The 56,043-nt window shown below is 63.7% G+C and carries 51 protein-coding genes and 3 pseudogenes (1 of these 54 only partly in view); 29 read left to right on the top strand and 25 right to left on the bottom strand.

Annotated features, from left to right (window positions below):
* Positions 1-61: 61 nt before the first annotated feature.
* Entirely contained in the window at positions 62-874 is an 813-nt protein-coding gene (gene xthA / locus DQ397_RS11025; protein ID WP_043215524.1) for an exodeoxyribonuclease III, read from the bottom strand.
* A 162-nt stretch (positions 875-1,036) separates the two neighbouring features.
* Here xthA and DQ397_RS11030 point away from each other — a divergent pair, with 162 nt between their 5' ends.
* The 3 genes from DQ397_RS11030 to DQ397_RS11040 are packed head-to-tail and all read left to right on the top strand — an operon-like array spanning position 1,037 to position 7,153.
* Positions 1,037-1,687: an N-acetyltransferase gene (locus tag DQ397_RS11030; RefSeq protein WP_043215523.1), complete on the top strand. Its 651-nt coding sequence runs from the start codon at positions 1,037-1,039 to the stop codon at positions 1,685-1,687.
* Positions 1,688-1,739: 52 nt separating this feature from the next.
* Entirely contained in the window at positions 1,740-3,482 is a 1,743-nt protein-coding gene (locus tag DQ397_RS11035; protein WP_043215521.1) for an autotransporter assembly complex family protein, read from the top strand.
* The gene (locus tag DQ397_RS11040; RefSeq protein ID WP_043215519.1) at positions 3,479-7,153 is read left to right on the top strand and encodes a translocation/assembly module TamB domain-containing protein; all 3,675 of its coding nucleotides are present in this window, start codon (positions 3,479-3,481) and stop codon (positions 7,151-7,153) included. Before DQ397_RS11035 ends, DQ397_RS11040 begins: the two co-directional genes overlap by 4 nt.
* 123 nt (positions 7,154-7,276) lie before the next feature.
* On the opposite strand, the gene DQ397_RS11045 is transcribed toward DQ397_RS11040, so the two are convergent.
* Positions 7,277-7,657 (bottom strand): Mor transcription activator family protein, encoded by a 381-nt coding sequence (locus tag DQ397_RS11045; RefSeq protein WP_043215517.1) that lies wholly within the window; start codon positions 7,655-7,657, stop codon positions 7,277-7,279.
* A 409-nt stretch (positions 7,658-8,066) separates the two neighbouring features.
* On the opposite strand from DQ397_RS11045, the gene DQ397_RS11050 reads away from it, so the two are divergent.
* Entirely contained in the window at positions 8,067-8,261 is a 195-nt protein-coding gene (locus DQ397_RS11050) for a hypothetical protein (protein ID WP_043215515.1), read from the top strand.
* A 36-nt stretch (positions 8,262-8,297) separates the two neighbouring features.
* On the opposite strand, the gene DQ397_RS11055 is transcribed toward DQ397_RS11050, so the two are convergent.
* Positions 8,298-8,666 (bottom strand): fe2+ zn2+ uptake regulation protein, encoded by a 369-nt coding sequence (locus tag DQ397_RS11055; RefSeq protein ID WP_043215512.1) that lies wholly within the window; start codon positions 8,664-8,666, stop codon positions 8,298-8,300.
* Between the two features lie 198 nt (positions 8,667-8,864).
* On the opposite strand from DQ397_RS11055, the gene DQ397_RS11060 reads away from it, so the two are divergent.
* On the top strand, positions 8,865-11,180 hold the full coding sequence (locus DQ397_RS11060; RefSeq protein WP_238556647.1) for an acylase: 2,316 nt from the start codon (positions 8,865-8,867) through the stop codon (positions 11,178-11,180).
* Between the two features lie 42 nt (positions 11,181-11,222).
* Here DQ397_RS11060 and DQ397_RS11065 read toward each other — a convergent pair whose 3' ends face one another.
* Both DQ397_RS11065 and DQ397_RS11070 read right to left on the bottom strand, forming a co-directional pair.
* Positions 11,223-11,945 carry a UDP-2,3-diacylglucosamine diphosphatase gene (locus DQ397_RS11065; RefSeq protein WP_043215510.1) on the bottom strand — a complete coding sequence of 241 codons (723 nt, stop codon included), beginning with the start codon at positions 11,943-11,945 and terminating at the stop codon, positions 11,223-11,225.
* Positions 11,942-12,442, bottom strand: a complete 501-nt coding sequence (locus tag DQ397_RS11070) for a peptidylprolyl isomerase (protein ID WP_043215507.1) — start codon at positions 12,440-12,442, stop codon at positions 11,942-11,944. The genes DQ397_RS11065 and DQ397_RS11070 overlap by 4 nt, the downstream gene beginning before the upstream one ends.
* 236 nt (positions 12,443-12,678) lie before the next feature.
* Here DQ397_RS11070 and DQ397_RS11075 point away from each other — a divergent pair, with 236 nt between their 5' ends.
* Complete coding sequence (locus tag DQ397_RS11075) at positions 12,679-14,382, top strand: glutamine--tRNA ligase/YqeY domain fusion protein (protein ID WP_070574585.1); 1,704 nt, start codon at positions 12,679-12,681, stop codon at positions 14,380-14,382.
* Positions 14,383-14,391: 9 nt separating this feature from the next.
* A complete protein-coding gene (gene cysS, locus DQ397_RS11080) occupies positions 14,392-15,774 on the top strand; it encodes a cysteine--tRNA ligase (protein ID WP_043211339.1) in 1,383 nt (460 codons plus the stop codon).
* 77 nt (positions 15,775-15,851) lie between these two features.
* Here cysS and DQ397_RS11085 read toward each other — a convergent pair whose 3' ends face one another.
* From DQ397_RS11085 to DQ397_RS11095, 3 genes are all read right to left on the bottom strand, one after another.
* Positions 15,852-17,243 carry a HAMP domain-containing sensor histidine kinase gene (locus tag DQ397_RS11085; RefSeq protein WP_043211337.1) on the bottom strand — a complete coding sequence of 464 codons (1,392 nt, stop codon included), beginning with the start codon at positions 17,241-17,243 and terminating at the stop codon, positions 15,852-15,854.
* Positions 17,221-17,901 carry a response regulator transcription factor gene (locus tag DQ397_RS11090; protein WP_043211335.1) on the bottom strand — a complete coding sequence of 227 codons (681 nt, stop codon included), beginning with the start codon at positions 17,899-17,901 and terminating at the stop codon, positions 17,221-17,223. Before DQ397_RS11090 ends, DQ397_RS11085 begins: the two co-directional genes overlap by 23 nt.
* A 227-nt stretch (positions 17,902-18,128) precedes the next feature.
* Positions 18,129-19,148, bottom strand: coding sequence for a branched-chain amino acid aminotransferase (locus DQ397_RS11095; RefSeq protein WP_043211333.1), 1,020 nt, complete (start codon positions 19,146-19,148; stop codon positions 18,129-18,131).
* A 310-nt stretch (positions 19,149-19,458) separates the two neighbouring features.
* Between DQ397_RS11095 and DQ397_RS11100 the strand changes: the two genes are divergently transcribed.
* The 9 genes from DQ397_RS11100 (at position 19,459) to DQ397_RS11140 (ending at position 25,527) form a co-directional block, all read left to right on the top strand.
* A complete protein-coding gene (locus DQ397_RS11100) occupies positions 19,459-20,292 on the top strand; it encodes an urease accessory protein UreD (protein WP_043211332.1) in 834 nt (277 codons plus the stop codon).
* Positions 20,293-20,302: 10 nt separating this feature from the next.
* Positions 20,303-20,605: an urease subunit gamma gene (locus tag DQ397_RS11105; protein WP_043211330.1), complete on the top strand. Its 303-nt coding sequence runs from the start codon at positions 20,303-20,305 to the stop codon at positions 20,603-20,605.
* A gap of 10 nt (positions 20,606-20,615) precedes the next feature.
* Positions 20,616-20,933 carry an urease subunit beta gene (locus DQ397_RS11110; protein WP_043211329.1) on the top strand — a complete coding sequence of 106 codons (318 nt, stop codon included), beginning with the start codon at positions 20,616-20,618 and terminating at the stop codon, positions 20,931-20,933.
* Positions 20,930-22,633 (top strand): urease subunit alpha, encoded by a 1,704-nt coding sequence (gene ureC / locus DQ397_RS11115; protein WP_043211328.1) that lies wholly within the window; start codon positions 20,930-20,932, stop codon positions 22,631-22,633. The genes DQ397_RS11110 and ureC overlap by 4 nt, the downstream gene beginning before the upstream one ends.
* Positions 22,634-22,642: 9 nt before the next feature.
* Positions 22,643-23,122: an urease accessory protein UreE gene (gene ureE / locus DQ397_RS11120; RefSeq protein ID WP_043211326.1), complete on the top strand. Its 480-nt coding sequence runs from the start codon at positions 22,643-22,645 to the stop codon at positions 23,120-23,122.
* A gap of 19 nt (positions 23,123-23,141) precedes the next feature.
* The gene (locus DQ397_RS11125) at positions 23,142-23,687 is read left to right on the top strand and encodes a HupE/UreJ family protein (RefSeq protein WP_043211325.1); all 546 of its coding nucleotides are present in this window, start codon (positions 23,142-23,144) and stop codon (positions 23,685-23,687) included.
* Positions 23,687-24,361 (top strand): urease accessory protein UreF, encoded by a 675-nt coding sequence (locus DQ397_RS11130; protein ID WP_043211324.1) that lies wholly within the window; start codon positions 23,687-23,689, stop codon positions 24,359-24,361. The genes DQ397_RS11125 and DQ397_RS11130 overlap by 1 nt, the downstream gene beginning before the upstream one ends.
* An 11-nt stretch (positions 24,362-24,372) precedes the next feature.
* Positions 24,373-24,999, top strand: a complete 627-nt coding sequence (gene ureG / locus DQ397_RS11135; protein WP_043211322.1) for an urease accessory protein UreG — start codon at positions 24,373-24,375, stop codon at positions 24,997-24,999.
* A 303-nt stretch (positions 25,000-25,302) separates the two neighbouring features.
* Complete coding sequence (locus DQ397_RS11140; protein WP_043211321.1) at positions 25,303-25,527, top strand: hypothetical protein; 225 nt, start codon at positions 25,303-25,305, stop codon at positions 25,525-25,527.
* 67 nt (positions 25,528-25,594) lie between these two features.
* Here DQ397_RS11140 and DQ397_RS11145 read toward each other — a convergent pair.
* A pseudogene (locus DQ397_RS11145) lies at positions 25,595-25,858 on the bottom strand (short chain dehydrogenase); the annotation flags it as partial.
* Positions 25,859-26,040: 182 nt separating this feature from the next.
* On the opposite strand from DQ397_RS11145, the gene sodC reads away from it, so the two are divergent.
* Complete coding sequence (sodC, locus tag DQ397_RS11150) at positions 26,041-26,556, top strand: superoxide dismutase family protein (RefSeq protein ID WP_043211320.1); 516 nt, start codon at positions 26,041-26,043, stop codon at positions 26,554-26,556.
* Between the two features lie 242 nt (positions 26,557-26,798).
* Positions 26,799-27,704, top strand: coding sequence for a LysR family transcriptional regulator (locus tag DQ397_RS11155; RefSeq protein WP_043211318.1), 906 nt, complete (start codon positions 26,799-26,801; stop codon positions 27,702-27,704).
* Positions 27,705-27,813: 109 nt separating this feature from the next.
* Here DQ397_RS11155 and DQ397_RS11160 read toward each other — a convergent pair whose 3' ends face one another.
* Together DQ397_RS11160 and DQ397_RS11165 are read right to left on the bottom strand one after the other, a co-directional pair.
* Positions 27,814-28,230 (bottom strand): RidA family protein, encoded by a 417-nt coding sequence (locus DQ397_RS11160; protein ID WP_043211317.1) that lies wholly within the window; start codon positions 28,228-28,230, stop codon positions 27,814-27,816.
* Positions 28,230-29,586: pseudogene (locus DQ397_RS11165) on the bottom strand (flavin-containing monooxygenase). Before DQ397_RS11165 ends, DQ397_RS11160 begins: the two are co-directional and overlap by 1 nt.
* A gap of 300 nt (positions 29,587-29,886) precedes the next feature.
* Between DQ397_RS11165 and DQ397_RS11170 the strand changes: the two are divergent.
* Positions 29,887-30,561, top strand: a complete 675-nt coding sequence (locus DQ397_RS11170) for a DUF1028 domain-containing protein (protein ID WP_043211313.1) — start codon at positions 29,887-29,889, stop codon at positions 30,559-30,561.
* On the top strand, positions 30,554-31,717 hold the full coding sequence (gene argE / locus DQ397_RS11175; protein WP_043211312.1) for an acetylornithine deacetylase: 1,164 nt from the start codon (positions 30,554-30,556) through the stop codon (positions 31,715-31,717). Before DQ397_RS11170 ends, argE begins: the two co-directional genes overlap by 8 nt.
* A gap of 48 nt (positions 31,718-31,765) precedes the next feature.
* Here the strand turns inward: argE and DQ397_RS11180 are convergent, their stop codons facing one another.
* The 3 genes from DQ397_RS11180 to DQ397_RS11190 all read right to left on the bottom strand — a co-directional run bounded on the left by DQ397_RS11180 (position 31,766) and on the right by DQ397_RS11190 (position 36,383).
* Complete coding sequence (locus DQ397_RS11180) at positions 31,766-33,034, bottom strand: carbohydrate porin (RefSeq protein ID WP_043211311.1); 1,269 nt, start codon at positions 33,032-33,034, stop codon at positions 31,766-31,768.
* Positions 33,035-33,169: 135 nt separating this feature from the next.
* Positions 33,170-35,587 (bottom strand): glucose/quinate/shikimate family membrane-bound PQQ-dependent dehydrogenase, encoded by a 2,418-nt coding sequence (locus DQ397_RS11185; protein WP_043211310.1) that lies wholly within the window; start codon positions 35,585-35,587, stop codon positions 33,170-33,172.
* 181 nt (positions 35,588-35,768) lie between these two features.
* Entirely contained in the window at positions 35,769-36,383 is a 615-nt protein-coding gene (locus DQ397_RS11190; protein WP_043211308.1) for a TetR/AcrR family transcriptional regulator, read from the bottom strand.
* Positions 36,384-36,486: 103 nt separating this feature from the next.
* On the opposite strand from DQ397_RS11190, the gene DQ397_RS11195 reads away from it, so the two are divergent.
* Entirely contained in the window at positions 36,487-37,857 is a 1,371-nt protein-coding gene (locus DQ397_RS11195; RefSeq protein ID WP_052352462.1) for an MATE family efflux transporter, read from the top strand.
* Here the strand turns inward: DQ397_RS11195 and DQ397_RS11200 are convergent.
* Positions 37,845-38,174, bottom strand: a complete 330-nt coding sequence (locus DQ397_RS11200; RefSeq protein ID WP_043211307.1) for a cupin — start codon at positions 38,172-38,174, stop codon at positions 37,845-37,847. The genes DQ397_RS11195 and DQ397_RS11200 overlap by 13 nt on opposite strands.
* 47 nt (positions 38,175-38,221) lie before the next feature.
* A complete protein-coding gene (locus tag DQ397_RS11205; RefSeq protein WP_043211305.1) occupies positions 38,222-38,833 on the bottom strand; it encodes a LysE family translocator in 612 nt (203 codons plus the stop codon).
* Positions 38,834-38,934: 101 nt separating this feature from the next.
* Here DQ397_RS11205 and DQ397_RS11210 point away from each other — a divergent pair, with 101 nt between their 5' ends.
* A complete protein-coding gene (locus tag DQ397_RS11210) occupies positions 38,935-39,912 on the top strand; it encodes a GlxA family transcriptional regulator (protein ID WP_043211303.1) in 978 nt (325 codons plus the stop codon).
* 34 nt (positions 39,913-39,946) lie between these two features.
* On the opposite strand, the gene DQ397_RS11215 is transcribed toward DQ397_RS11210, so the two are convergent.
* Positions 39,947-40,807: a CAP domain-containing protein gene (locus tag DQ397_RS11215; RefSeq protein ID WP_043211300.1), complete on the bottom strand. Its 861-nt coding sequence runs from the start codon at positions 40,805-40,807 to the stop codon at positions 39,947-39,949.
* Positions 40,808-41,025: 218 nt separating this feature from the next.
* On the opposite strand from DQ397_RS11215, the gene DQ397_RS11220 reads away from it, so the two are divergent.
* The gene (locus DQ397_RS11220) at positions 41,026-41,430 is read left to right on the top strand and encodes a hypothetical protein (protein ID WP_043211298.1); all 405 of its coding nucleotides are present in this window, start codon (positions 41,026-41,028) and stop codon (positions 41,428-41,430) included.
* A gap of 3 nt (positions 41,431-41,433) precedes the next feature.
* Here the strand turns inward: DQ397_RS11220 and DQ397_RS11225 are convergent, their stop codons facing one another.
* Positions 41,434-42,051 carry a LysE family transporter gene (locus tag DQ397_RS11225; RefSeq protein WP_043211296.1) on the bottom strand — a complete coding sequence of 206 codons (618 nt, stop codon included), beginning with the start codon at positions 42,049-42,051 and terminating at the stop codon, positions 41,434-41,436.
* A gap of 167 nt (positions 42,052-42,218) precedes the next feature.
* Between DQ397_RS11225 and DQ397_RS11230 the strand changes: the two genes are divergently transcribed.
* From DQ397_RS11230 to DQ397_RS11245, 4 genes are all read left to right on the top strand, one after another.
* Complete coding sequence (locus DQ397_RS11230) at positions 42,219-42,440, top strand: MbtH family protein (RefSeq protein ID WP_043211294.1); 222 nt, start codon at positions 42,219-42,221, stop codon at positions 42,438-42,440.
* A 10-nt stretch (positions 42,441-42,450) separates the two neighbouring features.
* Complete coding sequence (locus DQ397_RS11235; protein WP_043211292.1) at positions 42,451-43,170, top strand: thioesterase II family protein; 720 nt, start codon at positions 42,451-42,453, stop codon at positions 43,168-43,170.
* 83 nt (positions 43,171-43,253) lie between these two features.
* Complete coding sequence (locus tag DQ397_RS11240) at positions 43,254-43,805, top strand: hydrolase (RefSeq protein ID WP_043211289.1); 552 nt, start codon at positions 43,254-43,256, stop codon at positions 43,803-43,805.
* Entirely contained in the window at positions 43,802-44,893 is a 1,092-nt protein-coding gene (locus DQ397_RS11245) for a DUF1615 domain-containing protein (RefSeq protein ID WP_372240757.1), read from the top strand. The genes DQ397_RS11240 and DQ397_RS11245 overlap by 4 nt, the downstream gene beginning before the upstream one ends.
* 36 nt (positions 44,894-44,929) lie before the next feature.
* On the opposite strand, the gene DQ397_RS11250 is transcribed toward DQ397_RS11245, so the two are convergent.
* The 4 genes and pseudogenes from DQ397_RS11250 to DQ397_RS25010 all read right to left on the bottom strand — a co-directional run.
* Complete coding sequence (locus tag DQ397_RS11250; RefSeq protein ID WP_043211287.1) at positions 44,930-45,778, bottom strand: proline/glycine betaine ABC transporter permease; 849 nt, start codon at positions 45,776-45,778, stop codon at positions 44,930-44,932.
* Positions 45,775-46,788 carry an ABC transporter substrate-binding protein gene (locus DQ397_RS11255; protein WP_043211284.1) on the bottom strand — a complete coding sequence of 338 codons (1,014 nt, stop codon included), beginning with the start codon at positions 46,786-46,788 and terminating at the stop codon, positions 45,775-45,777. The genes DQ397_RS11250 and DQ397_RS11255 overlap by 4 nt, the downstream gene beginning before the upstream one ends.
* Before the next feature lie 90 nt (positions 46,789-46,878).
* Complete coding sequence (locus DQ397_RS25005; protein WP_371906685.1) at positions 46,879-47,634, bottom strand: methyl-accepting chemotaxis protein; 756 nt, start codon at positions 47,632-47,634, stop codon at positions 46,879-46,881.
* A gap of 102 nt (positions 47,635-47,736) precedes the next feature.
* Positions 47,737-49,023, bottom strand: a pseudogene (locus tag DQ397_RS25010) (HAMP domain-containing protein); the annotation flags it as partial.
* A 265-nt stretch (positions 49,024-49,288) separates the two neighbouring features.
* Between DQ397_RS25010 and DQ397_RS11265 the strand changes: the two are divergent.
* Positions 49,289-50,608: a Na+/H+ antiporter family protein gene (locus tag DQ397_RS11265; RefSeq protein WP_043211279.1), complete on the top strand. Its 1,320-nt coding sequence runs from the start codon at positions 49,289-49,291 to the stop codon at positions 50,606-50,608.
* 73 nt (positions 50,609-50,681) lie between these two features.
* Here the strand turns inward: DQ397_RS11265 and DQ397_RS11270 are convergent, their stop codons facing one another.
* The 3 genes from DQ397_RS11270 to DQ397_RS11280 all read right to left on the bottom strand — a co-directional run bounded on the left by DQ397_RS11270 (position 50,682) and on the right by DQ397_RS11280 (position 55,246).
* Entirely contained in the window at positions 50,682-51,683 is a 1,002-nt protein-coding gene (locus DQ397_RS11270; RefSeq protein ID WP_043211277.1) for a FecR family protein, read from the bottom strand.
* A 150-nt stretch (positions 51,684-51,833) separates the two neighbouring features.
* Positions 51,834-53,603, bottom strand: coding sequence for an acyl-CoA dehydrogenase C-terminal domain-containing protein (locus DQ397_RS11275; RefSeq protein WP_043211275.1), 1,770 nt, complete (start codon positions 53,601-53,603; stop codon positions 51,834-51,836).
* 20 nt (positions 53,604-53,623) lie between these two features.
* Positions 53,624-55,246 carry an acyl-CoA synthetase gene (locus tag DQ397_RS11280; RefSeq protein WP_043211273.1) on the bottom strand — a complete coding sequence of 541 codons (1,623 nt, stop codon included), beginning with the start codon at positions 55,244-55,246 and terminating at the stop codon, positions 53,624-53,626.
* Positions 55,247-55,436: 190 nt separating this feature from the next.
* Here DQ397_RS11280 and DQ397_RS11285 point away from each other — a divergent pair, with 190 nt between their 5' ends.
* On the top strand, positions 55,437-56,043 hold the 5' portion of the coding sequence (locus DQ397_RS11285) for a sensor histidine kinase (protein WP_043211271.1). The gene runs 791 nt beyond the window's last position; only the first 607 of its 1,398 coding nucleotides appear in the window; the start codon lies at positions 55,437-55,439; its stop codon lies off the right edge, out of view.

Genomic DNA, 56,043 nt, shown 5'->3' on the forward strand with positions numbered 1-56,043 from the left:
AAGCCCAAGCCCAAGCCCAAGCCCAAGCCCAAGCCCAAGCCCAAGCCCAAGCCCAAGCCCCTCACCCCAACTCCAACCAAATAGGCGCATGATCCGAAGGCTTCTCCATCCCCCGCAACTCATAATCGACCCCAGCCGCCTTGAGCCGCGACACCAACCCCTGCGACGCCATGATCAAGTCGATGCGCAGCCCCCGCTTGGGCTCATCCTCGAACCCCCGGCTGCGATAGTCGAACCAACTGAACCGGTCATCCACCTCAGGATGCAAATGCCTGAAGCTGTCGACCAATCCCCAGCCCTTGAGCCGCTCCATCCATTCACGCTCCTCAGGCAGGAAACTGCATTTGCCCGTGCGCAGCCAGCGCTTGGCGTTGTCAGGCCCGATACCGATATCGCAGTCTTGGGGCGAAATGTTCATGTCGCCCATCACCAACAAGGGTTGCTCGCTGCTGAACTGGCTTTCGAGCAATGCCTGCAAGTCACCATAGAACCGTTGCTTGGCCGGAAACTTGGTGGGGTGATCTCGGCTTTCTCCCTGCGGGAAATAACCGTTCATGACAGTGATGGGGGTGCCCTGTGCATCGGCAAAGGTGCCCCAGATGAAACGCCGTTGCGCATCCTCTTCGTCGCTGGCAAAGCCTTTGAACAACGACAGAGGCTCCCGACGCGAGAGCAGGGCGACGCCGTAGTGGCCTTTCTGGCCGTGATAGTGCACGTGATAGCCCAGGGCCTGTACCTCGGCCAACGGGAACTGATCGTCGCTGACTTTGGTTTCCTGCAGGCCGATTACATCCGGCTGGTGCTTGTCGATCAGCGCCGCCAGTTGATGGGGGCGCGCGCGTAAACCATTGATGTTGAACGAGACGATCTTCATTGAAAGATAATCCTGATAAAAGCAGGGATGCTAGCTGACATCGGCGACCACCACCAGCATGGCACCCTATGGCCCTGGCTGCTAACGTGCCAAGGCAGCTGAAACGATACACTCAAGGCGTTTACCGGCCCGTCCAAGTCCGTTCCAGGAGGATCACCTGCAATGCCCGACGTCACTGCTGCCTCGGCCCGTGTCTGTCTGCTCGATGATGGATACCACCGCGAGGTGCGCTCGCTCCTTTATCACGCTTATCGTCACGATCCCACGCTCGCCTATGTCTTCGAGGCCCAGCGCCCAGGGTATGAGCGGCGTCTTCGAATGATGCTGCGTGAATGGGTGCGACAGCACTTCTACCTTCAACTGCCAGCCATCGGCTTGCTGGTGGACGATCGTTTGGTCGGTCTGGCGCTGATTGCACCTTCGCTGCGGCGCCTGGGGGTGATCGACAGTTGGGCCTGGCGTCTGCGCATGATCCTCGGCACAGGCATACGCTGCACCCGGCGCTACCTGGATTACCAAGCGGCGCTGTCCAGTGCCTTGCCGCCGGGCAGGGTGCATGTGCTGTCGCTGGTGGGCGTGCATCCTCGGTACCAGAGGCAACGTTATGGTGAACAATTGTTACAAGCTGTTCATGACTGGTGCAGCGAAGACCCGCAGAGCCAAGGCGTGGTGCTCAATACTGGAAATGCTCATTTTCTGGCGTTCTACCAGCGTGTGGGCTATCAGGAGGTGGGTGAAATCGCGGTAGGGCCGATCCGTGAGCGCGTTTTCATGCGTCCCAACCCGATGTCCGTGGAGACTGCGATTGGGTAAGACGTTCGACAAGCGGCACCCTGAACGGGTCGCCTCTGGTAGCATTCGCCCCATGACGTATTCAGGAAGACTAACCTGGGGCCTGATTTTTTGGGCCGCCAGTACCGCAGCATGGGCCCAGAGCGAATTGAAGGTGCAGGTAAAACCGGCCAACAAAGCGCTCAAGAGCAATATCGAAAACTACATTGGCAGCCTCGGCAACCGTGACGAAGAAGCCTTGCTACGCTTCAGTCGTGGTGCTCAGGAGCAGGCGCGCAAGGCCGCCCAGGCCCTGGGCTACTACCAGGCGCAGATCGACACCGAGGTCAAGCCACCGAGCGACAAGGACCATCCCCCGCAACTGATCATCAGCATCGAGCCCGGCGAGCCTGTGCACTTGCGCAACGTCACCGTGCGTATCGAAGGCCCGGCCAGCGAGCTCAGGGCATTTCGCATTCCCGACAGCAAGGCGTTGCGCCCAGGCGAGCCACTCAATCACGGGGTCTACGAAGACGCCAAGCGTCTGATCCAGAACCAGGCATCGCGTTATGGTTTCTTCAGCGGCCGCTTCACCCGCCAGCGCCTGTCGGTCGACCCCCAGGCGGGCGTGGCCGATATCGAACTCATCTACCAAAGTGGTCCCCGCTACCGCATGGGGGCTGTCACGTTCGGCGGCGATACGCCCTTGGACAACGACCTGCTGCAGCGCATGGTCTCCTTCAAACCCGGCACACCCTATGATTCCGAGCTGATCGCCGAGCTCAACAACGACCTCCAATCGAGTGGCTATTTCGAAGGCGTACGCGTCGACGCGGCGCCGACCGCGGCGGTCAATGAGGAAATCCCGGTGGACGTTCACCTGCAAACCCGTAAGCCTCGTACCATGGGGCTGGGCCTGGGGTTCTCGACCGACGTCGGGCCACGCGGCAAGGCCAACTGGACCCGTCATTGGGTCAATGCTCAAGGGCACAGCTATGGCTGGGAAACCGAGCTGTCCGCGCCGCGGCAAAACGTCGGTCTGTGGTACGACGTGCCTCTGGACCCACCGCTGACCGACAAGCTGCGCTTTGCCGGCGGTTACCAAAACGAGGAGATCGCCGGAACCGACACCCTGAGTAAACTGCTGACCGTGGGCCCAGAGTGGCACAGCAAGCTGCCCAGCGGTTGGCAGCGGGTCGTCTCGCTCAAGTACCAGCGCGAAGAGTACCGCTTGGGTGATGATTCGGGGTTGAGCAACCTGTTGATGCCCGGGGTCAGTTTCTCCTACCTGCGTAGCGACAACCGCATCGATCCGCACAACGGCTACCGGCTGCAGTTCGACCTGCAAGGGGCAAAAGAAGGGCTGGTGTCCGACACCAACCTGCTGCACGGGAACGTGCTGCTCAAGGGCCTGACCACCCTCGGCCAGCGCCACCGCCTGCTTGGCCGTGTGCAATTCGGCGGTAGCGCTACCAATGGCTACAAACAGAACATCCCGCCTTCGTTGCGCTTTTTCGCAGGTGGCGACCAGAGCGTGCGCGGCTACGACTACCAGAGCTTGTCTCCGAAAAACAGCGACGGCGACCGAATCGGCGGCCGCTACTTGGTGGCAGGCAGCGCCGAGTACCAGTACTCAGTCGCCGAAAAGTGGCGTGTGGCGACGTTCATCGACCAAGGCAATTCATTCAATACGCTGGAACTGCCCAGCCTCAAGACAGGCGTCGGCATCGGCGTACGCTGGGTTTCGCCGGTCGGGCCGTTGCGCCTGGACCTGGCCCGAGCGCTGGATGAGGACGGTGGTTTCCGCTTGCATTTCTCCATGGGGCCTGAGCTGTGACTCGTGTGTTCAAACCCATCCTTCTGACATTGCTGGCGTTGCTGCTGCTCATTGCCTTGGCCCTAGGCCTGCTGTTGGGCTCGGAGATGGGCAGCCGCTGGGCACTGGGGCGTGTGCCGGGGCTTGAGGTCAACGATTTCGAGGGACGCCTGGGCAGCAACTGGCAGGCCAGCCGACTGGTCTGGGCCGATGGCGACAACCGGATCGAAGTGCAGGCGCCACGGTTGACGTGGTCGCCAGCCTGCCTGTTGCGCGCCACACTGTGCGTGGACCGCCTGCAGGCCGAGCGTATCGACATGGCCTTTGCGCCCGCAGAGGCAGCGGCAGACAGCGGGCCATTGCAACTGCCCGCCTTGCGTCTGCCGATCGCCATCGAGCTGGGTGAGGTCAAAGTCGGGCAATTGCGCCTGGACGGCAACGACCTGCTGGGTGACCTGCAACTGGCTGCGCACTGGACTGTCGGCGGCCTGCGCATCGACACCTTGCAACTGCAACGGGACGACTTGCACCTGAACCTGCAGGGCGATCTTCAGCCTGAAGGCGATTGGCCGTTGCAAGTGGCCGGCACCTTGCAGTTACCCGCCGTGGACGGTAAGCCCTGGCAGCTGGCGCTGACGGCCAAGGGTGAATTGCAGAAGACCTTGACGCTCGAAGCCATCAGCAGTGGGTACCTCGATGCCCGCCTGAGCGGCGAGTTGCAGGCATTGGCTGAACACCTACCGGCTACCCTGAGCCTTCGCGCCGATGGCTTCAAGCCTTCGGCATCATTGCCTGACACCCTTCAACTAAACCAACTGCGTCTCGACGCCACGGGCGATCTGCTCAAGGGCTATCGCCTGGCAGGTTCCGCCAGCCTGCCTGCCGAACAAGGCCCCATTGGCCTGGTACTGGGCGGGCAGGTGGATGCCAAGGGCGCTCGCCTGGATGCGCTGGACCTCAACGCCAGCGAGACCCAACGGGTCAAGCTGCAGGCCAGCGCCGACTGGCAAAAAGGGCTTGAGGCCGACGCCCGCATCGACTGGCAGGATTTTCCTTGGTTGCGCCTCTATCCCTTGGAGGAGCCACCTCAGGTTACCCTCAAACGCTTCAATGCTCAGGTGCAATACCGAGACGGCAATTACAAAGGTGACTTCAAGGGTGACCTCGACGGCCCCGCCGGAGCGTTCAACGTGGCCAGCCCCTTCGAGGGCGACCTGAGCCAGGTGCGCTTGCCGCAGTTTGCCTTGACGGCCGGGCAGGGCAAGGCTGCCGGTAGTGTTGCCGTTCGATTCGCCGACACACTGGCCTGGGATGTGGATGTGCAACTGTCAGCGCTGGACCCTGCGTTCTGGCTGGCGGAGATGCCAGGCTCCCTGGGCGGGCCCCTGCGCAGCAAAGGCGAGCTGAAGAACGAGCACCTGCAGGTGCAGGCTCAGCTTGATCTCAAGGGGCGCTTGCGGGGGCAACCCGCCGTGCTCAAGGTGGAGGCCGACGGTGCGGACGAGCGCTGGACACTCGCAACTCTTGCCGTGCAGTTGGGCGATAACCGCATCAATGGCAGTGGCAGCCTGCAACAGCGCTTGGCCGGTCGCATCGATCTCGATCTGCCACGCCTGGGCCAGCTCTGGCCGCACCTTCAAGGGCGGGTGAATGGCCGCCTGGATGTCGCCGGTACATTACAAGCGCCGCAAGGGACCTTGACCCTCCAAGGACAACAACTTGGCCAGGCGCAGAATCGGATCCAACGGCTGGACCTCGACGCCAAGCTAGACAGCGCGCAACGCGCCCTGGTTACCTTGAAAGCTGGCAATATCCGCCTGGACGAAACGGCCTTGGGCAATCTGGACATCAACGGCAAAGGGGATATCCGCCAGCAAGCAGTCACCCTCGCGCTCGACGGGCCGCAGCTCAAGCTGAATCTGGCATTGGACGGTCAACTGGCCAAGGGTGACTGGCGCGGCCGTCTGGCAGACGGGCGTATCCAGGCCGGTGGCCAGGATTGGCGCTTGCAGGCTCCGGCAAAACTGCAGCGCCTGGCCAGCGGTCAGCTTGATCTTGGCACCCATTGCTGGCGCGCCGGGCAGGCGAGCCTGTGTGGCGAGGACCAGCGGTTGATGCCCGAGCCGCGGCTGCGCTATCACCTCAAGCAGTTCCCGCTGGACAGCCTGGCCCAGTGGTTGCCGAAGGATTTCGCCTGGCAGGGCCTGCTCAATGCAGACATCAATCTGGACATTCCAGACGCCGGGCCCAAGGGCAACATCCGCGTCGATGCCAGTGGCGGCACCCTGCGGGTTCGCGACCAGGACCGCTGGATCGACTTCCCGTACCAGGTGCTGCGTCTGGACAGTACCCTTGCTCCCCGTCGGGTCGACACCCGCCTGGATTTTCGCGGCGAGCGCCTGGGTGAGCTGAGCCTGAGCACCCGAATCGACCCGCTGGGCAAGAACAAGCCGCTGTCAGGGGATTTCCGCCTGACGGGCCTGGACTTGTCCGTGGCGCGTCCCTTCGTGCCGATGGTCGAGCGCCTCACCGGTCAGCTCAATGGCAGCGGTCGTTTGTCCGGCACCCTGTTGAGCCCACAGGTCAACGGCAACCTGGCGCTCAGTGGTGGCGAAGTCAGTGGAGCGCAGTTGCCGGTCAGCCTCAAGAACCTTTCGCTGCAGGCGCTGATCGCCGGTGAGCAGGTACAGCTGAACGGCAATTGGCAAAGCGGCGAGGCCGGCCGTGGCCAATTGGAGGGCAACCTGACCTGGGGCCAGGCCCTGGCCATGGATTTGCGTCTGAGGGGCCAGCAATTGCCTGTCAACGTCGAGCCCTATGCGGCTCTTGAAGTTGCGCCAGACCTGACCATCCGGCTGGTCGATGACAAGCTGGCGGTCGCTGGCAAGGTGAAGGTGCCCAAGGGCAAGATCACTGTGCGCGAATTGCCGCCATCGACCGTCAAGGTTTCGGATGACACGGTGATCGTCGGCGATCAGACCGAAGAAGGTGCGCCGCCCATGGCGATCGCCATGGACGTCGATGTGGACGTGGGGCAGGACAAACTGTCGTTCAAAGGCTTTGGTCTGACGGCCAATCTGCTCGGGCATGTGCACATCGGCAACAACATGGATACCCGCGGTGAACTCAGCCTGGCCGACGGTCGCTACCGCAAATATGGCCAGAACTTGATCATCCGTCGGGCACGGCTGTTGTTCGCCGGTCCGATCGACCAGCCGTACCTGGATATCGAAGCGATCCGTCGGGTCGACGATGTCATCGCTGGCATTCGCCTCAGTGGCAATGCCGAGCAGCCGACCACCAAGGTGTTTTCCGAGCCTGCCATGAGCCAGGAACAGGCACTGTCCTACCTGGTACTGGGCCGCCCTCTGACTGCCACGGGCGAAGACAACAACATGCTGGCCCAGGCGGCCCTCGGGCTTGGCCTGCTGGGCGGGGAGGAATTGACAGGTGGCCTGGCCTCGAGTCTTGGCATCGAGGACTTCCAACTAGGCTCCGAAGGCTCGGGCAACAGCACCAGCGTGGTGGCCAGCGGTAACATCACCGAGCGGCTGAGCTTGCGCTACGGCGTCGGAGTGTTCGAGCCGGCCAATACCATCGCGTTGCGCTACAAACTGAGCAGAAGGGTTTTCCTGGAAGCGGCCAGCGGCTTGGCCAGTTCCTTGGATATCTTCTACAAGCGCGATTTTTGAACCCTTCACAGCTTTCAGCAAACGTGTCGAGTGCCTCATCCTTCAAGGGGTGGGGCGCTTTGCTTTTGAGAGGCGCTCAAACAGTTGGGCCTCGTGCTGCTGTGGCACTTAGGCCAGCAGGTCTCAGCTCGCGTGATCTTCCTGTCGGCGGATATTGCCGATCTGGCGCAAGCTCAAGCCGTACTTGTCCGCCAACAGACTGCGCGAAAGACCGTCAGCACTTTCCTGTTTGATTTGCAGGTTGCGCAATTGGCGCATGAAGTGATCCGGCTTCGGAATTTCCAGGGCGACACCGGCAAAACGCTTGATCAGGCTTTGCAAGGCCTCTGGAGGCAATAGATCGGCAAGCTTGGTACGTTCCAGATGCTTGGGGATGTATTTAGGGCGCCCGCCATAAGCGCAAGTCAGTCGGTAGGCGTTTTCTATGCCGATGCATTCGATCAGCGATTGCAGGGAGTGAGGCAGTTGGGAAATGTCGATGCGATTGAGGTCTGGCAGTTCCATTGGTGATTCCTCGGAGAAATAAGCAGGCGCAGGGCATGGTGGTCCATGTCGAAAGGCGGGCGGGCTTTGCCTCAATGGGCGAAGTCGTCGTCGGCCTGAGCTTGATTCTCCGGCAGCCACGAGTGGGGTCGCTAGGCGCCAAGCGGATCGGCGGGTGTAGCCTTCTGGCGTGAGGTTGTGCAGGCAGCGAGGGTCGAATACGTAGGATGTGGCGTCAACAAAGCCCTGAAGGCCTTGATGACTCGTATTTTCAGTTTGCATTGCGCATCGGAGGGTCAGCCTACCTTCACCCCATGATGCAAGTGCCGGGGAAGGGCTAGATGCAAAAGCGCCGCCTATGGGGGGGACGTTGTATCATGGCCTCGGCTCGTCGCGAGCCATATGTCCCTGATGTCGCAAGGAACCTTCGATGACACATGTGCAACGCTTGAAATACTCGATCCTGATCATCCTGGTGGTGCTGGGCATCATGCTGGGCCTGTCCTATCTGCAAAAGCAGGGGACCATTACCGAGCAGACCTTCCAGTACATCGCCATCGCCATCGCCGTAGTCGTGGTGGTGATCAACGCAATCCTGCGTCGCAAGGTCGGGCCCAAGCCTTGAAGCAGGCGGGCCGGCCAAGCGCGGCCGGCCATGGGGTCAACGGGCGGTGGCTTGCTCCAGCACGGCCCGGGCCTCGGGGTTGAGGCTGTAGCACTTGTCGTTGCCCAGGCTGATCACGCCTTCGGCGCACAGCCGCTTGAGCACCTCGCGCACGCTGAGAAACGACAGTGGGATGTCCAGCTGTTCCAACTGCGCATGGACGCCGCGCACCCCGATGCTGCGCCCATCGCGATCGGCGGCGTGCAGGGCATCGATGACTTTGAGGCGGATCAGGCTGGTACGCAGGCCAAAGGTTCGCAGCAATTCGCGGATCTGCTCGTTACCGGCACGCACCTCGGCGCCCGCGACCGCTCTGGTCGTGGCCAGGCGAGGGCCGCTCTGCAACGCAGGTTGTGGGTCGTACATGTGAATGCTCCTTTTCGTGGGCTGTCCCGAAATCATGAGTGCCTCACTTAATAGGACGAATGAGATGGGCAAAACTGCAGCCCTTGGCGAAAAAAATCGCTGCTTTGTGTTGAAGACGTCGCGCTGGGTTGTCTTGCGTAAAATTTTCACCGGGCTGTTCGTCTGATCGGGATGACCCTTCCAATCCCAGGAGTGCCCGTGTCCATACTCCCGCGTCACCCGACCCACCTTGGGCTGGCAGCCGTTCTGCTCAGCTCAGGCCTTGCCGCGCAAGCCCTTGAAGCCACTGGCAAGGCATCGGCGCAGATCCGCCGGACCACTTTTGGCGTCCCGCATATCCTGGCCAAGGACGAACGAAGCCTGGGGTATGGCATCGGTTATGCCTATGCCCAAGACAACCTTTGCCTGCTGGCCAACGAAGTGCTGACCGTCAATGGTGAGCGCGCGCGCTACTTCGGTGCCCGGGGCAAGACGATCGAGCAGCGTGAGAACCTCGACAGCGATACGTTCTTCGCCTGGCTCAATACCGACTCGGTGGTCAATGCCTTCCTCCAGGCCCAGCCAGACCCGGTGCGTCAGCGGCTGGAGGGGTATGCCGCGGGCTACAACCGCGCCCTTGCCGAGCGCAAGGGCCAGGGGCTGCCGGTTGAATGCGGCAGTGGCGACTGGCTGCGGCCGATCACCAGCCTGGACCTGGCCAAGCTCACCCGCCGGTTGTTGGCAGAGGGGGGCATCGGTCAATTCGTCGAGGCGCTGGTGGCGGCCTCACCGCCGCAAGCGGCCGAGCGAGGGGAGGGGCGGGACTTCAGCGCCGCCTTGGCGCGCCAGGCGCAGTTCGCCTCGGCCCGAGGCAGCAATGCGGTAGCGGTCGGCGCCGAGCGTTCGTCCACCGGCGGCGGCCTGTTGCTGGCCAATCCACACTTCCCATGGGAGGGAGGCATGCGTTTTTATCAGATGCAGCTGACCATCCCGGGGCAGTTGGATGTCATGGGCGCCGCGTTGCCGGGATTGCCATTGATCAATATCGGCTTCAACCGCCACCTGGCCTGGACCCATACCGTCGATACGTCCAAGCACTTCACCTTGTACCGCCTGCAACTCGACCCGAAGGACCCCACTCGCTATCTGCTCGATGGCAAGTCCGTGCCACTGACCCGCCAGACCTTGAGCGTGACGGTCAAGGGTGAGGATGGCCAACTGCAGCGAGTCCAGCGACACGTCTATACCTCGAGCTTCGGTCCGGTGGTGCAGTGGCCTGGCCGGCTGGACTGGGACCGGCAACACGCCTATAGCCTGCGCGACGCGAACCTGGAGAACACCCGGGTGTTGCAGCAGTGGGATGCGATCAACCGTGCCGACAGCCTGGACCGCCTCAAACAGGCGGTGGGGCAGATCCAAGGCGTTCCATGGGTCAACACCCTGGCTGTCGATGCCGGGGGGCGTGCTGCGTATCTGAATCAGTCGGTGGTGCCTTATGTGGACCAGGCGTTGCTGGCGCGCTGCGGCGATCCGGCGGCAACCGAGCCACTGGTGGTCCTGGATGGCTCGCGCAGCGTGTGCCAATGGAAGACCGATGTGCAAGCGGCTCAACCCGGCATCTTCCCGGCGCGGCTACTGCCAAGCCTGGAGCGCCGCGACTTCGTGCAGAACTCCAACGACCCGGCCTGGCTTGCCAACCCTGCGCAACCCTTGACTGGTTACTCACCGTTGGTCAGCCGCGAAGGTCAGCCGCTGGGCCTGCGCAGCCGCTTTGCCCTGCAGCGCCTGCAAGGGCCCGGCAAACTCGGGATGGCCGAGCTGCAACGCATGGTGCTGGATGATGAGGTGTATGCCGCTAATCTCGTGCTCCCGGACCTGCTGGCCTGGTGCCAGGCGGCGCCATCCGATGTGCAAGCGGTGTGCGCAAGTCTGGGCGCCTGGAATGGCAAGGCCGACCTGGACAGCGGCGTGGGCCTTCTGCACTTTGCCAACATCGTCGAGGCGATGGCAGAGCATCCTGAAAGCTGGCGTGTAGCCTTCGATCCGGTCGATCCGCAGCATACGCCGCGCGGCTTGGCGGTGGAGCAGGCGTCGGTGAGCAAGCGTGTACATGAAGCAGCGCTGGCTTCGTTGGCACGGTTGGATGAGGCGGGTGTGAGTGTCGATCGCCATTGGGGACAGATTCAGCAGTCCGCCGATGGCACACCTGTGCCGGGTGGGCCTCAGGAGCTTGGGGTGTACAACGCGATGTACAGTGTCCCTGCGGGAGCGGGCAAACAGCAGGTCGTCAGTGGCACCAGCTATCTGCAGCTGGTCAGCTTCACCCGGCAGGGGCCGCAGGCGCTTGGGTTGCTGGCGTTTTCGCAGTCAAGCGAGGCCGCATCGCCCTATGCCAGTGACCAGACCCGTGCGTTCTCTGCCAAGCGCTTGGCACCGATACCGTTCACCGAGGCGCAGATCAAGGCTGATCCGCAGTATCGCCAGTATGTGATCAGCGAGGGGGACCAGGCTGTGGTGGCCGGCGCAGGTCATTGAGTCAAGAAGGGGCGCTTGGCGCCCCATCACGACGGCCCCGAATCAAGGAAAGTCGAACGGGGCCAGCTGGAAGCCCTGGTCATCGACCTGCAAGGCCCAGCCACGGCGGTCCCAGTCACCCAGCACGATGCGTCGAGCCGGCTGCCCTTCGACCACCAGCTTGTGAAGCGCTGGCCGGTGGGTATGGCCATGCACCAGGGTGCGCACGCCATGGGCTGCCATCACCTTGGGAACTTCCTCGGGTGTGACGTCGACGATCTCGGTGGACTTCATGCGTGTCTGCGACCGGCTTTCGCTGCGCAGCTTACGCGCCAGCTTCTGCCGGGTGGACAGCGGCAGGTGACGCAGGATCCACAGGCTCAGCGGGTTGCGCAGGTAGCGACGCAGCTTCATGTAGGCCAGGTCGCGGGTGCACAGGGTGTCGCCATGCATCAACAACACCGGCTCGCCACCGAGTTGCACCACGCTGGGGTCAGCCAGCAGGGTACAGCCTGCCGCTTCGCAGAAGGCTTGGCCGATGAGGAAGTCGCGGTTGCCGTGCATCAGGTAGATCGCCGTGCCGCTGTCGCTTAGCCGACGCAGGGCCTGGCAGATCGACTGCTGGAAAGGCGTCATGGCATCGTCGCCGATCCAGGCTTCGAAGAAGTCGCCGAGGATGTACAGCGCCTTGGCATGCCGGGCACGGCCGTCGAGCAGATCAAGAAACGCCCGGGTTATGTCCGGGCGTTCTTCTTGCAGGTGCAGATCGGAGATCAGCAGAATCACTCAATGATCTCGGCTTTCTCGATGATCACGTCGTCCTTCGGCACGTCCTGATGGCCGGCCTTGGAACCGGTGGCGACGCCTTTGATCGCGTCGACCACGTCACGGCCTTCGATCACTTCGCCGAACACGGCGTAGCCCCAGCCTTGGACGTTCTTGCCGCTGTGGTTGAGGAAATCGTTATCGGCGACGTTGATGAAGAACTGCGCCGAGGCGGAGTGCGGTTCCATGGTGCGGGCCATGGCGATGCTGTACTTGGCGTTCTTCAGACCGTTGTCGGCTTCGTTCTGGATCGGGGAACGGGTTGGCTTTTGCTTCATGCCCGCTTCGAAACCACCACCCTGGATCATGAAGTTGTTGATCACGCGGTGGAACACGGTGCCGTTGTAGTGACCGTCCTTGACGTACTGAACGAAGTTTTCGACGGTTTTCGGTGCCTTTTCGCCGTCCAGTTGCAGGACGATGTCGCCGTGGTTGGTGCTCAGTTTGACTTTGGACATGCTGAATTCGCTCTTTGAAAGGCATTCGGAAAATGGGCTGCGCAGGGCGCGTACTGTCACCTGACGCAGGATCGGGCGACTGCGACACAAGGCGCGCGTCGGCCATTTTGCATGGCTTGCGACAAATCGCGCCAGTTTGTCGGTGCCCGGCTGTCAGCAGCTTGACTGCTTCGGCTATGATAGGCCCTTTGATTCAATCGGCCTACCCAGGCCGGATACCAGCATTCAAGGATCCTATGAGCAAGCCCACTGCCGAAAACGCGCCCAACGCCGCTGCCAAAGGCGCCCCCGCCGTCCCTGCAAACTTCCTGCGGCCGATCGTCCAGGCCGATCTGGACTCGGGCAAGCACAGCAGCATCGTCACCCGTTTCCCGCCGGAGCCCAACGGTTACCTGCACATCGGCCACGCCAAGTCGATTTGCGTGAACTTCGGGCTGGCCCAGGAATTCGGGGGTGTCTGCCACCTGCGTTTCGACGACACCAACCCGGCCAAGGAAGACCAGGAGTACATCGACTCCATCCAGCGTGACGTCAAATGGCTGGGCTTCGAGTGGGCAGGCCCGGTGCGCTACGCTTCGGACTACTTCGATCAATTGCACGACTGGGCCGTGGAGCTGATCAAATCGGGCGATGCCTATGTCTGCGACCTCACCCCTGAGCAGGCCAAGGAATACCGCGGCAGCCTGACCGAGCCAGGCCGCAACAGCCCGTTCCGCGACCGCAGCGTCGAGGAAAACCTCGACCTGTTCGCGCGCATGAAGGCCGGCGAGTTCAAGGATGGCGAGCGTGTGCTGCGCGCCAAGATCGACATGGCGTCGCCTAACATGAACCTGCGCGACCCGATCCTGTACCGCATCCGTCATGCCCACCATCACCAGACCGGCGACAAGTGGTGCATCTACCCCAACTACGACTTCACCCACGGTCAATCGGACGCCATCGAGGGCATCACCCATTCGATCTGCACCCTGGAGTTCGAAAGCCACCGTCCGTTGTACGACTGGTTCCTGGACAAACTGCCGGTGCCGGCGCGCCCGCGCCAGTACGAGTTCAGCCGTCTGAACCTCAACTACACCATCACTTCCAAGCGCAAGCTCAAGCAACTGGTTGACGAAAAGCACGTCGATGCCTGGGACGACCCGCGCATGTCGACCCTGTCGGGCTTCCGCCGCCGCGGCTACACGCCGGCCTCGATCCGCAACTTCTGCGAGATGATCGGCACCAACCGCTCCGACGGCGTGGTCGACATGTCCATGCTCGAGTTCAGCATCCGTGACGACCTCGACCGCACCGCGCCGCGCGCCATGTGCGTGCTGCGTCCGCTGAAGGTGGTGATCACCAATTACCCGGAAGGCAAGGTCGAGCAACTCGAACTGCCGCGCCATCCGAAAGAAGACATGGGCGTGCGCGTGCTGCCGTTCTCCCGTGAGCTGTACATCGACCGTGACGACTTCATGGAAGAGCCGCCCAAAGGCTACAAGCGCCTGGAGCCTGCTGGCGAGGTGCGTCTGCGCGGCAGCTACGTGATCCGTGCCGACGAGGCCATCAAGGATGCCGACGGCAATATCGTCGAACTGCGCTGCTCGTATGATCCGGACACTCTGGGCAAGAACCCCGAGGGCCGCAAGGTCAAGGGCGTGATCCACTGGGTTCCGGCCGAAGGCAGCGTGGAGTGCGAGGTGCGCCTGTACGACCGCCTGTTCCGTTCGCCGAACCCGGAGAAGACCGAGGAGGGCGGCAGCTTCCTGGACAACATCAACCCGGATTCGCTGCAGGTGCTGACCGGCTGCCGCGCCGAGCCGTCGCTGGCCCAGGCCGCGCCTGAGGACCGCTTCCAGTTCGAGCGCGAAGGCTACTTCTGCGCCGACCTCAAGGACAGCCAACCGGGCCGTCCGGTGTTCAACCGCACCGTCACCCTGCGTGACTCCTGGGGCAGCTAAGGAATCGCCGTGCTTACCATCTACAACACCCTGAGCAAGACCAAGGAAGCCTTCAAGCCCCTGGACGGCAACAAGGTGCGCATGTACGTGTGCGGCATGACCGTGTACGACTATTGCCACCTGGGCCACGGCCGCAGCATGGTCGCCTTCGACCTGATCACCCGTTGGCTGCGCAAGAGCGGCTACGAGCTGACCTATGTGCGTAACATCACCGACATCGACGACAAGATCATCAACCGCGCCAATGACAACGGCGAGCGCTTCGATGAGCTGACCGCGCGCATGATCGATGCCATGCACGAAGACGAGCGCCGTCTGAACATTCTGCCGCCGGATCAGGAGCCGCGCGCCACCGACCATATCCCCGGCATGCACGCAATGATCCAGACCCTGATCGACAAGGGTTATGCCTACGCACCGGGCAATGGCGACGTGTACTACCGGGTCGGCAAGTTCGTCGGCTACGGCAAGCTGTCGCGGCGCAAGATCGAAGACTTGCGCATCGGCGCGCGGATCGAAGTGGGCGAAGCCAAGCAGGACCCGCTGGACTTCGTCCTGTGGAAAGCCGCCAAGCCGGGCGAGCCGAGCTGGGAGTCGCCGTGGGGGCCGGGCCGTCCTGGCTGGCACATCGAGTGCTCGGTCATGTCCACCTGCTGCCTGGGCGAGAGCTTCGACATCCACGGCGGCGGCAGCGACCTGGAGTTCCCGCACCACGAGAACGAGATCGCCCAGAGCGAGGCGGCCACCGGCAAGCCTTACGCCAATGCCTGGATGCACTGCGGCATGATCCGTATCAACGGCGAGAAGATGTCCAAGTCGTTGAACAACTTCTTCACCATCCGCGATGTGCTCGACAAGTATCACCCTGAGGTGGTGCGCTACCTGCTGGTGGCCAGCCACTATCGCAGCGCCATCAACTACTCCGAGGACAGCCTGCGTGAGTCCAAGGGTGCCTTGGAGCGCTTCTACCACGCGCTGCGTGGTCTGCCGCGTGTCGAGGCCAAGGGAGGCGAGGAGTTCGTCGAGCGTTTCAGCGTGGCGATGAACGACGATTTCGGTACGCCGGAGGCCTGCGCCGTGCTGTTCGACCTGGTGCGCGAGATCAACCGCCTGCGTGACAGCGATCCTGAGGCCGCTGCCGGTCTTGCGGGTCGTCTGCGTGAGCTGGGAGATGTGCTGGGTGTACTGCAACTGGACGCCGATGACTTCCTGCGCGCCGGGGCTGAGGGCAAGGTCGACGCCGCTGAAGTGGAAGCGCTGATCCAGGCGCGCTTGCAGGCGCGTGCGGACAAGAACTGGGCCGAGTCCGACCGTATCCGTGACCAGCTGACCGCCATGGGCGTGGTCCTGGAAGACGGTAAGGGCGGTACCACCTGGCGCCTGGCTGACTGATCGATGCGTTGATTGGGGCTGCTTTTTGCAGCTTTTCGCGGGTCAACCCGCGAAGGGCCGCAAGGCGGCCCCAGTCGTTACTTGGCTGGCCCCGCCAACGGGCAATGCAGTGTCAGCTTCGCCCCGCCCAGCTCGCTGCTTCCCACCTCCAGCCGGAACCCATGCAGGTCGACGATCGCCGCGACGATCGACAGCCCCAGCCCGAACCCCGGGTGGCGATGGCCTTCCTCACTGCGATAGAAACGCTTCAACACTGCCGCGCGCTCTTGCTCCGGAATCCCCGGTCCACTGTCCTCGATGGCGATATACAGGCCGCTGGCATACTCACGCGCCTGGATCCGTACCTGTCCACCCTCCGGTGTGAACTTGATGCCGTTACCCACCAGATTGGCCAGCGCCTCGAACAGCAGTTCCCGGTCCCCGTGCAGCGCCGGCAACTGCGCGGGCTGCTCCAGGGTCAGGCGGATGCCACCATCTTCGGCCAGCGGCAGGTAGAAGTCGAAGAGCTCCAGCAGCAAGGCGTGGGGATCGAGTTCGACGAACCCGGCGCGGCGCTGACGGTCTTCCAGTTCGCTGATGCGCAACAGTCCGCGAAAGCGCGCCATCAGCGTGTCGGTCTCGGCAATTGCCTGCTCCAAGGCCTGGGCCTCGGGCGCGTTGTCACCGCCTTGCTGGCGGATCCGGTAAAGCTGCGCACGCAGGCGAGTGAGCGGCGTGCGCAGATCATGGGCGATGTTGTCACAAACACCCTTGACCTCGTGCATCAACCGTTCGATGCGGTCGAGCATGGCATTGACGATGGCCGCCAGCATGTCCAGCTCGTCACGCCGCGCCGAAAGCGGTAGGCGATGGGTGAGGTCACCTGCGACGATCAGCTCGGCCTGGGCCTGGATCGCCCTGATACGTTTGAGCGGTCGCCTGCGCAGCAGGTACCAACCGGCGAAACCGGGGATCAAGGTCAGGGAGATGCCCCAGAGCAAGGCATGCAGGATGATCCGTGTAACCACGAACAGCGAGCCGTTGTCGCGGACCAGCACCAACCAGCGTCCATCCTTGATGCGGATCGCCACGGCGTCGCAGCTGTCGCGGGGCAGGTGTGGGTCGTCGGCATCCAGGCATCGCTTGAGTTCGTGGACTTCGCCATCGAGCCCGAGCTCCGGTGGGATGAAGCGCACACGCCCGCCAATGGGGTTGAGCTGGGCGTCGAACAGGCCGTAGGCGTCGAAACCGCGCTCCTCGAACGCCTGGCTTGCGATCAGCGCATCGTCGAGCTGCTTGCCACTCATGTGGGAGAACAGGTGCTGGCGTTGCAGCATGGAGTGGCGGGTGAGCTTGTTCAGGTAGCTTGAGACCTCGAAGTACAGCACCCCCATGAGGATGCTGCTCCAGGCCACGAACAGGAAGCTGTACAGCGCCAGCAGGCGGCTGGTGGAGGAGCTCCAGCCCTTAGACGGGTTCGGCAATGGCATAGCCGGAGCCCCGCACGGTACGGATGAGCGGGTTCTGGCCAGGCGGGTCGATCTTCTTGCGCAGGCGACCGATGTGCACGTCGATCAGGTTGGTGCCAGGGTCGAAGTGGTAGCCCCAGACTTCTTCGAAAATCATCATCCGGGTGATGACCTGGCCGGCATGGCGCATCAGGTATTCCAGCAGCTTGTATTCGGTGGGTAGCAGGTTGAGGGTCTGCTCGCCGCGGCGCGCTTCGTGGCTGATCAGGTCCAACTCGAGGTCGGCGACCTGCAGACGGGTCTGGGTCACCGGCACGCTGTTGCGGCGCAGCAGTACTTCGACCCGTGCGGCCATCTCGTCGGAGGCGAACGGCTTGGTCAGGTAGTCGTCGCCGCCGGCGCGCAAGCCGCGCACGCGCTCGTCGACATCGGAGAGGGCGCTGATCATCAGGATGGGGGTGGCGATCTTGAGGTTGCGCAGGGTGGTGACGATGGTCAACCCATCGACCTCGGGCAACATGCGATCCAAGGTGATCAGGTCGTAGCCTCCACCGATGGCCTTGGACAGGCCTTCACGGCCATTGTCGGCCCAGTCCACTTCCAGGCCATGGCTGGACAGTTCGGCGACGATCTCCTGGGCGGTGACGGCGTCGTCTTCGATGGTCAGTACGCGGGGCATGCTAGTACCTGGGCAGCGATTGGAGGCTTGATTGTGCCAAAGAATAGACATTGCGCGATTTAAGAAAAATTCATTTGCTGCATCAAGACCTGATCGGCCTGAGTCTGCGGGGCCGAGATCCCCCTTTGACCTTGGTGAACGGGCGCACCGCCAAAGGCGGGTATGGAAAATGAAAACGGGGCATGCCATTGCTGGCATGCCCCGTTTTTCAAGGGGAGGACGGAGCCTCAGGCGACCTTGACGATCCAGCCGGCTGGCGCTTCGACGTCGCCGCTCTGGATGCCGGTCAGCTCGTTGTAGAGCTTCTGGGTGACCGGGCCGACTTTTTCCAGGTCGTGGAAGACGTGCAGCTTGCCGTTGTACTCGATCCCGCCGATCGGCGTGATGACTGCGGCGGTACCGCAGGCGCCGGCTTCGACGAAGCGATCGAGGTTGTGGATCTCGACATCGCCTTCGACCACTTTAAGGCCCAGGCGCGAGGCGGCCAGTTCCATCAGCGACAGACGGGTGATGCCCGGCAGGACGGAGGCCGATTTCGGGGTGACGAACTCGTTGTCCTTGGTGATGCCGAAGAAGTTGGCCGAACCGACTTCCTCGATCTTGCTGTGGGTCAGCGGGTCCAGGTAGATGGCATCGGCGAAGTTGTTCTTCTTCGCTTCGGCACCTGGCATCAGGCTGGCCGCATAGTTGCCACCGACCTTGGCGGCGCCGGTACCTTGCGGGGCGGCGCGGTCATAGCTGGAGATGGTGAAGTTGTGCGGTTTCATGCCGCCTTTGAAGTACGAGCCGACCGGGATGGCGAAGATCGAGAAGATGAACTCCGGCGCGGTGCGCACGCCGATGTTGTCGCCGGTGCCGATGACGAACGGACGCAGGTAAAGGGCGCCTTTGCCGTGCGGTGGTACGAAGCGCTCGTTGGCCTTGACCACTTGCTTGCAGGCCTCGATGAACACATCGGTCGGCACTTGCGGCATCAGCAGTCGGGCGCAGCTGCGCTGCATGCGGGCGGCGTTCTGGTCAGGGCGGAACAGATTGATCGAGCCGTCCTTGCAACGATAGGCCTTCAGGCCTTCGAAGCATTGCTGGCCATAGTGCAGGGCGGTGGAGCCTTCACTGATGTGCAGCACGTTGTCTTCGGTCAGGGTGCCTTTGTCCCACTCGCCGTTGCGCCATACGGACAGGTAGCGCTTGTCGGTCTTGATATAGTCGAAGCCCAGCTTGTCCCAGTTAATGCTCTCGTTACTCATGACACCCTCTTGTATTGCCTAGGGCCTGATCGCTCAGGCTGCTTTTATATGCGCACCTCGCCACGATAATACATCCGCCGCGGATCCGAAACGTCCAGTCATGAATTGCTCAGACGGGCGACCGGCTGGTCAGCCCTTGCGACGACGCGGTGCGCTGAATCTTTTCATCCAGCCTCAAGCGAAGAGTTGGCCCGTTACCTGCTATGTCCCTGCCAAAGAATTTGATCAAGTGGTCAGGCCTGCAGGGCATCCAGCGCTGCTTCTGACCCGCTTCACGGCCGCAAGGCCGCGTGTTTTCGGGGGCTTGTGGATGTCGTTGGCGCAGCGCAAGGAACAACTCGAGCAGCAACCTGGCTGGAGCGCCTGTCTCCAACTGCGCTTCATCCAGTGCGAAGGGGTGACCCGCCTTGGTGCGCGGCGGCACTTCGGTCCTCTTTTGGTGCAGCGTCCGTTCCATCCCGAAGGTGCACCCTGTCATGTCTATGTCCTGCATCCGCCAGGTGGCATCGTCGCCGGTGACCGGCTGGAATTGGAGGTTCATCTAGAACCTGGCAGCCACGCACTGCTGACCATGCCGGGGGCGAGCAAGTTCTACCGCAGCATCGGGCCTACGGCAGGGCTCACGCAGCGGTTCCACCTGGCGGCGGGCAGCACGCTGGAATGGCTGCCCCAGGACAGCATCTTCTTCAGTGGCGCGCGAGCCAGGCTCGACAGCCGCTTCACGCTCGAGCCCGGTGCACGGTTGCTGGCCTGGGAAACCCTGTGCCTGGGGCGACCGGTCATGGGCGAGCGCTTCGAGCAGGGCGCACTCGATAGCAGCCTGTGCATCGAACTGGCAGATGACCCTGGGCTGCAGGAGCGGCTGCGCATCGAAGCCGGGGAGTTGGACAAGCTTGGCGGCTACCCGCTGGTCGCTACGTTTTGCGCAGCGCCCGCCAATCCAGCGCTGCTCGAGCGCGTGCGCCAGGCACTGGAGGGCTTGGGCAATCCTGCTGGCGCCACCTTGCTGGGGCCCTTGCTGGTGATCCGCCTGCTCGACCATGACAACCAACACCTGCAATCCACCCTGCAGCGCCTCTGGCACCTGCTGCGTCCGGCTGTCCTCGGCCTGGCGCCGTGCCCGCCGCGCATCTGGGCCACCTGAGAGAGAGGCCATGGAGCTGACCCCAAGAGAGAAAGACAAACTGCTGTTGTTCACCGCAGCGTTGCTGGCCGAGCGGCGCCTGGCCCGTGGCTTGAGGCTCAACTACCCGGAGGCGGTGGCGCTGATCAGCGCCGCTGTGCTCGAAGGCGCCCGTGATGGGCGCAGTGTCGCCGAGCTGATGAGCCTGGGCCGTGAAGTACTGGGGCGGGCGCAGGTAATGGAGGGCGTGGCCGAGATGCTCCACGACGTTCAGGTCGAGGCGACCTTTCCCGACGGCACCAAGCTGGTGACCGTGCATGACCCCATCGTCTGAGGAGCCGAGCATGATCCCCGGAGAAATCCAGGTCGCTGACGGCGACATCGAACTCAACAAGGGCCGCCCGACTGTCAGCGTCAGCGTAGCCAACCATGGCGACCGTCCGGTGCAGGTCGGATCGCACTACCACTTCTACGAGGTCAATGATTGCCTGGTCTTCGAGCGTGAGGTGGCCCGGGGCTATCGCCTGGATATCCCGGCCGGCACCGCCGTGCGTTTCGAGCCTGGGCAGGCCCGCACCGTTCAGTTGGTCGCCTACGCCGGCAAGCGGGAGGTGTACGGCTTCCAGGGCAGGGTCATGGGCGCACTGGAGGGCAGGGTATGAGTCGGATATCCCGGCAGGCCTATGCCGACATGTTCGGCCCGACGGTCGGCGACCGTGTGCGCCTGGCCGATACCGCCCTGTGGGTCGAGGTGGAAAAGGACTTCACCGTATACGGTGAAGAGGTCAAGTTCGGTGGTGGCAAGGTTATCCGCGATGGCATGGGCCAGGGCCAGATGCTCGCCGCCGAGGCGATGGACCTGGTGCTGACCAACGCCTTGATCATCGATCACTGGGGCATCGTCAAGGCCGATATCGGCGTGCGTCATGGGCGTATCGCCGCGATCGGCAAGGCGGGCAATCCGGATGTCCAGCCAGGGGTCACCGTCCCCGTCGGGCCGGGCACCGAAGTGATCGCTGCCGAGGGCAAGATCATCACTGCCGGTGGCATCGACTCGCACATCCACTTCATCTGCCCGCAACAGGTGGAAGAAGCCTTGATCAGTGGCGTCACCACGTTCATCGGGGGCGGCACCGGGCCGGCCACCGGCACCAATGCCACCACCTGCACGCCCGGCCCCTGGTACTTGGCGCGCATGCTCCAGGCCGCCGACAGCCTGCCGATCAACATCGGCTTGTTGGGCAAAGGCAATGCTTCGCGGCCCGAAGCCTTGCAGGAGCAGATCGCCGCCGGAGCGGTGGGCCTGAAACTGCACGAAGACTGGGGCTCCACGCCGGCTGCCATCGACTGCTGCCTGGGCGTGGCCGAGGCGCTGGACATCCAGGTGGCGATCCACACCGACACGCTCAATGAGTCCGGGTGTATCGAAGACACCCTGGCCGCCATCGGTGATCGCACCATCCACACCTTCCACACCGAAGGTGCCGGGGGCGGTCATGCGCCGGACATCATCCGCGCAGCCGGGCAGGCCAATGTATTGCCCTCTTCGACCAACCCGACGCTGCCCTATACCGTGAACACCGTCGACGAACACCTGGACATGCTCATGGTCTGCCATCACCTGGACCCGAGCATTGCCGAGGATGTGGCCTTCGCCGAGTCGCGCATACGCCGCGAGACCATTGCCGCCGAGGATATCCTCCATGACATGGGGGCTTTCGCGATGACCTCTTCGGACTCACAGGCCATGGGCCGGGTGGGCGAGGTGGTGCTGCGCACCTGGCAAGTGGCGCACCAGATGAAGCTGCGCCGCGGGCCGTTGTCGCCTGACAGCGATTACAGCGACAACTTCCGGGTCAAGCGCTACATCGCCAAGTACACCCTCAACCCGGCCCTGACCCATGGCATCGCCCATGAGGTGGGATCGGTGGAGGTGGGCAAGCTTGCTGACTTGGTGCTCTGGTCGCCGGCCTTCTTCGCCGTCAAGCCGGCCTTGGTGCTCAAGGGCGGAATGATCGTCACGGCGCCGATGGGCGATATCAATGGCTCGATTCCCACGCCGCAACCTGTGCATTACCGGCCGATGTTCGGCGCACTCGGCGCGGCCCGGCAGGCCACGCGCATGACCTTCCTGCCGCAATTGGCCATGGACAGGGGCCTGGCCGAGACACTTGGTCTGCGCAGTCTGATCGGTGTGGCCCGCGGCTGTCGGCGGGTACGCAAGGCCGACATGGTCCACAACAGCCTGCAACCGCTTATCGAGGTAGATGCCCAGACTTATCAGGTGCGCGCCGACGGCGAGCTGCTGGTGTGCGAACCGGCCCGCGAACTCCCGTTGGCCCAGCGTTATTTTCTGTTCTGAGGAAAACCCATGATTGTCCTGACCCGTCGACTCAACGAAGCAGGCCCTGTGACCGGCACCGTTACCCTGGACGTGGATTGCCGCATCAAAAGCCGCCTGCGTATCACCCTGGACGACGGCCGTGAGGCAGGCCTGATGCTTGAGCGTGGTCACCTGCTGCGTGGCGGCGAGCTGCTCGGTGACGCCGAAGGTCACCATGTAGTGCAAGTGCTTGCCGCGCCCGAGCAGGTGTCCACGGTGCGTTGCACCGACCCGCTGCTGCTGGCCCGCGCGGCCTACCACCTGGGCAACCGCCATGTGCCGTTGCAGATCGAACCTGGCCTGCTGCGTTTCCAGCACGATCATGTCCTGGACGAGATGCTGCGCGGCCTGGGCTTGAGCGTGGTGACCGAGCAGGCGCCTTTCGAACCTGAAGCTGGGGCCTACCAGAGCGCGCCCCATCATCACGGCCACGACCATCAGTTCGTGCGCTTGCCTGCCCATTGCTGAGCCATCTTGGGAGTTTTCAATGAAAAAGACGTTAGCCGTTGTCCTGCTGCTGGTGGCCCTGCCGGCCTTCGCCCACCCTGGTCACGACAGTAGCCCCTTGCGCGACGGCCTGTTGCATCCACTGACCGGTCTCGATCATCTGTTGATGTTGCTGGGCACCGGTGTGCTGGCGGCCCTGACGCGCCGAAGCCTGGGCCTGCCGCTGGCCACCTTGGCGGCGATGGTCGGTGGGGCGGTGTGCGGGCATCTGGTTGGTGACGTGCTGGGTATGGAAGCGATGATCGCCGTGTCGGTATGGGTGATCGCAGGCGCCTTGTTGCTGCCCAGTCGGCAAAGGCTGCTGGCAGTGATCATGCCGATGTTCGCCCTGTTCCATGGCTGGGCCCATGGCGTGGAGGCTACACCCAGCGCATTCTGGCTGTTCGGCTCAGGTTTCGTTCTCGTCAGCACGCTGCTGCTGGCAGTGGGATTTGCCGTCGGCTGCCTGTTGCGTCGTCACACGGGCCTGCAGAAGGCCGTCGGTGGGGGGATGCTGGCGGGGGCGGCCTTGGTGCTGGCCGGTTGATGGACGTCGACCTCGCGCTGCTGCGCCTACTGCAACTGGCCAGTCCAGGCCTGCCGGTAGGCGGTTTCACCTACTCCCAGGGGTTGGAGTGGGCCGTGGAGGCCGGTTGGGTGCGCGACACTGCAACCTTCGCTGCCTGGCAACGCGAGCAATTGAACGACACCCTCGGCTACCTCGACTGGCCAGTGTTGGCGCGGCTCTATCACGCCTGCCAGGCAAATGATGCCGGCGCCTTCGCGCATTGGAGCCGCTTCGTGCTGGCCAACCGTGAGACTGCCGAGTTGCGGCTGGAAGAACAGCAGCGTGGCAGTGCGCTGGCGCGGCTGCTCGATGGCTGGCAGCTGGGGCAGGCCCCGGACTGGCGGGTCAGTCTCGACCTGAGCCAACTGAGCGGCATGGCCTGGCTTGGCGTGCATTGGTCCATCCCGTTGCGTCAGTTGGCCTTGGGCCACGGCTTTGCCTGGCTCGAAAGCGCGGTGATGGCCGGGGTCAAGCTGGTGCCGTTCGGCCAGCAGGCGGCCCAGACGCTACTGCGCGACCTGGGGCAGGCGCTGCCTGCCGTGCTCGATCGCGCCCTGGCGCTGGACGATGACCAGCTCGGCGGCAGCCTGCCGCGGCTCGCCATTGCCTCTTCCTGTCATGAAATCCAATACACCCGTTTGTTCCGTTCTTGAGGAAGACCTTCATGCAAAGTCATCAAAACCCCCTGCGCGTCGGCGTCGGCGGACCGGTCGGCTCCGGCAAGACCGCATTGCTCGAAGCCCTGTGCAAGGCCATGCGTGACCACTACCAACTCGCGGTCGTGACCAACGACATCTACACCAAGGAGGATCAGCGCATCCTCACCGAGGCCGGTGCCTTGGAGCCTGAGCGTATTGTCGGGGTGGAGACCGGTGGTTGTCCGCATACGGCGATCCGCGAAGACGCCTCGATGAACCTGGCTGCCGTAGAGGCGCTGACGCGTAAGTTTGGCAATCTCGATGTGATCTTCGTCGAAAGCGGAGGCGACAACCTCAGTGCGACATTCAGTCCGGAACTCGCTGACCTGACGATTTATGTCATCGATGTCGCCGAAGGCGAGAAGATTCCCCGCAAAGGAGGGCCAGGCATCACCAAGTCGGATTTCCTGGTGATCAACAAGACCGATCTGGCGCCTCATGTCGGTGCTTCGCTGGAGGTGATGGAGCGCGATACCCGACGCATGCGCCCCGAGCGACCGTGGACTTTCAGCAATCTGAAGAAGGGTGAGGGGTTGCAGGCGGTGATCGATTTCATCGTAGAGCGTGGGATGTTGGGAGGTGGCGCTCCTTGAGTGCGGCCCAATGGTCGAACGAGGCTGGTGGCCAGATCAGCGTCGTCAGAGTGAGTTTGAAGGTGACTCGCCCCATCAGCGCAGTCGCTGGAATGCGAAAAGAGCTGTCTTGAGGGCAGGCGTAGGACGGCGCTCGAACGCGACATCGATTCAGCGTAATGACCGAGTAGGTTTCCTGGTGCTAGAGGGGGCGTTGCCAGACGACAGTGGGCGTAGGTGAAGGACGAGATCCCTCACCGGTCGGCAGGCAGATCATGACGGTTCGCCTGCTTCATCGACGTCAGAAACACACGAGAAAACGATATGAAAAAACGTGCCGTAATCGCTCTGTTGTTCACCGCGGGCCTGACCCCGTTCGCCCACAGCACCGAGTCCGCTCCTGGGGCCGCTACGCCGTCTCCAATTGTCCAGACCGGCGCCATCGCCGGCGATGCCCTGCTCAGCTATTGGGATTTCGGGCCAGAGTGCCCGGAGGGCACGGGCTGGACCGAAGTCGGGCACTGCCAGCCTTACTGGGACTTCGATTGACCCGGAGGTCTCGAGCGGTTCAGAGGCCTTTGCGTGCGTCGCTCGGATGACCCTGCAATGAGCCTTCGAGCTTGAGCGTCGCGCCATCGACCAGAGTCAACACCAGATCCTCGATGGTGCCGGCCAGTCGATCCGCAAAGATCGGCTGGCCATCCGGGTCAAGGTCGTCATAGTAGAACCGAGTACCCTCCAGCCAGCCGACGGCGGTGTTGAGGTCGGTGTCGAGATAGTACTTTCCATCGAGGAAGAAACCCGTGAATTGCCAGGTACGCTCCTCGTTATCGACGGTGTAGCGTTCGCCTGGTTGCATGCCGGTTGCGGGATCGAGCATGGTGCAGCCCTCCTTGAGTGGATGTCGGGTAGAAAACGCAAACCTCGTAGAGGTTCCTTACACAAGACAGAAGTACGTCTGACTGCGATCGAATGGAATCGCTGGCAGCGTACGCAGTCCACCTGTCAGGTGGCGTGTTCTGCAGGTAAGACGTCCGTTGTTCCAAACCAAGGAGAAATCACATGAAAGCACTGGTAATGACCGCCTTGCTGGTCACCGCCGGCCTTGCTCAGGCCGACCAGAAGGTGGAATTGCAGCTTGCCGGCCCGGACGGCCCAGGCAAGTCGATCGGGACGGTCACCCTCGAGCAGACCCCGTACGGGGCATTGCTCACCCCGGATCTTGCCGACCTGCCTCCGGGTGTGCACGGTTTCCACTTGCACCAGCGCCCTTCATGCGACGCGGCCGAGGAGAACGGCAAGTCCGTGCCGGCCGGCGCCGCCGGGGGCCACTGGGATCCGGCGGCGACCAACGCTCACAAAGGCCCGTACGACGCAGGCGGCCATCGCGGCGACTTGCCAGCGTTGTATGTCGGTGCCGACGGCAAGGCTACGACTCCAGTTTTGGCACCTCGACTCAAGGTGGACGATTTCAAGGAGCATGCCCTGATGGTGCATGCCGGTGGCGACAACCACAGCGACCATCCTGAGAAACTGGGCGGTGGCGGCGCCCGGGTAGCGTGCGGGGTGGTGCAGTAAGCGCATCCCAGGTATACGCGATGTGATGTCGTAACCGCCCTGAACAGCCAGGGCTTTTCGGAGGGGCCGCTCTGCGGCCCTTTTGCGCGTCACACGTTTAACCTCACGGCTGCGCTCGTGCCATGAAAAATATCTTCAACCCATAGGCAAATCCTTGCTCACCCACGCGCCGGTGGGCCCAGCGCTAAGGTAAGGTGGCAGGAAAAATCCGCTACGCCGCATGCGGCGTCAGAGAGGTACCTGTGGCTTCCTATACCTTGCGTCAACTCAAGTATTTCGTCACCACCGTGGAGGCCGGCAGCGTCGCCGAGGCATCGCGCCAGCTGTACATCGCGCAGCCGTCGATCTCCACGGCCATCAAAAGCCTGGAAGAGAGCTTCGGCGTCCAGTTGTTCATCCGCCACCATGCCCAGGGCGTTTCGCTGACCCCCAGCGGCAAGCGCTTCTATGCCAAGACCAAGGCGCTGCTGCAGATGACCCACGAGTTCGAGCAGAACGCCTTGGCCGACAACGACACCGTGGCCGGGCAGATCGATATCGGCTGCTTCGAGACGGTGGCGCCGCTGTATCTGCCCAGGTTGATCGCAGGCTTTCGTGAGCGTTATCCGGGCGTGGACATCCGCCTGCGCGATGGCGAGCAGCAGGACCTGATCCAGGGCCTGACCGCCGGCACATTCGATCTGGCTTTTCTCTACGACCATGACCTGGACGGCACCATCGAAGCCGAGCCATTGATGCCGCCGCAAAAGCCCTACGTGCTGCTTCCTGAAAAGCACCGCTTCGCAGGTCAGGCTCAGGTGTCGCTGCGTGACTTGTGCCCGGAGCCGATGATCCTGCTCGATGTCGCGCCGAGCCGCACCTATTTCGTCAGCCTGTTCAACGAGATGGGCCTGACGCCGAACATTGTCTTCAGTTCGCCCTCGATCGAGATGGTGCGGGGGATGGTTGGGCAGGGTTTCGGGTTTTCGTTGCTGGTGACCCGGCCACATTCCGAATACACCTATGATGGACAGCGGCTGGTGACGCTGGACATCGCCGAGCCGGTGGCCCTGTCGGGGCTGGCGGCGGCGCGGTTGAAGCGGGTCCAACTGACCAAACCTGCGCAATTGTTCGTCGAGTTCTGCCGGGAGGAACTGGCCAAGCTTTGAGCTTCCATGAGCCCTGAACGGGCAAGCCCGCTCCCCAAGGCCTTGTCGCCTGAGGGGAGCGGGCTTGCCCGCAAGGGGGCTGCAAAGCAACCCCGCAAACGCCAGGGTGTTACGCCTGGTCCGGCACCACGGCGATCACATCGATCTCCATCAGCCATTCAGCCTGGGCCAGGCCCGCCACCACCAGTCCGGTGGAGATCGGGAACACGCCTTTGAGCCATTTGCCGACTTCCTGATACACCGGCTCACGGAAGCGGGGGTCGGTGATGTAGGTGGTGGTCTTGACGATGTGCGACATGTCCGAACCGGCTTCTTCAAGCAGCTGCTTGACGTTCTTCATCGCTTGCTCGGCTTGGGCACGAGGGTCGCCCAGGCCTACCAGACGACCTTCGAAGTCGGTACCGACCTGGCCGCGCACATAGATCGTGTTGCCGGCACGCACTGCCTGGCAGAGGTCGTTGTCCAGCGACTGATTGGGGTAGGTCGCCTTGGTGTTGAACATGCGGATACGGGTATGGGTAGGCATCAGTGCGCTCCGAGGGTGCTGACTTTCTGGATCGAGGTTGGGGACTGCTCGGCATCCACTTCACGCTGTTCGCGATCGCGGTAGGCCAGGTATGTGCGTTGGGTGGCGATGTGGCCGGCCACATGCTTGGCGTCGTGCCAGACGCCCCAGATGAATGATGAGCCGCGGCGCGACAGCCAGGGCAGGCCGAGGAAGTACACACCCGGCTCGCGGGACACGCCGCGCTGGTGCAGCGGCTTGCCGTTGGCATCGAAGGTGTCGACCTGCAGCCAGCTGAAATCCACGCCGTAGCCGGTGGCCCAGATGATGGTGTTGACGCCGGCCTTGGCCAGGTCGAGCTCGCGCAGCGGGTGGCTGACGCATTCAGGATCGGGCAGACGCTTGCGGGCTTCTGGCTCCTGCGGCAGGTCCAGGCCGTTACGCTCGATGTAGGCATCGGCGGCATCCAGCAGGGCCAGGTAGTTCTCATCGCCACGGCGGATGTTGTCGGCAAGGTCGTCCTGGAAGCGCACCACGCCGTTCTCGAACGACTGGGTCAGGCCGACCAACGTCATGCCCTGATGGGCGAGGGCGCGGAAGTCCACGGTATGGCCACCGCGGGCACCACTGACGGCGATGGTCACGTGTTCGCGGCCCGGTTTGGCGATCTCGGCGTCCCATTCGCCCAGCACACCCAGCCACCAGCAGAAGTCGCGGTTGCGGTAGGACCGTGGCGGACGGTCATGGGCCCCGACCGAGAGGTACACCTGGCGCCCGGCGCGCATCAGCTCTTCGGCGATCTGCACGCCGGAGGAGCCAGCGCCCACCACCAGCACAGCGCCTTCGGGCAGTTGCTCGGGGTTGTAGTAGGCGGCCGAGTGGATTTGGTGCAGGCGCTCGTCCTTCGGGGCGATGGCCGGAATCACCGGGCGTTGGAAAGGACCGGTCGCGGCCACTACGCGGTTGGCACGGATCACGCCTTCGTTGGTTTCGATGGTGAAGCCTGGGCAGTCGGCGTTGCGTACCACCTTCTTCACTTCAATGCCGGTCCGTACGGGCAGGTTGTACTTGCGCACGTAGGTCTCGAAGTAGTCGGCGACCTGGTCCTTGCCGGCGAAGGCATCCGGGTCGAGGTCGAATTCCAGGCCCGGGAAGCGGTCGTGCCAGACCGGGCCGTTGGCCACCAACGAATCCCAGCGCCCGGTGCGCCAGGCCTCGGCGATGCGCTTGCGCTCCAGCACCAGGTGCGGCACGCCGAGTTTGCTCAGGTGTTCGCTCATGGCCACGCCAGCCTGGCCGGCGCCGACCACGAGAGTGTCGATTTCGATGTTGTTCAATGTCATGTCTGAGCCCTTCTTGGAAGGCGGTTTTATTCAGGTCGGTGGGGTACCGCCTTTGCCTGTGGCCAGACTAGGGATGTGCTTTGCAACGCGAAAATATTATTTAGCTAATGATTGCCTATAAATTACCGAAGGCCTTGATCGGCGCGGCGTTGAGCTATGTTTCCTGTTTATTTGAGTGCCGTTTTTATTGATGTTTTATGGCCTTAGTTTTTTCCTTTTCTGGTCCTAGGAAAAAGTTGGTTTCGTGGGTCAATGGCTTCTGCCCAGAATGCTCCCATTCGCGCGAAAAGTTGTTTTCGCTGTGCATTGGACAGACCCTCAGGAGCCACAGAACATGACCTTTTCCATCATCGGCCGTTGCCAGGAAACCGGCCAGCTCGGTATCGCCATCAGCTCATCGAGCATCGCAGTAGGCGCACGTTGTCCTTGGGTACGTGCAGGTGTCGGCGCGGTGGCCACGCAGAACATCACCTTGCCCGCGTTGGGCCCGCAAATACTCGATGCCCTGGAGCAAGGGCAACTGCCGGCGGCCGCGCTGGACCGGGTGCTCACGGCCAATGGCTGGAGCGAATACCGGCAGGTGACGGTGATCGACAGCCAGGGGCAGGTGGCATTGTTCACTGGCAAGGAAGCACTCGGCGTGCACAACGCAGTGGCTGGCGAGCAGTGCGCGGCAGCAGGCAATCTGTTGTCCTCGATCCAGGTGATCGAGGCCATGGTCGCGGCCTTCGAGCAAACGGCCGGGCACCTGGCCGATCGTCTGTTGGCTGCGATGCACGCGGCCATGGCCGCTGGCGGCGAAGCGGGGCCGGTGCATTCGGCAGCGATGAAGATTGCCGGTGAGCTGACCTGGCCGCTGGTAGACCTGCGGGTGGACTGGGCGGACGAGGACCCTATCGGCGCGCTGGACAAACTGTGGCAAGACTACCGCCCGCAGATGCAGGACTACGTGACCCGTGCGTTGAACCCAACCGCCGCGCCAAGCTATGGAGTGCCAGGCGATGAGTGAGTCGAGCAGTCGCGAACTGCTGGCCCGGCTGGTGGGATTTGCCACCGTCAGCCGCGAATCCAACCTGGAGCTGATCGGTTTCATTCGTGATTACCTGGCCGGGCTGGGTGTGGACTGCGAGCTGTTCCACAACGAAGAGGGCACCAAGGCCAACTTGTTCGCCACCATAGGCCCTAAGGACCAGGGTGGCGTGGTGTTGTCCGGGCACACCGATGTGGTGCCGGTCGATGGCCAGGCCTGGACAGTCGAGCCTTTCGCGTTGACCGAACGTGACGGGCGTCTGTACGGGCGCGGTACGGCGGACATGAAAGGCTTCATCGCTTCGGTGCTGGCGGCGGTGCCGGCGTTTCTCGCGCAGCCGTTGAAATGGCCGGTGCATCTGGCGTTTTCCTACGATGAGGAGGTCGGCTGCCTAGGCGTGCGCTCCATGCTGGCAGCCCTCGAGCAACGTCCCCACAAACCGCGCCTGTGCCTGATCGGCGAGCCTACCGAGCTCAAGCCAGTGCTGGGCCACAAAGGCAAGTTGGCCATGCGTTGCCAGGTGCACGGCGCCGCGTGCCATTCGGCGTACGCGCCCTATGGGGTCAATGCGATCGAATACGCCGCGCGCCTGATCGGCAAGCTCGGCGAGATCGGCGATGGCCTGGCGCGTCCCGAGCACCATGACGAACGCTTCGACCCGCCGTTTTCCACGGTGCAGACCGGCATGATCAAAGGGGGGCGGGCGCTGAACATCGTCCCGGCCGAGTGCGAGTTCGACTTCGAGGTGCGCGCCTTGCCGGGCTTCGAGGCCCAGGCCGTGGCCGACCAGTTGCAGACCTACGCCGAGGCCGAACTGCTGCCGCGCATGCGTGCGGTCAGCGCAGACAGTGACATTCGCCTGAAGCCGCTCAGTGCCTACCCTGGCCTGGCGACCCCGGCCGACAGCGAGGCGGCGCAACTGGTCGCGCTGCTCAGCGGCTCCGAGGAGTTTGGCACCGTGGCCTTTGGTACCGAGGGTGGGCTGTTCGATCAGGCGGGCATTGCGACGGTGGTCTGCGGGCCTGGCAGCATGGATCAGGGGCACAAGCCCGATGAGTTCATCAGTGTCGAGCAGTTGAAGGCCTGCGATGCCATGTTGCTTCGCCTGGTGCAGCACCTGAGCGCGGGTCGATGAGCCTTGGGGCGCGTGCGCCCCTTTCGCCGCGCCCCGAGGTGCAATCGATCAGAAGCTCGCCTTGACCTGCAGTCCCACCACCAACGCGTTGTCGATGCGTTGCCCGGAGAATGCGCCCGGCTCGATGATGTACTGCACATCCGGTCGCAGGTTCAGCCAGGGTGTGGCCTGGTAGCCGTAGCTCAGCTCGATCAGCTGTTCGGCGCTGTCCAGGTTGGGGAAGTCCTGGCCATCGGCCTGGGCGGCGTCCTCGAGTACATCGCGGCTACGGGGGTTGGGCACGGCGCGACCGTAGCCCAGCGCCAGGGTATCGCGCGGGCGCCCTTCGAACGGCTTGTACAGCACGACGCCTGCGCCATACCACTTGGTAAACGGCGAGGCCGCTTTGCTTGAGGCCGAATACTGGCCGAAGGCGTGCAAGCTTCGGCCCGGCAGGGCAGGGTCGTTCCACACCGCCTGGTCGATCAGCAGGTAATGGCCGCTGCGCCCGGACACTTGGTCATTGCGGCCGATGCGTTTGGCATCGGAGCTGTCGTAGTAGTAGCCGAGCTTGTACTCGCCAGGCAGTTGGCCTTGCAGCTTGTACACCAGCTCGACCGGGACCACGGTGCCGGTCGTGTGCTTGGGCCCCAGGTGCCAGGCGCGGCTGGCGTTGCCGTTGCTTTCGGGGTCGACGTTGAACGCTGCCACACGCACCTGCCAGGCTGGCGACAAGTCGTATTTGACCCTCACGCCCAGATGCGCGTTGGGGTAGTTGGTCCAACCACTGCCGCCGGACATGTTCAGCGGGTGGCCGCAGAAGCCGGCGTTCATGAAGTTGCACAGGATGCCGCTGTCGAGCCCGCCCAGGTCGTTGCCCATGGCCATGTAACCGAGCTTGACGTTGAGTGCCGGGGTGAACAGGGTGCGCTCGTAGCTGAGCTCGGTCAGGCGGGTGTAGAGGCCGCCGTAGTTTTCCTGGATCGGCAGGCGGTTGCCCACCAGGTCCTCGGAGGCGCTGTTGCCGCGGCGGTCGTTGACCGTCAGCTGGACCTTGCCAGCATTGTCCAGGCCGTACAGCTTCGAGAGGTCGAACTGTACGCCGAGCTTGAGGTTCTGCGAGTAGCGTGCCGAACGGTGCAGGCCACCGTGGGCGTTGTAGGCCGTTTCGCCGCTGTAGTCGCCGGTGAACCTGATGCCATCTTCCTCGAGCTGGTGGCGCAAGCCGCCCCAGTCACCGGTCAGGGTGTTGCGGGTCATTAGGTCGCCGTCGGCCATGGCGGTGGTGCTGGCCAGGGCCAGCGCAAGAGCGGGGGTGATGCGAATAACGCGGGGCATTACGGAGTCTCGGGTTGTCTGTGAGGGCCCGTTCGCCGGTCCCACAAAGGCTGCTCGGAGTCTTTGTGAGAACCGGCGAAGGGAGCGACGCGGTCTCGGTGGGGTAGGGTTTATCCGCGAAGAAGGCGGCGCGGTTTACGGCAGGGCATAGGCCATCACGTAGTCGCCGCGGTCAGGGGATTGCCGCGCACCGCCGGCAGTGACCACTACATACTGCTTGCCGGTCTTGGGCGAGACGTAGGTCATCGGGCCGCCCTGGCTGCCGACGGGCAGGCGAGCCTTCCAGATCTCGTTGCCATTGCCGCTGTCGTAGGCGCGCAGGTAGAAGTCCTGAGTACCGGCGATGAACACCAGGCCGCCTTGGGTGGACAGCGTACCGCCGAGGGTCGGCAGGCCGATCTTGATCGGCAGGTGCATGCGGATACCGAGTGGGCCGGTGTCCTCGACAGTGCCGACCGGCACTTGCCAGGCGATCTGCTGGGTCTTCATGTCGATGGCGGTCAGGGTGCCGAAAGGCGGTGCCTGGCACGGAATACCGGCCACGGACAGGAAGCGGTTCTTGTTCACAGCATAAGGCGTGCCCTTGAGGGGAACGGCGCCCATGCCCGTGTTCAGCGCCTCGCCACCGGAGGTGGCCTGGCCTTTGTTCTGCGACGGGATCATCTGAATCCACAGACCCAGACGCATGTCGTTGACGAAGATAAAGCCATGCACTGGGTCGGTGGAGATGCTGCCCCAGTTCATGCCACCGAGCGAACCTGGGAAGCTCAGCGACAGGTCGGTGCCTGGCGCGGTGTACAGGCCGTCATAGCGCATCTTCTTGAAATCGATGCGGCACAGCAGTTGGTCATACGGGGTGGCGCCCCACATGTCCGATTCGGTCAGGGTCTGTGCACCGATCTGCGGCATGCCTACCGATTTGGGTTGGGTCGGGGAGTACGGCTCGTTAGGGATATTGCTCGGCTTGACCGGCACTTCGTCGACCTGGGTCAGCGGCGTGCCGGTCGCACGGTCGAGCACGTAGATCTGCCCGGCCTTGGTGCCGATCACCACCGCCGGGACGGTCTTGCCATCGTCCCGCGTGAAATCGATCAGGCTCGGCTGCATGGGCAGGTCGAAGTCCCACAGGTCGTTGTGCACGGTCTGGAACACCCACTTCTGGTTGCCGGTGGTGGCGTCCAAAGCCAGTACCGACGCGCCATAGGTGTGGTCCAGCTCGCTGCGCTCGACGCCGTAGAGGTCGGTGGAGGCGCTGCCCATCGGCAGGAAGACCGTGTTCATCGCCGGGTCATAAGACATCGGCGCCCAGCTGTTGGGGGTGCTGCGCACGTAGGTGCTGTCGCCTTGCGGGGCGTTGCGGTCCTCTGGATTGCCCGGGTCGAAGGCCCAGCGCATTTGCCCGGTGATCACGTCGAAGCCACGGATCACGCCGCCTGGCATGTCGGTCTGGACGTTGTCGGCCACCCGGCCGCCAACCACCACGGTGGTGCCGGCCATCAGAGGAGCGGAGGACAGCTGGTAGTAGGAATCCGGGACATCGCCCAGGCCGGCCTTGAGGTCGACCTGGCCGTTGTTGCCAAAGCCTTCGCAGAACGCGCCGGTGTCGGCATCGACGGCGATCAAGCGGCCATCGATGGTGTTAGTCAGCAGGCGGCGCTGGCAGTTGGCGCCAGCGGGCAGTTTGACGGCGGCGATCGGCGAGCTGTCGGGCTGGGTCGGCTGGGCGATCTGGGCGGTGGCGTCGAAGTAGGCCAGGCCGCGGCAACGCTGCCAGACCTTGGATTGGGCGTTGATCGCGTTCTTCCAGAGCTCCTTGCCGGTATCAGCGTCCAGCGCGATGAGATTGTTGTGCGGGGTGCAGATGAATACCTTGTCGCCCACCTGCAGCGGGGTCAGCTGGTCTTCGGCACCGTTGCCGTCGCTCAGCGCCACATCGCCGGTGTGATAGGTCCAGGCGACCTTGAGTTCGTTCACGTTGTCACGATTGATCTGGTCCAGCGCGGCGAAGCGGCTGCCGCCTTCGGTATTGCCGTAGTGCGCCCAGTCTTTCTGTGCCTGGCCGGGTTCGACCGGGGTCATGCCAGGGCCTTTGCCGGTAGGGGCGACGCTTGGGTGAGCGACGAACATGTTGCCAACGCCAATCGCCAAGGCGACGGCCAGCACGCCGGCCACGGCGTAGGCACCACGGCCGCTGCTGCCACCGCTGGCGCGCACCAGCATCGGATAGACCAGCGTCACGACCAGGCCGATAGCCGAGAACATGAACAACCGCGAGAACAGCGGCCAGAACGCCAAGCCTGCATCGAGCACGGCCCAGACCGCCGTACCGACCAGGAAAGCGGCGAACAGCCAGGCACCGGCGGGCTTGCGGCGGGCGATGAGCCCGCCGGCCATGGCCATGGCCAGGCCGCCGAGCAGGAAGTACCAAGAACCGCCAAGGATGGCTAGCTTGACGCCGCCGACGGCCAGAAGCAGGCCGAGCAGGGCGATGATCACGCCGAGTCCGACCAGGATGAAGGTTGAGGCGCCAGAGGCGCGAGGTGTTTGTGTCATTGCCAGGGATCTCGCAGGTGGGACTGCGCGCAGTTTAGGCCCTTAGCAAGCTAATTAACAAGTTAGTACATTATTTTTCAGGTCAGATTGTCGCAGGGCCGGAACTCTCCAATAACGCTTAAAAGCTTAGATCATGAATGAAAAATCGCTGAAACAGCGTCTACCCAAGCGCCTCGGGTGATCAGTGTGAAACCGTTGATTCGGCGCGGCGAAGCCCTTCCATGAGGCATCTGAGGGCTGTCTTGACACGTTCTGCCGCCTTTTGCGGGTCGTCCTGGGCAATCACCCACATACCGCTGTCGCCCATGGCGCCGTTGATCAGATGCGCCATGGCCACCGGGTCGAAGTCACGCAGCACCCCAGCGTGCTGCAGCTCCATCAATCCGGCGGCCATGGGGCCGATGTAGCTTTCTTCCTCGAGTTCGCGCAGGCGGGGGCCGAGTACGGCGGGAGCATCCTGCAGCAGGATGCGGCGCAGGGCGGGATCATGGAGCAGGTCGTAGTAGTGCAGACAGGTGTCCAGGTAGCCCTCCCAAGGATCGGTATGGGTGGCGAAACGCTCATCGAGCGCTTGGTTGATCTCGTCGAGCAGATGCGTCACCACGGCGGTGAACAGCCCGGCCTTGCCGCCGAAATGGTGATGCAAGGCGCCCCGGGTCAGGTCAGCCTCGGCGCACAGTTCGTCCATGACCACGGCGGTGAAGCCTTTTTCTGCGAATTGACGGCGGGCGACAGCGATCAAACGCTCGGTGGTTTCGGCGCTCATGGCGGCTCGGGTTCGGCGAGGGGCGGGCATCGGCAGCTCCTGGGTGATAACAGTGGACGCAAATTAGCATACGTTGCGTATGTCAATAAGGGGCATTAGCATACGCGGCGTATGCTAATTGGAGGTTTGTCCCATGTCCGCGTCCCTGCAGCACCCTCAACGTACATGGCTTGCCGAATTGCCGGGCTTGCTGCGCCTGGCTTTGCCGCTGGTGCTGGGACTCTCGGCCAGTGAGCTGATCAGCTTGACCGACACCCTGATGCTGGCCTCGCTGGGGACGCTGGTACTGGCCTGTGTTTCGCTCACGGCCAGTGCCGGGTTGATCTTCCACGCTGGGCTCTACGGCATGCTCGCCACCCTCAGTGTGCGGGTGGGCCATGCCTTCGGTGCCGGCGATGCCGAGGGCGTGGCACGCACACTGCGTGCGGGGCTGGGTTACGGCCTGTTGGTCGGCACCCTCGGCTGCCTGGCGATGCTGGGCAGCCTGCCGGTGCTGCAATGGGCCGGCGTGCCGTTGCCGGACGTAAAGGTACTGGCGCCGTACTGGCAGGCGATGGCGGTGTTCTTGATTCCGTTCTGCCTGGCCGTGGTGTTCAAGGACGTGCTGGAGGCCGTCGGTCGCCCGTGGGCCGCGGTGTTGGTGGTGATGAGTGCGGTCGTGTTCAACGTGCCCTTGAGCTACGGCCTGATCCACGGACATTTCGGCTTGCCGGCCCTGGGCTTGTTGGGCGCCGGTATCGCCAGCGTGCTGGCCGAGTCCCTGGCTGTGCTGCTGGCATTTGTCTATTGGCGTCTGGCGCCTTCGCTATCGGTCTACCGGCGAGCCTCCCTGGGCCCCCGGTTGGCCTGGCGCACGCTGATGGGAGAGGGCTGGCCGCTGGGGCTGGGCTACCTGGCCGAGGCTGGCGCCGTGGTGATCGCGGCCTGGATGCTCGGCTGGCTGGGCACGGCGGCGCTGGCCGCCAATCAGGTGGTGCAGTCGATCGGCTCGTTGCTGTACATGCTGCCGTTGGGCATGGCCGCGGCGGTGAGCATCTGCATCAGCCAGGCCCAGGGCCAAGGCCAGCGTGCGCGTATCAAGGCCATTGGCAGCGCCACCTTCATCAGTGTCAGCGCCTGGATGGTGGCCAGTACCCTGCTGCTGATGGTGTTTGGCCGGGCGATCGCCGAGGCCATGAGTGACGACCCGCAGGTGATCGCCATCGCGGTGCCGATGTTCGTGGTGGTCGCGACCATGCAGATCGCCGATGGTTTGCAGTCCACAGCTTTGGGAGCCCTGCGCGGATTGCAGGACTACCGCTGGCCGGTGGGCGTGACCTTGGTCAGCTATTGGCTGTTGGCATTGCCGCTCAGCTACGCCCTGGCGTTCCATTCGCCGTTGGGGCCGGTCGGGGTCTGGGTCGGTTTTGCCTGCGGCCTGGCGGTGGCGGCGTTGCTGCTGCCTTGGCGCTTCTACCAGTTGCAGGGTGGCCCGACAGAGGGGGTTCAGCCTCAGTTGCCGTAGAACACTGCCAGCCAGACCGTCGCCACACCGGCCTCGGTCCACTCCACCCGGTGCCGGCAATGGGGCGGGATATCCAGATGATCGCCGGGGCGCAGCACCCGTTCGTGGGGCTCATGCTCAAGCCTGAGCCCGGCGCTGCCGGTGAGCAGCAGTACCCATTCACCTTCGGCCTGGTCGTACCAGAAGCCAGGCGGGCTGGCCTGGCCACTGGAGACGATGCGCTCGATGCGCAGACCCGGCCGGCGCAGAAGCTCGTCGAACTGCTCGCTCGCCTGGGGGGCGAGCGGAGGAAGGGCCGTGAACAGGTTTTCGGGCATTGGGGCCTCGCGTGCTAAGCCAGTGAGGCCCCTGAGTGTAGATCGGCTCAGCGCCCCAGTGGCAGCGCCACGCCGATCAGCGCGAACAGCGTCCCGCAGCAGCGATTGAAGCCACGCCCCCCCTTGGCCAGCCAAGGGCGCACGCGAAAGGCCAGGCGCGCCAGCAGGTATTCGACCACGAACTCCACGCTGGCAAAGGTCGCCGCCATGATCACGAACTGCATCGCCAGACCGCGTTGAGGGTCGATGAACTGCGGCAAAAAGGCGCCATAGAACAACAACACCTTGGGGTTGGCCATGGCCGACAGAAAGCCCTGGCGGAACAGCCCGCGGTTGCCCAGACGCGTGGTGCCCTCAGCAAGCTCCAGGCGCATCGCCGGGCTACGCCAGAGCTGAATGCCCAGCCACAAGAGATAGGCCCCACCGACCCATTTGAGCACCTGCAGCAGCGAGGCTGAGGTATGCAGCAGGGCACTGAGGCCGAACATCGCCAAGGCAATCAGCGCGCTGAATCCGAACACGCCTCCCACGATGGTGTACAGGGTGCGACGGGCGCCATAGAGCGCGCCGTGGGTCAGGGCCAGCAGGCTGTTCGGACCAGGGGTCAGGGACAAGCCAATGCTGGCCAGCAGATAGATGAGCCAAATATCCAGCGCCATGGAGAAAGCCTTTGGGTGTGAAGAGCGCCAGTCTAGGGTAAGCGTCGAGATTGCTAAGGTAATATCTGGACTTTCTGCGGTTATCTTTGGACTTGCCCTGCATGACCCCTGACATTCGTCTGTTGATCCTTCCCCTGCCGGAATTCGCCTTGCTACCGTTCGGGGCTTTCCTCGACAAACTGCGCTTTAGTGCGGACGACGAAGACTACAGTCGCCAGCGCTATTGCAGTTGGACTTTGCTCGGGCTGACTGCCGATCCTGTGCCCTCGAGCAGCGGCGCGGTGGTTCAGGTGCAGGCCACGGCGCAATCGGTGGACTTCAAAGGCCATGACTACCTGGTGCTGTTCGGCGGGCGCAACGCCGCGGCGACGGCGGCGCTGGCTCCGCGTTACCGGGCTTTGCTCAAGCGCGCTGTCCGGGCGGGGCTGAAGCTGGTAGGCGTCGACAATGCGGTGTTTCTGCTGGCGGCCTGTGGTTTGCTCGATGGCCACAAAGTGGTGGTGCACTGGCGCCACGAGACGGAGTGTCGCGCCTCATTCCCGTCCGTGCAGGTGCTGCGCGAGCAGCTGTATTGCTTCGATGGCGCACGGATCTCCTGTGCTGGGGGCACGGCGGCCATCGACCTGGCGGTGGAACTGTTGTCGCGTGCCTGTGGCCGGGCGCGGGCACTCAAGGGCTTGGCCGACATGCTCGTGGACGAGACCCGCGACAGTCGCCATGCCTTGCGCTCCCTGGAGCAGGAGCCAGGGCAGGGGCGTGCGGTGCAGCGTGCTACCGCGTTGATGCGTCATCACCTGGGCTCGAACCTGACCCTTGAACAGCTGGCGGCAGAACTGGGCATCAGCCGGCGCCAGCTGGACCGCCAGTTCCAGGCCAGTCACGGCATGACGGCCAAGGCCTGGTGGCTCGAGATGCGCCTGCAGCAGGCGCGCTGGCGGTTGCTCAACTCGAGTCACGGCTTGGCGCAGATCGCCGATGAGGTGGGGTTGGGGGATGTCAGTTACCTGGGCAAGTGCGTACGCCGCAGGTTTGGCTGTACGGCGTTGACGCTGCGCGCCTCGGGAAGGCTAGGGGAGTGAGTCTCCCCCGGCGTTGCGAACACCTCCACGGCAATCATTGCGGCGACCCGAACAACCCGGTCCAGTAGATCCCCGCATCGCTCTTAGGGTCCACCGCATAGGCCGCGCCCAGCTCGGTGAAGTCGGGGTTCATCAGGGTGGCGCAATGGCCGGGGCTGGCCAGCCAGCCATCGACCACCTTGTTTGCCGTGTCACGACCGGCGGCGATGTTCTCGCCGATCTGCCGGTACAGGTAGCCGGCCAGCTCCGCCCGGTCGCCAGGGGTACGGCCGTCGCGGTCGATATGGTCGAAGAAGTTCTGGTTGGCCATGGCCCGGGTGTGGTTGGCGGCGACACCGGCCAAGGTGTTGTTCCAGTTCAGGGCAGGGGCAGCGGCGAAGGGTTGACCGCCGCATTGGCGCGGCGCTTTGCGTGCGGCGTTGATCGCCTGCAGCAGTTTCTGGCCTTCGGCCTGCCAGTCACCCAGGCGCCCGCTGAGCAGGGGGCGGGCCAAGACGATGCGCCAGTCACGGCCTTCCTGGCTGACACCGATGTCGACGAATTGTGGGTCAAGGACAACCTGGCAGAAGCTTTCCTCGATGGCATTCATTGCCGCCCGGGCATCGCGTGGGCCGGACAGGCTGATCGCCTGGACGTTGACCATGGGGTAGGCGGCGCGGCTCATGGCCTGTTGCAGGTCCCGGGTGCCTTCCGGCGAAAGCGCAAGGCGGGTGTCGCTGTTGAGCGGCGGCAGCTCCAGGGAGGCCTCGCCGCCGCAGCGCTGGGCTTGGCTGCGATAGGCATTGATCGACTCGATCAGTTGACCTTCTTCACCGGTAAAGGCCAAGGCACCGGTGGAGGCGACAAGGCCCAGCGTCAGGGCGGCAAAGCGGGCAACGGATGACAGGACGCGCATGAAAATCTCCCTATGACTGGCAGCGCCTAGCTGCCCATCCTACACAAGCACACGGCGTTTGGCCCCGCTTTGTGCATGGTGAAAAAACGGCCGGCAATCGATTGCGTACGGCAAAAGAGGGGGTAGACCCCTGGCTGCTCGAAAAGTGCGGTGTCGGTGTAATCAGCCGATCGCAACGCACTCATGAAGTTGGACAGGGAAAGATCTATGCTTGCTCCATGACCATCACCGAGCTTCCCCTTCGCCAACCCTGCCCACCGGGCCTCTGCGATTGCGGGCGCGAGCGGCTGCACGAAAGCCCACCCCAGGCCCAGCGGATCCTGCTGTTGACCCGCCAGGAAGAAAAGCGCCTGCTAGAGCGCCTGGAGCACCTCAGGGACCTGGACGATCTGGAGCGTCTACAGGTGCGCCTGTACGAGCAACTGGGGATTCGCCTGCGCATCGCCCCTGGCTACAACGAAGTCCGCACCATGCGCGGTATCAGTATCGAACTGGAGGAACAGCCCGGGCTGTGCCGCAAGACCCGCCAGGCCATTCCGGCCGCCATCCGCCGAGGCCTCGAGCGCAACCCGCAGGTGGCCTTCCGTCTGCTCGATGCCCACGACCTGCTGCGCGACGCCTGATTTTCAGCGCATCGCCGCCAGCTTGATCCCGAACCCCACCAGGCAGGCGCCTGCCAGGCGCTCCAGCAGATTGGACACCCGTGGGTTGGCGCGCATGCGCTCGGCCAGGTGATGGGTCAACAGCACCGCGATCAGGCCATACAGGAAGGTCAGCGCGGCGACGGTCACCGCCATGAAGGCAAAAGTCACCACGCCCTGGTGGCGCACCGGGTCGACAAACAACGGGAAGAACGCCATGTAGAACATGATCGCCTTGGGGTTGAGCAGCGTGATCATCATCGTCTGGCGCAGATAGTGCCCGCTGGCCATGCGGCTCTCGCGCGGGGCGCCCCCCGGCTTGCTCAGCACCATGCGCAGGCCGAGCCAAGCCAGGTAGGCCGCCCCCGCCCACTGCACCACATGGAAGGCCGCAGGGTAGGCTGCCAGCAGCGTGGCGACACCGGCCACCGCCAACCACATCAAGACCTGATCACCCAGGATCACGCCCAAGGTCGCGGCCAGCCCACCTTTGATGCCACCCTTGCCGGTGGCGGTGATCAGCGCGAAGTTGCCAGGCCCGGGGATGGCCAGGAGGATGAGGAACGCAACAACGAAAGCACCGTAGTCGGTCACGCCTAGCATGGGGGGATCTCCGAAATAGGCATCGCCAAGGGGGATCTGGATTTATGCCACCCTGCGCGCTGCTTGCAAAGCACGGACAGCGACTAATTTTCGCCGTCGACCTTTCGTTTGTTGGATAGCCGCCCTGCGCACCGCGCAGCGGCCCTCATCATTCAAGGAGACAGGCAATGACGTCCGTATTCGACCGCGACGATATCGTGTTCCAGGTAGTGGTCAACCACGAAGAGCAATACTCCATCTGGCCTGACTACAAGGCGATCCCCAACGGCTGGCGTGCCGTGGGCAAGAGCGGCCTGAAAAAAGACTGCCTGGCCTACATCGATGAAGTCTGGACCGACATGCGGCCGCTGAGCCTGCGTCAGAAGATGGCCCAGGCCCAGGTTCAATGAGGCGTTGCCTGTGGATGCAGTGAATCTGCTGTGCCTGCCGTACTCCGGCGCCAGCGCCATGGTCTATCGCCGTTGGCGTCGCAAGGTGCCGGCCTGGCTGCAGGTGTGCCCGGTGGAACTGCCCGGTCGCGGCATGCGCCTGGGCGAGCCCTTGCAGACCGACATGCAGGCCCTGGCCCGGCAACTGGCTGCCGAACACCGCGCATCGGCCCGTGCCCCTTATGCCTTGTTGGGCCACAGCCTGGGTGCGCTGTTGGCCTTCGAGCTTGCCCACGCGCTGCAGGCCCAGGGTTGCCCGCCGCCGCTCGCGTTGTTTGCCTGCGGTACCGCGGCGCCGAGCCGCCGTGAGGACTATGACGGCGTGCAATGGCGTGAACCTCGGCGCGACGACGAACTGATCGAAGAGTTGCGCAAGCTGCAGGGCACGCCCGAAGAGGTGCTGGCCAACCAGGAACTGATGAGCCTCACCTTGCCGATCTTGCGTGCGGATTTTCTGCTGTGCGGGCGCTATGTCTACCGTCAGCGTCCGCCCCTGGACTGCCCGCTGCATGTGTTGGGCGGCGCAGACGACCGGGCGAGCCAGGTGCAATTGCAGGCCTGGGGACAAGAGACGCAGGGTGCGTTCACCCTTGATATCTTTCCCGGTGGCCACTTCTTCATTCATCAGCACGAAGACCAGGTACTGGGCCTCTTGGCCGATGCCTTGGCGCCGCTTCGACACTGTGCCTGATTGACGTCGCCCTTTGCCTCGGCCAGCCTAGTGGGCTTTGCAGCCCACCCTGGGCTGCCCATTTTCACAGGCTAGGGCAGACAATGCTGATCGATCCTCGCAAGGCCACGCTGCTGGTCGTCGATATCCAGGAAAAACTCATCAACGCCATGAGCGACCCCGAAGGCACCCGCGCCCGAGCACGCTGGCTGTTGGCGGCGACCGCCGAGCTGGAGCTGCCGACGGTGATTTCCGAACAGTACCCCAAAGGCCTTGGCCCAACCTTGGCCGAACTCAAGGCCGCATCGCCGGCGGCGCAGATCGTGGAAAAGCAGCATTTTTCTTGCGTGGCCGCCGAGTGCTTGCCGGCCAGCCTGATGGCGCGTGAGCAGGTGATCGTCTGTGGCATGGAAACCCATGTCTGCGTGTTGCAGACCGTGCTGGGCCTTTTGGGCCTGGGCAAGCAGGTGTTCGTGGTCGAGGATGCCTGCGACAGCCGCACCCCCGCCAGCAAGGCGGCGGGCCTGGCTCGCATGCGCGATGCCGGCGCCCAGGTGGTGACCCGCGAGATGGTGTTGTTCGAGTTGATGGGCAGCGCCGATCATCCGCTGTTCCGCCACCTCAGCAAGACTTACCTGGTGGGCGAACAACCTTGACTGCCAGGACGAGCGGCAGGCTGGCCGCACTGGGCTTGGTGGTCCTGGGGGTATTGCAGGGGTGTACGACCTCGCCTGAAGTTTCCGAGGCCGATCCGGCCCAGGTGCAGGCTCAGGTCAAGCGCCTGCTGCCGGCATCGATCAAGGACAGGGACGGCTGGGCCCGGGATATCCAGACCGCTTTTGCTGCCCAACGCATCAATCCAAGCAAGAGCAACCTGTGCGCGGTGCTGGCGGTGACCGAGCAGGAGTCGACGTTCAATGCCGATCCTCAGGTGCCGAACCTGGGCCGCATCGCCCGCGAAGAGATCGATCGGCGCGCCGCGCGGCTGCACATTCCCAAATTGCTGGTCGATGGGGCATTGAAAACCCCGTCGGGCAATGGCAAGACCTACCAGCAACGCTTGATGGCCGTGCGCAGCGAAAAGCAGTTGAGCGGCCTGTTCGATGACTTCATCGCCGGCCTGCCGCTGGGGCGTACGCTGCTGGGCGGTCTGAACCCGGTCCGTACCGGTGGGCCGATGCAGGTCAGCATCGAGTTCGCCGAGCGCCATGCCAAGGATTATCCCTACAGCTATGAGGGCACGATTCGCCAGGAGGTCTTCACCCGCCGTGGCGGTCTGTACTTCGGTATTGCCCACCTGCTGGGGTATCCCAGCCACTATCAACGCCAGTTGTATCGCTTCGCAGATTTCAACGCGGGCTGGTACGCCAGCCGCAACGCGGCGTTCCAGGCGGCGCTCAGCCGGGCGAGTGGTGTGACGCTGGCGCTCGATGGCGACCTGATTGCGCCAGGCTCGATCATGCCGGGCAGCACTGAACAGGCGGCGCGTAAGTTGGGCGTCAAGCTGGGGCTGCGCAACCCGCAGATCCGCAGCCAGCTGGAGAAAGGTGACAGCCTGGCGTTCGAGGACACCGATCTGTACCAAGGCGTGTTCGCCCTGGCGGACGCCAAGGCGGGCAAACCGTTGCCGCGTGCGGTGCTGCCGGGAATCGAACTCAAGAGCCCGAAGATCACTCGCAAGCTGACCACCGCATGGTTCGCAGGAAGGGTCGATGAGCGTTACCAGCGCTGCATGAAGCGTTGAGCCTGACGCCTTGGGGCCGCTGCGCGGCCTCATTGCTCAACGTCGTGGTTGCCCGTAGGCCTGGCTGATGCGGTCGATGACCATGGCCAGTGCGACGATCGCAAGCCCTGCCTCAACACCTTGGCCAACATTGAGTGTCTGGATCCCGGACAGCACATCCTCGCCCAGGCCTCGGGCGCCGATCATCGAGGCTACCACCACCATCGACAGCGCCATCATCACCGACTGGTTGAGCCCGGCCATGATGCTCGGCAACGCCAGGGGCAGGGCGATGCGGCGCAGGCGTTGCCAGCGGTTGGCGCCCAGGCCGTGGGCCGCTTGCAGCAGTGATGGGTCGATCTGCGCCAGGCCCAGCTCAGTCAGGCGTACCAAGGGGGGCAGGGCGTAGACCAAGGTGGCGAACACGGCCGGGACCTTGCCCAGGCCGAACAGCATCAATACCGGGATCAGGTACACGAAGGCCGGCAAGGTCTGCATCACGTCCAGCACCGGCAGCACCAGGCGCCGTGCCAAGGGACGGGTCGCCAGGACGACCCCTAGGGGTACTCCGATCAGCACGCACAAGCCGGTACTGACCAGCACCAGCGCCAGGGTTTGCAGCAGCTTGTCCCATAACCCGATCATGCCGATCAGCGCCAGCAGGGCACTGAGCACCAGCGCGCGTGTCAGGCTGCGGCTGGCGTGCCAGGCGAGCAGGCCGACCAGCAGGAGCAGCAGCCACCAGGGCAGCAAGCGCAACAGGCTTTCCAGGCCCACCAGCAATTGCAGCAAATGGTCGGACAAGCTGCGCAGTTGATCGCCATAGCGCAGCACCAGCCAGTCGACCAGGCGGTTGACCCATTCGGCGAAGGAGAACTGCCAGGCATCGGGAAACCCTGCGCTCACAGCGCGCCCTCGACCTTGGCGGCGACCTCGGCGGGCAGCCAGGCCTTCCAGACCGCTGGATGGTCGCGCAGGAACATCAAGGCAGCCTCACGTGGTGACTGGCGGGTTTCGCTCATGTGGGCCAGGGCTTTGTTCAGGCGGTCGATGGGCAGGTCGACTTTCTCGAACACCGCCACCAGGTCTGGGTAGTGCTCGCGAAAGGGCGCCGACACACCGATCGACAATTTGGCGGGCAGCGAACGGCTGCCTTTGGGGTGTGGGTTTTTCGCGTCGGTGAGGGTTGCCCAGGCTACGGGGTCGAACGGCGGTTCCTCGAGTCGGACCAGGTCATAGCGGCCCATCAGCGGCGTAGGGCTCCAGTAATAGAACAGCACAGGTTGGCCGCGACGGATCGCCGAGCCGATTTCCGCATCCAGGGCGGCGCCGGAGCCACTGCGGAAATTGTTGTAGAGAGTATCCAGGCCATAGGCCTTGAGCTTCTGGCTGTTGACTGTTTCGGAGGTCCAGCCGCTGGGGCTATTGAGAAAGCGGCCTTTTTCCGGTGTTTCCGGATCGCGAAACACCTGAGGGTAGCGTTTGAGGTCTTCGACGCTACGCAGATCCGGCGCCAGCGCCTTCAGGTTGCGGGCCGGGTCGCCCTTGATCACATAGGCCGGCACCCACCAGCCTTCTTCGGCATTTTTCACCGTATCGCCCAGGGCGAATACCTGGCCGGCCTGTTCGGCCTTGACCCAGGCGGGGCTGCGTCCGGCCCATTCCTCGGCGATCACCTGCAGGTCGTTGCGTGCCAAGGCCACTTCCATGCTGACGGTGCTGCCGGGGAGGGTATCGGTGGGGTAGCCGAAGCCGTGTTCGACGATCAGGCGCAGGATCTCGGTGGTCAGGGCGCCGCTTTCCCAGCCGATGGCACCGAAGTGAATCGGCGTGCGCTCCTCGGCGGCTGCGCTGTCGGTGCTGGCCAGGCCCACGGCAAGCAGCAGGCCGGCCAGCAGCGTTGGAATTCGTTTCATCAGAGCCTCGTCGGTTGCCGGTCCTTGGGTTGTGGCAAGTGTAGACGACGAGGTTGCAAGGGCCGCGCAGCGGCCCCGGCGATGCAGGATTCAGACGCGGAACTGATCCATCAGTCGCTGCTGCTGGTTGGCCAGGTCATTGAGCGACTGGCTCACCCGCGCCGACTCGTTGGCCTGGCCGGACAGCGATTCGGTGACATCGCGAATGGTCGCGACATTGTTGTTGATCTCTTCGGCCACCGCGCTTTGCTCCTCGGCGGCCGAGGCGATCTGCAGGTTCATGTCGGTGATCACCGTCACGGCCTGGCCGATGCGCTGCAGGGCCGTGACCGCCTGGCCGACCTGTTCGACGCCGCCCTGGGCCTGGCGATGGCTGTTGTCCATGGCACCGACGACCTCCTGGGTCCCGGCCTGCAGGGCTTCGATCACCTGGCGGGTTTCTTCCACCGACTCCTGGGTGCGGCGTGCCAGGTTGCGCACTTCGTCGGCGACCACAGCAAAGCCACGTCCGGCCTCGCCGGCACGGGCCGCCTCGATGGCGGCGTTGAGGGCCAGCAGGTTGGTCTGTTCGGCGATCGAACGGATCACCTCCAGCACCGAGCCGATCTTCTCGCTGTTCTGTGCAAGGCCTTGGACTTGGGCCATGGCGCCGCTCATGTCGGCGGCCAAGGCGTCGATGCTGGTGGTGGTGCGGTCGATCACCGCCAAACCTTCGCGGGTCGCCTGGTCGGCCTCGCGTGCGGCCTGGGCCGCCTGAGCCGCGCTGCGGGCGACATCCTGGGCGGTGGCGCTCATTTCGTGGGAGGCAGTGGCCACCTGGTCGACCTGGCGGTACTGCTGTTCCATGCCGGAGCTGGTTTCGGCGGCGATGGCCGCGGACTGGTCGGCGGTACCACGGGCAGCCTGGACCGACGCTTTGACGTCGGCAATGGTCGGTTGCAGCTTGTCGAGGAAACGGTTGAACCAGCCGGCCAGCTCGCCCAGTTCATCGCGTTTGTCATAGGTCAGGCGACGGGTGAGGTCGCCTTCACCGCTGGCGATGTCCTTGAGCATGGCGGCCACGCCCAGGATCGGCCGGGTGACTCCCCGGGCCATCAGCCACACCAGCAACAGGCCGGCAATCGCCACGGCCAGGCCCAGGCCCAGCTCCAGCAAGGTGCCGCTGGTGTTGAGGCTGTCGAGTTCCTGCTTGAGCGTCTCGGCCGGGCCTGTCAGGGCGCTTTCCGGCACATCGAGCAGCACGCCCCAAGGCTTGCCGCCAGGGATCGGTTCGAACGCGGCCAGCACCTTCAGACGCTGCTCGTTGCGCAAAATCTGCAGCTTGCCTTCGGGCAGCTTGCCCACGAGGCTGGCGCCTTGGGCGGTGTCGACCTGGTCGAAGCGGTGGGCCAGTTTGCTGGCATCGGCACTGTAGCCGGCCAGCAGGCCTGCAGGGCTCAGAATGCCGACCGTGGTGCGGCCTTCATAGAGGTTGCGGCTGGCATCCTGGCTGAGGGCCTGCAGGCTGTTGAGGTTGATGTCGATGGACAAGGTGGCGATCACCTTGTTGGCGACGATCAGCGGGAACACGATGCTGGTCATCAGCACCTGCTGGCCTTCGATGGTGTAGAAGTACGGCTCGCTCACGCAGACCTTGCCGGTGCTGCGCGGGCAGACCCACCAGGTGTTGTTCGGCTCGCCGCTCGGGCCGATCTCGGTGTTGGCCATGTCCTGCTCGGGCAGGGCCATGGAGGTCAGCTGGCCGGCACGCGGTTGCGACCAGTAAAGGGCGAAGCGGCCGGTCTCGTTGCTGCCCAGTTCGGCCTGACCGGTAAACAGTTTGTCCTTGCCATCCAGCGCGTCAGGCTCGAACACCAGCGACAGGCCCAGCAAGTCGGGTTTGGCCTGAAGTGCAGCGCGCACCTGGCGGGTCATGTCTTCGCGCAGGTCGTAGGCGTCCAGGAAGCGCTTTTCGGCCTGCTCGCGCAGGAACAGCACCTGACGGGCAAACCCTGCGCCGTACTGGTAGGCATCCATGAACTGGCGGCGGATGTTCAAGGCCTGGACCTCGCCTTGCGACTCGATGCGCGCCTGGGCCGACTCGGTGAGCATCTGCATGCTGCTGGCTTTGACCAGGTCGGAGCTATGGTCCATGCGGTAAAGCGAAAGGCCGATCAGTACCGTGACGATGGTGGCCAGGCAGAGCCCGGCCAGCAGGGTGATCTTCCACTGGATGGAGAGTTGTCGCAGAGGCATTTTCGGGCGAATCCCTTGTTATAAATCGGGGGTCTGCCTCCTGTGTCGGCGCCTCCCAGGCTTTCTTTATTCAAGCGTTCAATAAAAATTCGTATTGCCTGAGCCTGTTGCGTCAGGTCGCGACGTTGAGCGCTTTGACAAGCGACCGAGCGTGCTTCAGAGTGTGCGCCCTTCATAACAATATCCCCTGGCCCGGCCACTGCCTTGAGGCAGCCTGTCGCCGGCGCGTCCGCTTTTTGTCCGTCGTTACGAGGTAACCCACACAATGAATGCTGTCATTGCCGCGGTCGGCATCATGCTGATCCTGAGCCTGTCCCGCGTGCATGTGGTCATCGCCCTGATCATTGGCGCCCTGGCCGGTGGCCTGGTCGGAGGCCTGGGCACCGAAGGCACGCTCAAGGCTTTCAACAGTGGCCTGGGCGGTGGCGCCACGGTGGCGCTGTCTTACGCGCTGCTGGGGGCCTTCGCCGTCGCCATCGCCAAGTCCGGGCTGGCCCACGCCCTGGCCGATCGCGCCCTGGCGATGGTCGATCGCCAGGGGCATGGCAACGCGGGTGGGCTCAAGTGGCTGCTGATCGGCCTGATGCTGGTGGTGGCGATCTCGTCGCAGAACATACTGCCCATCCATATCGCCTTCATACCGCTGCTGGTGCCGCCGCTGCTCTATGTGCTGACCCGCTTGCGCATCGACCGTCGGTTGATCGCCTGTGTGATCACGTTTGGCCTGATCACTCCGTACATGTTCCTGCCGGTCGGCTTTGGCAACATCTTCCTCAACGAGATCCTGCTGGCCAACGTCAGCCGTGCAGGGGTGGACGTCAGTGGGGTGAATGTCACCCATGCCATGGCCATCCCGGCCGCCGGCATGCTGGCCGGATTGCTGCTGGCCGTGTTCTTCAGCTACCGCAAGAAGCGTGACTATGACCTGAATCGCATCGAACAGGTCGAGCAGGTCAGCGTCAGCTACAACCCCTTGACCTTGCTGGTGGCAGGCGCGGCCATCGCCGCGGCATTCATCATCCAGCTCTGGCTGGACTCGATGATCATCGGGGCGATGGTGGGCTTTTTGATTTTCTCGCTCTCGGGCATCGTGCGCTGGAAGGACACCGACGACCTGTTCACCGAAGGCATGAAGATGATGGCCATGATCGGCTTCATCATGATTGCCGCCTCGGGGTTTGCCGAGGTGATGAAGGCGACCGGTGAGGTGAAGAGCCTGGTGGAAACCTCGGCGCAGTGGATCGACCACAGCAAGGGCATCGGTGCCCTGCTCATGCTGTTGGTAGGGCTGCTGGTGACCATGGGCATCGGCTCGTCGTTTTCCACGGTGCCGATCCTGGCCGCGATCTTCGTGCCGCTGTGCGTGCAGCTGGGCTTCGACCCGGTCGCCACGGTGTGCATCGTCGGTACCGCCGGTGCGCTGGGCGATGCCGGTTCGCCCGCGTCGGACTCGACCCTGGGCCCGACCTCGGGCCTCAACGTGGATGGCCAGCATCACCATATCTGGGACACCGTGGTGCCGACCTTCATCCATTACAACCTGCCGTTGCTGGCCTTTGGCTGGCTGGCGGCGATGGTGCTTTGAAGAACCCGGGCTGCCCTGCAGCCCATCGCAGGTTCGGCCCGCACCTAGAGGGCTAGGCTGGCACGCTGCGGCGTCAGCCGCGTCCAGGCGGCGGGGAAATACGATTGAGGACGGTGCTGCCGTCCTTGCTGCGGGTCAGGTAGATCGGCAGTACCTTGGGCAGATTGTCCACCAATCGCTTGACCTCATGGATGCTGTAGACGCCACTGACGCGAATGGTGCCGGTGCTCTCGTCAGCCAGTTGCAGGGGGGTGTCCAGGTAGCGGTTTATCACCGGTAGGGCCTGGGCGAGGCTCAGGTTGTCGAGAATCAACTTGCCGCTGCGCCAGGCCAGGCTGTTGCCTGAGTCGTCGCTCTGGGCGAGCGCCGGTTCGAAGTCGCCGGCGCGGTAGCTGGCCTGCATGCCGGGGCCCAGTCGGTAGCCACCATCGTTGCCGTTGCTGCTGACCAGCACAGAGCCTTCCACCAAGGTCACCTTGACCTGATCTTCATACTTCCAGACGTTGAACTGGGTGCCGGTCACCCGTGTCTGGCCTGTACCCGCCCGAACGATGAACGGGTGGGTGCTGTCGTGCGTAACCTTGAAGAACGCCTCGCCCTGGACCAGGGTGACCTGGCGCTGATCCTTGTAATTGAGGTAGCGCAGTTCGCTGTGAAGGTTGAGCTCGACAACGCTGCCGTCGCTGAGCGTGACCTGGCGCATCTGGTCGGTGCTTTGAACGTGCTGGTAACGATTGGGCAGCCAGCCTTGTTCCCAGCCGACCCAACCCGCCAGGGGCAGGGCCAGCAAGGCGATCGCCGCCGCCGAGGCCAGAGGGCGCCAGTTGCGCGCACGAGCCGGTTGACGGGCGTTGGGGTTGAAGTCGACCACCGTAGTGGTGCGAGGCAGCAATTCGGCGGTCTGCCAGATCTCCAGCATCGCCTCGTATTCCTCCAGGTGCCTCGGATCGGCCGCAAGCCACCGTTTGAACGCCTCGCGCTCGGCTGGCGTGCAATCTTCGGCATGCACGCGCATGCACCAGTGCGCGGCGGCATCGGCGAGGGCATCGTCTGGGTTGAGGCGGTCTTGGTTCATCGTGGCTCCCGGTTTTGCGGCATTCTACCCTCCACAGGGGGGTGGCGAGAACCGAGATAATGGCGAATGACTATCAGTTGTGGGGTTTTTTGTCGGCATCAGCCGACTTCTCGCGCCGATAAGCAGGGGCGCGGAGCGCCCCTTGTCGGATCAGAACTGCTCAGGGGTCATGCCGTACAGACTCCCGCTGCCAGCCTTGATGCTGACTTCCAAGGCCAGGCTGCGCGGCAGCAGGCGTTGGAAGAAGAACTGCGCGCACGACAGCTTGGCCCCATGGAAGGTAGGGTCTTGTTCGAGGTTGCGCAGGGACACGGCGGCCATGCGTGCCCACATGTAGGCGTAGGCGGTAAGGCCAAAGAGGTGCAGGTATTCCACGGCGGTGGCACTGACCAGATTGGCATCATTGGATGCTTGCTCGCGTAGCCAGTGGCTGGTGTGCTCCAGGCGGTCCAGGGCGTCTTGCAAGGCCTTCCGGTGCGCCGGTGCGTCGGCACAGAAGGTGCGCACTTCTGCCAGGAAACCGGCCAGCGCCTGGCCATCGTCAGCCAGCACCTTGCGCCCGAGCAGGTCGAGTGCCTGGATGCCATTGGTGCCCTCGTAAATCTGTGCGATCCGCACATCTCGCACGCGCTGTTCCTGGCCCCATTCGCGGATATAGCCATGGCCACCGAACACCTGCTGGCCCAGCACGCAGCTCTCCAGGCCGTTGTCGGTAAAGAACGCCTTGGCCACCGGCGTCAGCAGCGCCACCAGACGCACGGCCTGCTCCCGTTCGCCCGCGTCCTCGGCATAGCGGGCCAGGTCCAGTTGCTGGCCTACGTAGGTGGCGAAGGCCCGTCCGCCTTCGGTCAAGGCGCGCATGGTCAGCAACATGCGCCGTACGTCGCCGTGATGAATGATCGGGTCGGCGATCTTGTCCTTGGCCTGCGGGCCAGTGGCGGCCCGACTTTGCAGGCGGTCCTTGGCATAGCGCGCAGCGCTTTGGTACGAGGCCTCGGCGCAACCGATACCTTGGAGACCGATGGACAGGCGCTCATAGTTCATCATCGTGAACATCGCCGCCAGGCCTTTGTTCGGCTCGCCGACCAGGTAGCCGGTGGCGCCGTCGAAGTTCATCACGCAAGTCGCCGAAGCCTTGATGCCCATCTTGTGTTCGATCGAGCCGCACTGCACGGCGTTGCGCGCACCGAGCGAGCCGTCCGGGTTGACCAGGAACTTGGGCACCAGCAACAGCGAAATCCCCTTTGGACCGGCCGGCGCATCCGGCAGCCTGGCCAGTACCAGATGGATGATGTTCTCGGTCAGGTCCTGTTCGCCACCGGTGATGAATATCTTGCTGCCGCTGACCTGGTAGGTGCCGTCGGCCTGGGGTTCGGCGCGGGTGCGGATCAGCCCCAGATCAGTTCCGGCGTGTGGCTCGGTCAGGCACATGCTGCCCGCCCACTGGCCGCTGTAAAGCGGTGGCAGGTAGATAGCCTTGAGGTCGTCACTGGCATGGGCATCGATCGCCAGGCAACTGCCGGCGCTCAGCGCCGAGTACAGGCTGAAGCTGCAATCGGCGGCGTAGAGCATCTCTTCGAACAGCACGGCGAGCATTTTCGGCATGCCCATGCCGCCATGCTCAGGGTTGCCACCCAGACCGACCCAGCCGCCTTCGCGGTAGGTCTGCCAGGCCTGGCGGAAGCCGTCAGGGGTGATCACCTGGCCGTCGTCGAAGCGTACGCCTTGCTCATCGCCGTTACGGCTGAGGGGGGCGATCAATTGGCCTGTGATCTTTGCCGCCTCTTCGAGGATGGCATCGGCGGTGTTGGCGTCGACCCGCTCGGCCAGAGCGGGCAAGCGTGCCCACAGGGCCGGAGCGTCGAAGACTTCGTGCAGGACGAAACGCATGTCGCGCAGAGGCGCGTTGTAATCAGTCATGTCGGGGCTCGCGTGGATAGTCAGAGGGCCTTGGCCCGGTCGCGCAGGACGTATTTCTGGATCTTGCCCGTGGAGGTCTTGGGCAGCTCGCCGAACACCACGGTCTTGGGCACCTTGAAACCGGCCAGGTGCTCGCGGCACCACTGGATGATGTCTGCCTCCCGGGTGCTGGCTTGCCCTGCCTTGAGGGCGACGAACGCGCAGGGTGTTTCGCCCCACTTTTCATCCGGGCGGGCCACCACGGCGGCTTCGAGCACTGCCGGATGCTTGTAGAGGGTATCTTCGACTTCGATGGTGGAGATGTTCTCGCCGCCGGAGATGATGATGTCCTTGAGCCGATCCTTGATCTCGACGTAGCCGTCGGCATGCCAGACGGCCAGGTCGCCGGTATGGAACCAGCCACCACGGAAGGCCTCGGCGGTGGCCTCGGGGTTCTTCAGATAGCCCTTCATCACCGTGTTGCCGCGCATGAAGATCTCGCCCAGGGTCGTGCCGTCCTGCGGCACCGGTTGCAGGGTCTGTGGATCGGCCACCATCAGCCCATCCAGGGTCGGATAACGCACACCTTGGCGGGATTTGATCCGAGCCCGCTGCTCCAGCGGCTGTTCATCCCACTCCTCGTGCCAGGCGCAGACGGTGACCGGGCCGTAGACCTCGGTCAGGCCATAAGTGTGGGTGACGCGGATGCCCATCTGCTCGACCGCACCGATCACCTTGGCTGGTGGCGCAGCGCCCGCGACCATTGCCTGCACCGGGTGGCCGATGGCGGCTTTGTCGGCATCGGGCACGTTCACCAGGGCGTTGAGCACGATGGGCGCGCCACACAGGTGGCTGACCCGGTGCTCGCGGATCAGGTTGAGGATCTTCTGTGGATCGACCCGGCGCAGGAACACATGGGTGCCGGCCAGGGCGGTGACGGTCCAGGGGTAGCACCAGCCGTTGCAGTGGAACATCGGCAGTGTCCACAGGTACACCGGATGCTGGCCCATGGACCAGGTCATCTGGTTGCCCAGGGCGTTGAGGTAGGCGCCGCGATGGTGATACACCACGCCTTTGGGATTGCCGGTGGTGCCGGAGGTGTAGTTCAGGGAAATCGCCTGCCATTCATCATCGGGCCATTCCCAGGCGAACGCCGGATCGCCTTCGGCCAGCAGCGCCTCGTAATCCAGATCGCTGACGGCGCGGCCTTCACCGTACTCTGGATCGTCCACATCGACCACCAGGGGAGGGTGTTCGAGCAGGGCCAGGGCGCCTTCGATCACGCTGTGGAACTCGCGGTCGGTGATCAGTACCTTGGCTTCGCCGTGCTGCAGCATGAAGGCGATGGCCTCGGCGTCCAGACGCACGTTGAGGGTGTTGAGCACCGCGCCGATCATCGGCACGGCAAAGTGCGCTTCGAGCATTGCCGGAATGTTCGGCAACATCACTGCGACTGTGTCGCCCCGGCCGATACCGCGCCCGGCCAAGGCACTGGCCAGGCGTCGGCAACGGGCGTAGGTCTGGGCCCAGTCACGACGGATGGCGCCGTGGATCACCGCCGGATAGCGGCCATACACCGCGGCGGTTCGCTCGATGAAGCTCAAGGGGGTGAGGGCGACATGATTGACAGCAGTGGGCATCAGGCCCTGGGAATAGATCGACATGCGGTGGTCCTGTAAGGAGGCAGACGCAGCCTGTGCGCATGGCCCCCGGTGGCTGATTGTTAGCTCTGATCAGGGAAAGGGAGCAGGCCGATGGCTGCTGCCCCTGTCGCATTTTTACGCGAACCGCTATGGTAGCTGGAAGATCGACTATAGCAATATAGTAAAGCTACTATAAGAAGAGCCTTCTACGGTGAATACGACCCTATCGCCCTTGCTGGCCAAGGACCCGCAACCGAGCCTCTTGCTGGCCTCCGACGCACGCCCGTTGGCGTTCAACTCCGCATTCCAGACGCTGTTCGGCGAGGACACGCAGGCATTGCCCACCAATACCGCCGCTCTGGTAAAGGCATGTCTGCGTCAACGCCGTGCCATCGTCGAAGTGGAGGCCGAGGTTGGGGAGCGCATCCTGCTTTGGACGTTCATTCCCGATGACAACGGCCAGCAGGTCGTGGCCCGCTGCCGCGACGCCAGCGATGAACGTCGCGAGGCGCGCGAGGCCAGCCGTGCCCGGCGTCTGTACCGACTGATCACTGAAAACACCACCGACTTGATTTCCCGGCACAGCCCGGACGGGCGTTTTCTCGATGCCACGCCGGCGGCGTTCCGCTTGCTCGGCCTGTGGCCTGAACAACTGCGCGGCAGCGCCGTGCACACTTTGCTGCACCCCAGCGAGCGGCGTCAGGTGCTGCTGCAGGCCGGTGCGGCACTGGAAGTGGAGGGCTACCACACCCTGACCTGCCGGGTGCGCCATGCCGATGGCCGTTACCGCTGGTTCGAGATTGCCTGTCGGGCGATCC

This window comes from Pseudomonas sp. CK-NBRI-02 (assembly GCF_008124495.1).
Taxonomy (GTDB): domain Bacteria; phylum Pseudomonadota; class Gammaproteobacteria; order Pseudomonadales; family Pseudomonadaceae; genus Aquipseudomonas; species Aquipseudomonas guariconensis.

What these genes read in the sequence shown, in the direction of transcription:
- DQ397_RS11275 (WP_043211275.1), bottom strand. Translation starts at nt 53,603, where the DNA reads ATGACTGATTACAACGCGCCTCTGCGCGACATGCGTTTCGTCCTGCAC.
- DQ397_RS25005 (WP_371906685.1), bottom strand. Translation starts at nt 47,634, where the DNA reads ATGGAACAGCAGTACCGCCAGGTCGACCAGGTGGCCACTGCCTCCCAC.
- DQ397_RS11035 (WP_043215521.1), top strand. Translation starts at nt 1,740, where the DNA reads ATGACGTATTCAGGAAGACTAACCTGGGGCCTGATTTTTTGGGCCGCC.
- DQ397_RS11205 (WP_043211305.1), bottom strand. Translation starts at nt 38,833, where the DNA reads ATGGCGCTGGATATTTGGCTCATCTATCTGCTGGCCAGCATTGGCTTG.
- DQ397_RS11190 (WP_043211308.1), bottom strand. Translation starts at nt 36,383, where the DNA reads ATGCCCGCCCCTCGCCGAACCCGAGCCGCCATGAGCGCCGAAACCACC.
- DQ397_RS11105 (WP_043211330.1), top strand. Translation starts at nt 20,303, where the DNA reads ATGGAGCTGACCCCAAGAGAGAAAGACAAACTGCTGTTGTTCACCGCA.
- DQ397_RS11240 (WP_043211289.1), top strand. Translation starts at nt 43,254, where the DNA reads ATGCTGATCGATCCTCGCAAGGCCACGCTGCTGGTCGTCGATATCCAG.
- DQ397_RS11090 (WP_043211335.1), bottom strand. Translation starts at nt 17,901, where the DNA reads ATGCCCCGCGTACTGACCATCGAAGACGACGCCGTCACCGCCCAGGAG.
- DQ397_RS11160 (WP_043211317.1), bottom strand. Translation starts at nt 28,230, where the DNA reads ATGCCTACCCATACCCGTATCCGCATGTTCAACACCAAGGCGACCTAC.
- DQ397_RS11045 (WP_043215517.1), bottom strand. Translation starts at nt 7,657, where the DNA reads ATGGAACTGCCAGACCTCAATCGCATCGACATTTCCCAACTGCCTCAC.
- DQ397_RS11140 (WP_043211321.1), top strand. Translation starts at nt 25,303, where the DNA reads ATGAAAAAACGTGCCGTAATCGCTCTGTTGTTCACCGCGGGCCTGACC.
- DQ397_RS11130 (WP_043211324.1), top strand. Translation starts at nt 23,687, where the DNA reads ATGGACGTCGACCTCGCGCTGCTGCGCCTACTGCAACTGGCCAGTCCA.
- DQ397_RS11030 (WP_043215523.1), top strand. Translation starts at nt 1,037, where the DNA reads ATGCCCGACGTCACTGCTGCCTCGGCCCGTGTCTGTCTGCTCGATGAT.
- DQ397_RS11100 (WP_043211332.1), top strand. Translation starts at nt 19,459, where the DNA reads ATGTCGTTGGCGCAGCGCAAGGAACAACTCGAGCAGCAACCTGGCTGG.
- ureE (WP_043211326.1), top strand. Translation starts at nt 22,643, where the DNA reads ATGATTGTCCTGACCCGTCGACTCAACGAAGCAGGCCCTGTGACCGGC.
- ureC (WP_043211328.1), top strand. Translation starts at nt 20,930, where the DNA reads ATGAGTCGGATATCCCGGCAGGCCTATGCCGACATGTTCGGCCCGACG.
- DQ397_RS11170 (WP_043211313.1), top strand. Translation starts at nt 29,887, where the DNA reads ATGACCTTTTCCATCATCGGCCGTTGCCAGGAAACCGGCCAGCTCGGT.
- sodC (WP_043211320.1), top strand. Translation starts at nt 26,041, where the DNA reads ATGAAAGCACTGGTAATGACCGCCTTGCTGGTCACCGCCGGCCTTGCT.
- DQ397_RS11215 (WP_043211300.1), bottom strand. Translation starts at nt 40,807, where the DNA reads ATGCGCGTCCTGTCATCCGTTGCCCGCTTTGCCGCCCTGACGCTGGGC.
- argE (WP_043211312.1), top strand. Translation starts at nt 30,554, where the DNA reads ATGAGTGAGTCGAGCAGTCGCGAACTGCTGGCCCGGCTGGTGGGATTT.
- DQ397_RS11280 (WP_043211273.1), bottom strand. Translation starts at nt 55,246, where the DNA reads ATGTCGATCTATTCCCAGGGCCTGATGCCCACTGCTGTCAATCATGTC.
- DQ397_RS11230 (WP_043211294.1), top strand. Translation starts at nt 42,219, where the DNA reads ATGACGTCCGTATTCGACCGCGACGATATCGTGTTCCAGGTAGTGGTC.
- DQ397_RS11220 (WP_043211298.1), top strand. Translation starts at nt 41,026, where the DNA reads ATGACCATCACCGAGCTTCCCCTTCGCCAACCCTGCCCACCGGGCCTC.
- xthA (WP_043215524.1), bottom strand. Translation starts at nt 874, where the DNA reads ATGAAGATCGTCTCGTTCAACATCAATGGTTTACGCGCGCGCCCCCAT.
- DQ397_RS11085 (WP_043211337.1), bottom strand. Translation starts at nt 17,243, where the DNA reads ATGCCATTGCCGAACCCGTCTAAGGGCTGGAGCTCCTCCACCAGCCGC.
- DQ397_RS11185 (WP_043211310.1), bottom strand. Translation starts at nt 35,587, where the DNA reads ATGACACAAACACCTCGCGCCTCTGGCGCCTCAACCTTCATCCTGGTC.
- DQ397_RS11225 (WP_043211296.1), bottom strand. Translation starts at nt 42,051, where the DNA reads ATGCTAGGCGTGACCGACTACGGTGCTTTCGTTGTTGCGTTCCTCATC.
- DQ397_RS11055 (WP_043215512.1), bottom strand. Translation starts at nt 8,666, where the DNA reads ATGTACGACCCACAACCTGCGTTGCAGAGCGGCCCTCGCCTGGCCACG.
- DQ397_RS11070 (WP_043215507.1), bottom strand. Translation starts at nt 12,442, where the DNA reads ATGTCCAAAGTCAAACTGAGCACCAACCACGGCGACATCGTCCTGCAA.
- DQ397_RS11095 (WP_043211333.1), bottom strand. Translation starts at nt 19,148, where the DNA reads ATGAGTAACGAGAGCATTAACTGGGACAAGCTGGGCTTCGACTATATC.
- DQ397_RS11265 (WP_043211279.1), top strand. Translation starts at nt 49,289, where the DNA reads ATGAATGCTGTCATTGCCGCGGTCGGCATCATGCTGATCCTGAGCCTG.
- DQ397_RS11050 (WP_043215515.1), top strand. Translation starts at nt 8,067, where the DNA reads ATGACACATGTGCAACGCTTGAAATACTCGATCCTGATCATCCTGGTG.
- DQ397_RS11200 (WP_043211307.1), bottom strand. Translation starts at nt 38,174, where the DNA reads ATGCCCGAAAACCTGTTCACGGCCCTTCCTCCGCTCGCCCCCCAGGCG.
- DQ397_RS11180 (WP_043211311.1), bottom strand. Translation starts at nt 33,034, where the DNA reads ATGCCCCGCGTTATTCGCATCACCCCCGCTCTTGCGCTGGCCCTGGCC.
- DQ397_RS11270 (WP_043211277.1), bottom strand. Translation starts at nt 51,683, where the DNA reads ATGAACCAAGACCGCCTCAACCCAGACGATGCCCTCGCCGATGCCGCC.
- ureG (WP_043211322.1), top strand. Translation starts at nt 24,373, where the DNA reads ATGCAAAGTCATCAAAACCCCCTGCGCGTCGGCGTCGGCGGACCGGTC.
- DQ397_RS11195 (WP_052352462.1), top strand. Translation starts at nt 36,487, where the DNA reads ATGTCCGCGTCCCTGCAGCACCCTCAACGTACATGGCTTGCCGAATTG.
- DQ397_RS11110 (WP_043211329.1), top strand. Translation starts at nt 20,616, where the DNA reads ATGATCCCCGGAGAAATCCAGGTCGCTGACGGCGACATCGAACTCAAC.
- DQ397_RS11210 (WP_043211303.1), top strand. Translation starts at nt 38,935, where the DNA reads ATGACCCCTGACATTCGTCTGTTGATCCTTCCCCTGCCGGAATTCGCC.
- DQ397_RS11075 (WP_070574585.1), top strand. Translation starts at nt 12,679, where the DNA reads ATGAGCAAGCCCACTGCCGAAAACGCGCCCAACGCCGCTGCCAAAGGC.
- DQ397_RS11255 (WP_043211284.1), bottom strand. Translation starts at nt 46,788, where the DNA reads ATGAAACGAATTCCAACGCTGCTGGCCGGCCTGCTGCTTGCCGTGGGC.
- DQ397_RS11125 (WP_043211325.1), top strand. Translation starts at nt 23,142, where the DNA reads ATGAAAAAGACGTTAGCCGTTGTCCTGCTGCTGGTGGCCCTGCCGGCC.